The sequence below is a fragment of the Afipia sp. OHSU_II-C1 genome, from assembly GCF_000497575.1.
Classification (GTDB): Bacteria; Pseudomonadota; Alphaproteobacteria; order Rhizobiales; family Xanthobacteraceae; genus Afipia.
Genome location: NZ_APJI01000004.1, coordinates 283,947 through 341,617, shown reverse-complemented (window position 1 = coordinate 341,617; position 57,671 = coordinate 283,947). Strand labels below are relative to the sequence as shown.

40 protein-coding genes, 2 tRNA genes and 1 pseudogene (2 of these 43 cut by a window edge) are annotated in these 57,671 nt (G+C 62.7%); 28 read left to right on the top strand and 15 right to left on the bottom strand.

The features are described 5' to 3' along the window. From I554_RS0103645 to I554_RS0103620, 6 genes are all read left to right on the top strand, one after another. A protein-coding gene (locus I554_RS0103645) for an alpha-2-macroglobulin (protein ID WP_024577891.1) crosses the window boundary here: on the top strand, window positions 1-5,142 show its 3' portion. 84 nt of this gene lie to the left of the window's left edge; the window shows 5,142 of its 5,226 coding nt (coding positions 85-5,226); its start codon lies beyond the left edge, outside the window; the stop codon is at window positions 5,140-5,142. A 260-nt stretch (window positions 5,143-5,402) separates the two neighbouring features. After that, the gene (gene pbpC / locus I554_RS0103640; RefSeq protein WP_024577892.1) at window positions 5,403-7,445 is read left to right on the top strand and encodes a penicillin-binding protein 1C; all 2,043 of its coding nucleotides are present in this window, start codon (window positions 5,403-5,405) and stop codon (window positions 7,443-7,445) included. 50 nt (window positions 7,446-7,495) lie between these two features. Next, entirely contained in the window at window positions 7,496-9,244 is a 1,749-nt protein-coding gene (locus I554_RS0103635; protein WP_024577893.1) for a glycosyltransferase family 39 protein, read from the top strand. Continuing rightward, window positions 9,245-10,078 carry a phosphatase PAP2 family protein gene (locus tag I554_RS0103630; RefSeq protein ID WP_029659575.1) on the top strand — a complete coding sequence of 278 codons (834 nt, stop codon included), beginning with the start codon at window positions 9,245-9,247 and terminating at the stop codon, window positions 10,076-10,078. Between the two features lie 71 nt (window positions 10,079-10,149). Then, window positions 10,150-10,905 (top strand): glycosyltransferase family 2 protein, encoded by a 756-nt coding sequence (locus I554_RS0103625; RefSeq protein WP_024577894.1) that lies wholly within the window; start codon window positions 10,150-10,152, stop codon window positions 10,903-10,905. Then, complete coding sequence (locus tag I554_RS0103620) at window positions 10,905-11,243, top strand: lipid-A-disaccharide synthase N-terminal domain-containing protein (protein ID WP_024577895.1); 339 nt, start codon at window positions 10,905-10,907, stop codon at window positions 11,241-11,243. The genes I554_RS0103625 and I554_RS0103620 overlap by 1 nt, the downstream gene beginning before the upstream one ends. 180 nt (window positions 11,244-11,423) lie before the next feature. Here the strand turns inward: I554_RS0103620 and metC are convergent, their stop codons facing one another. Beyond that, window positions 11,424-12,620 carry a cystathionine beta-lyase gene (gene metC / locus I554_RS0103615; protein WP_024577896.1) on the bottom strand — a complete coding sequence of 399 codons (1,197 nt, stop codon included), beginning with the start codon at window positions 12,618-12,620 and terminating at the stop codon, window positions 11,424-11,426. Between the two features lie 248 nt (window positions 12,621-12,868). On the opposite strand from metC, the gene I554_RS0103605 reads away from it, so the two are divergent. The 4 genes from I554_RS0103605 to I554_RS0103590 are packed head-to-tail and all read left to right on the top strand — an operon-like array spanning window position 12,869 to window position 17,390. Next, window positions 12,869-13,903, top strand: coding sequence for an amino acid ABC transporter substrate-binding protein (locus I554_RS0103605; RefSeq protein WP_024577897.1), 1,035 nt, complete (start codon window positions 12,869-12,871; stop codon window positions 13,901-13,903). A gap of 20 nt (window positions 13,904-13,923) precedes the next feature. Continuing rightward, the gene (locus tag I554_RS0103600; protein WP_024577898.1) at window positions 13,924-15,129 is read left to right on the top strand and encodes an ABC transporter permease subunit; all 1,206 of its coding nucleotides are present in this window, start codon (window positions 13,924-13,926) and stop codon (window positions 15,127-15,129) included. Beyond that, window positions 15,126-16,640 carry an amino acid ABC transporter permease gene (locus tag I554_RS0103595; protein ID WP_024577899.1) on the top strand — a complete coding sequence of 505 codons (1,515 nt, stop codon included), beginning with the start codon at window positions 15,126-15,128 and terminating at the stop codon, window positions 16,638-16,640. The genes I554_RS0103600 and I554_RS0103595 overlap by 4 nt, the downstream gene beginning before the upstream one ends. A 9-nt stretch (window positions 16,641-16,649) precedes the next feature. Continuing rightward, window positions 16,650-17,390: an amino acid ABC transporter ATP-binding protein gene (locus tag I554_RS0103590; RefSeq protein WP_024577900.1), complete on the top strand. Its 741-nt coding sequence runs from the start codon at window positions 16,650-16,652 to the stop codon at window positions 17,388-17,390. 148 nt (window positions 17,391-17,538) lie between these two features. Here I554_RS0103590 and I554_RS0103585 read toward each other — a convergent pair whose 3' ends face one another. From I554_RS0103585 to I554_RS0103570, 4 genes are all read right to left on the bottom strand, one after another. Then, the gene (locus I554_RS0103585) at window positions 17,539-18,579 is read right to left on the bottom strand and encodes a cysteine synthase A (RefSeq protein WP_024577901.1); all 1,041 of its coding nucleotides are present in this window, start codon (window positions 18,577-18,579) and stop codon (window positions 17,539-17,541) included. 149 nt (window positions 18,580-18,728) lie between these two features. Further along, window positions 18,729-19,958, bottom strand: coding sequence for a cyclopropane-fatty-acyl-phospholipid synthase family protein (locus I554_RS0103580; RefSeq protein WP_024577902.1), 1,230 nt, complete (start codon window positions 19,956-19,958; stop codon window positions 18,729-18,731). Between the two features lie 12 nt (window positions 19,959-19,970). Then, window positions 19,971-20,822 carry a DUF1365 domain-containing protein gene (locus tag I554_RS0103575; RefSeq protein WP_029659574.1) on the bottom strand — a complete coding sequence of 284 codons (852 nt, stop codon included), beginning with the start codon at window positions 20,820-20,822 and terminating at the stop codon, window positions 19,971-19,973. 2 nt (window positions 20,823-20,824) lie between these two features. Continuing rightward, window positions 20,825-22,138 carry an FAD-dependent oxidoreductase gene (locus I554_RS0103570; protein ID WP_024577904.1) on the bottom strand — a complete coding sequence of 438 codons (1,314 nt, stop codon included), beginning with the start codon at window positions 22,136-22,138 and terminating at the stop codon, window positions 20,825-20,827. Between the two features lie 286 nt (window positions 22,139-22,424). On the opposite strand from I554_RS0103570, the gene I554_RS0103560 reads away from it, so the two are divergent. From I554_RS0103560 to I554_RS0103535, 6 genes are all read left to right on the top strand, one after another. Continuing rightward, a complete protein-coding gene (locus I554_RS0103560; RefSeq protein WP_051358573.1) occupies window positions 22,425-23,894 on the top strand; it encodes an efflux transporter outer membrane subunit in 1,470 nt (489 codons plus the stop codon). Continuing rightward, window positions 23,884-25,236 (top strand): efflux RND transporter periplasmic adaptor subunit, encoded by a 1,353-nt coding sequence (locus tag I554_RS0103555; RefSeq protein ID WP_024577906.1) that lies wholly within the window; start codon window positions 23,884-23,886, stop codon window positions 25,234-25,236. The genes I554_RS0103560 and I554_RS0103555 overlap by 11 nt, the downstream gene beginning before the upstream one ends. Window positions 25,237-25,401: 165 nt before the next feature. Next, window positions 25,402-28,554 (top strand): efflux RND transporter permease subunit, encoded by a 3,153-nt coding sequence (locus I554_RS0103550; RefSeq protein ID WP_024577907.1) that lies wholly within the window; start codon window positions 25,402-25,404, stop codon window positions 28,552-28,554. Continuing rightward, complete coding sequence (locus tag I554_RS0103545) at window positions 28,554-31,661, top strand: efflux RND transporter permease subunit (RefSeq protein WP_024577908.1); 3,108 nt, start codon at window positions 28,554-28,556, stop codon at window positions 31,659-31,661. The genes I554_RS0103550 and I554_RS0103545 overlap by 1 nt, the downstream gene beginning before the upstream one ends. A 59-nt stretch (window positions 31,662-31,720) precedes the next feature. Beyond that, window positions 31,721-33,652, top strand: coding sequence for an ABC transporter ATP-binding protein/permease (locus I554_RS0103540; RefSeq protein ID WP_024577909.1), 1,932 nt, complete (start codon window positions 31,721-31,723; stop codon window positions 33,650-33,652). 68 nt (window positions 33,653-33,720) lie between these two features. After that, the gene (locus I554_RS0103535; protein ID WP_024577910.1) at window positions 33,721-34,476 is read left to right on the top strand and encodes a tRNA-uridine aminocarboxypropyltransferase; all 756 of its coding nucleotides are present in this window, start codon (window positions 33,721-33,723) and stop codon (window positions 34,474-34,476) included. A 45-nt stretch (window positions 34,477-34,521) separates the two neighbouring features. On the opposite strand, the gene I554_RS0103530 is transcribed toward I554_RS0103535, so the two are convergent. From I554_RS0103530 to I554_RS0103500, 7 genes are all read right to left on the bottom strand, one after another. Beyond that, a complete protein-coding gene (locus I554_RS0103530) occupies window positions 34,522-36,057 on the bottom strand; it encodes a porin (protein ID WP_024577911.1) in 1,536 nt (511 codons plus the stop codon). 129 nt (window positions 36,058-36,186) lie between these two features. Beyond that, a complete protein-coding gene (locus I554_RS27170) occupies window positions 36,187-36,348 on the bottom strand; it encodes a hypothetical protein (RefSeq protein WP_162832190.1) in 162 nt (53 codons plus the stop codon). 25 nt (window positions 36,349-36,373) lie between these two features. Continuing rightward, window positions 36,374-36,670: a hypothetical protein gene (locus tag I554_RS0103520; RefSeq protein ID WP_024577912.1), complete on the bottom strand. Its 297-nt coding sequence runs from the start codon at window positions 36,668-36,670 to the stop codon at window positions 36,374-36,376. Window positions 36,671-36,791: 121 nt separating this feature from the next. Next, window positions 36,792-36,866, bottom strand: a tRNA-Asn gene (locus I554_RS0103515). A 106-nt stretch (window positions 36,867-36,972) separates the two neighbouring features. Continuing rightward, window positions 36,973-37,046: transfer RNA gene (locus I554_RS0103510), tRNA-Cys, on the bottom strand. Between the two features lie 125 nt (window positions 37,047-37,171). Further along, on the bottom strand, window positions 37,172-37,435 hold the full coding sequence (locus tag I554_RS0103505) for a hypothetical protein (RefSeq protein ID WP_024577913.1): 264 nt from the start codon (window positions 37,433-37,435) through the stop codon (window positions 37,172-37,174). Beyond that, the gene (locus I554_RS0103500; RefSeq protein ID WP_244432706.1) at window positions 37,432-38,079 is read right to left on the bottom strand and encodes a hypothetical protein; all 648 of its coding nucleotides are present in this window, start codon (window positions 38,077-38,079) and stop codon (window positions 37,432-37,434) included. The genes I554_RS0103505 and I554_RS0103500 overlap by 4 nt, the downstream gene beginning before the upstream one ends. 199 nt (window positions 38,080-38,278) lie before the next feature. On the opposite strand from I554_RS0103500, the gene I554_RS0103495 reads away from it, so the two are divergent. The 5 genes from I554_RS0103495 (at window position 38,279) to I554_RS0103470 (ending at window position 45,849) form a co-directional block, all read left to right on the top strand. Further along, window positions 38,279-38,944 (top strand): protein-L-isoaspartate O-methyltransferase, encoded by a 666-nt coding sequence (locus tag I554_RS0103495; protein ID WP_024577915.1) that lies wholly within the window; start codon window positions 38,279-38,281, stop codon window positions 38,942-38,944. A 193-nt stretch (window positions 38,945-39,137) separates the two neighbouring features. Beyond that, window positions 39,138-40,550, top strand: coding sequence for a TolC family outer membrane protein (locus I554_RS0103490; protein ID WP_024577916.1), 1,413 nt, complete (start codon window positions 39,138-39,140; stop codon window positions 40,548-40,550). A gap of 250 nt (window positions 40,551-40,800) precedes the next feature. After that, the gene (locus I554_RS0103485) at window positions 40,801-41,589 is read left to right on the top strand and encodes a DUF2497 domain-containing protein (protein WP_024577917.1); all 789 of its coding nucleotides are present in this window, start codon (window positions 40,801-40,803) and stop codon (window positions 41,587-41,589) included. Window positions 41,590-41,824: 235 nt separating this feature from the next. After that, window positions 41,825-44,683: a valine--tRNA ligase gene (locus I554_RS0103475; RefSeq protein ID WP_024577919.1), complete on the top strand. Its 2,859-nt coding sequence runs from the start codon at window positions 41,825-41,827 to the stop codon at window positions 44,681-44,683. Continuing rightward, window positions 44,680-45,849: an MFS transporter gene (locus I554_RS0103470; RefSeq protein ID WP_024577920.1), complete on the top strand. Its 1,170-nt coding sequence runs from the start codon at window positions 44,680-44,682 to the stop codon at window positions 45,847-45,849. The genes I554_RS0103475 and I554_RS0103470 overlap by 4 nt, the downstream gene beginning before the upstream one ends. A 230-nt stretch (window positions 45,850-46,079) precedes the next feature. Here the strand turns inward: I554_RS0103470 and I554_RS0103465 are convergent, their stop codons facing one another. After that, complete coding sequence (locus I554_RS0103465) at window positions 46,080-46,676, bottom strand: DNA-3-methyladenine glycosylase (protein ID WP_024577921.1); 597 nt, start codon at window positions 46,674-46,676, stop codon at window positions 46,080-46,082. A gap of 139 nt (window positions 46,677-46,815) precedes the next feature. Between I554_RS0103465 and lipA the strand changes: the two genes are divergently transcribed. Together lipA and I554_RS0103455 are read left to right on the top strand one after the other, a co-directional pair. Next, window positions 46,816-47,775, top strand: coding sequence for a lipoyl synthase (gene lipA / locus I554_RS0103460; RefSeq protein WP_024577922.1), 960 nt, complete (start codon window positions 46,816-46,818; stop codon window positions 47,773-47,775). A gap of 6 nt (window positions 47,776-47,781) precedes the next feature. Next, window positions 47,782-48,144: pseudogene (locus I554_RS0103455) on the top strand (type II toxin-antitoxin system RatA family toxin); the annotation flags it as partial. On the opposite strand, the gene I554_RS26205 reads toward I554_RS0103455, so the two are convergent. Next, entirely contained in the window at window positions 48,128-48,757 is a 630-nt protein-coding gene (locus tag I554_RS26205; RefSeq protein WP_024577924.1) for a CinA family protein, read from the bottom strand. The pseudogene I554_RS0103455 and the gene I554_RS26205 overlap by 17 nt on opposite strands. Next, the gene (locus tag I554_RS0103445; RefSeq protein WP_024577925.1) at window positions 48,754-49,959 is read right to left on the bottom strand and encodes a bifunctional 2-C-methyl-D-erythritol 4-phosphate cytidylyltransferase/2-C-methyl-D-erythritol 2,4-cyclodiphosphate synthase; all 1,206 of its coding nucleotides are present in this window, start codon (window positions 49,957-49,959) and stop codon (window positions 48,754-48,756) included. The genes I554_RS26205 and I554_RS0103445 overlap by 4 nt, the downstream gene beginning before the upstream one ends. Before the next feature lie 257 nt (window positions 49,960-50,216). Here I554_RS0103445 and dusB point away from each other — a divergent pair, with 257 nt between their 5' ends. The 5 genes from dusB to I554_RS0103420 form a co-directional block, all read left to right on the top strand. Then, the gene (gene dusB / locus I554_RS0103440) at window positions 50,217-51,242 is read left to right on the top strand and encodes a tRNA dihydrouridine synthase DusB (RefSeq protein WP_051358567.1); all 1,026 of its coding nucleotides are present in this window, start codon (window positions 50,217-50,219) and stop codon (window positions 51,240-51,242) included. After that, complete coding sequence (locus I554_RS0103435; protein WP_024577927.1) at window positions 51,239-52,426, top strand: nitrogen regulation protein NR(II); 1,188 nt, start codon at window positions 51,239-51,241, stop codon at window positions 52,424-52,426. The genes dusB and I554_RS0103435 overlap by 4 nt, the downstream gene beginning before the upstream one ends. 6 nt (window positions 52,427-52,432) lie before the next feature. Next, the gene (gene ntrC, locus I554_RS0103430; RefSeq protein WP_024577928.1) at window positions 52,433-53,875 is read left to right on the top strand and encodes a nitrogen regulation protein NR(I); all 1,443 of its coding nucleotides are present in this window, start codon (window positions 52,433-52,435) and stop codon (window positions 53,873-53,875) included. Between the two features lie 261 nt (window positions 53,876-54,136). Then, the gene (locus I554_RS0103425; protein ID WP_024577929.1) at window positions 54,137-56,407 is read left to right on the top strand and encodes a PAS domain-containing sensor histidine kinase; all 2,271 of its coding nucleotides are present in this window, start codon (window positions 54,137-54,139) and stop codon (window positions 56,405-56,407) included. A 17-nt stretch (window positions 56,408-56,424) separates the two neighbouring features. Next, window positions 56,425-57,671: the 5' portion of a sigma-54 dependent transcriptional regulator gene (locus I554_RS0103420; protein ID WP_024577930.1), read on the top strand. The gene runs 124 nt beyond the window's last position; only the first 1,247 of its 1,371 coding nucleotides appear in the window; its start codon is at window positions 56,425-56,427; its stop codon lies off the right edge, out of view.

The following is a 57,671-nucleotide window of genomic DNA, read 5'->3' as shown; positions in this document are numbered from 1 at the left end:
AGGCGGGACGATCTGGCGGACTCGGCGATCCGGCTCGAGGCCCAGATCAAGACCGAGGCCGGGATCATCAACAAGACCGCGGCGACGCTGAAGTCGGATACCGATGCCGCCTTCAAGCGCAGCGACCTGCGCGGTGCGCTGGTCCTGCTGGGGCAGACGGCAGCCGTCGCCCCCGAGGACAGCGGCAACTGGCTGCGGCTGGCCAAAACGGTTTTCCAGATACGTCCGGCGGATAACCGTGAGCGGACCTTCTTCCAAGAGCGCGCGTCCACCGCCGCTTATATCGCCTATCAGCGCGCGGCGAATGCGGGCGAGGAAGCCGACGCATTGGCGGTACTGGGCAGTGCCTTGGCTGAGCGGAAGCTCTGGCGTCCGGCGCTCGACGCGCTGCGCCTGTCGCTCGATCAGAAAGAGGTCGCGGACGTGCGCGGCCAGTACGAAAAGCTGCGCGACGAGAAGGGCTTCCGGCTGCTGGATTACAGCGTGGACTCGGATTCCGCTTCCCCACGCGCCTGTTTCCAGTTCTCCGAAGACCTCGCCAAGCGGGCCGACTTCAACCCCTTCGTGGCGCTCGGCGGCGCGGATAGCCCGGCGCTGACATCTGAAGAAAAGCAGCTTTGCGTCGAGGGACTCAAGCACGGCGAGCGCTACACCATCAACCTGCGCGCCGGCCTGCCGTCGACCGTGAAGGAGACCCTGCCGAAGTCCGCCGAGTTCAACATCTATGTCCGCGACCGCAAGCCGTTCGTGCGCTTCACCGGCCGCGCCTATGTGCTTCCGCGCACCGGCCAGAAGGGCATCCCCCTGGTCAGCGTCAACACGCCGGCCGTCTCGGTAAACATCTTCCGGATCGGCGACCGCAACCTGATCAACTCGGTGCTGGGCAGCGACTTCCAGCGCAGTCTGTCGAGCTATGAACTGTCCGACCTCGGCAACGAGAAGGGCGTCAAGGTCTGGACCGGTGAGGTCGCAACCGCTGCCACGCTCAACGCCGATGTCGTCACTGCATTCCCGATCGATCAGGCCGTCGGCGACATGCAGCCCGGCGTCTATGTGATGACCGCGGCCGCCAAGGGGCCGGGATCGTCTTCGAGTGACGATGATTCAAGTTCGCTGGCGACCCAGTGGTTCATCGTCTCGGACCTGGGTCTGACGGCCTATTCGGGCAACGACGGCGTCCATGTTTTCGTCAACTCGCTCGCCTCGACCGAGCCGACGGCGAATGCCGAGGTTCGTCTGGTGTCGCGCAGCAACGAGGTGCTGGCTACCCGCAAGACAGACAGCGTGGGTCACGTGTTGTTTGAAGCCGGGCTGGCGCGCGGTGAGGGCGGCCTGTCGCCCGCGCTGCTGTCCGTCTCCGGTGACAAGGGCGACTACGCCTTCCTCAGTCTGAAATCGAATGCGTTCGATCTGACCGATCGCGGTGTCTCGGGCCGCACAGTGCCGGCGGGGCCGGACGCGTTCGTCTACACCGAACGCGGTGTCTACCGCTCCGGCGAGACCGTTTACGTCACCGCGCTGCTGCGCGACGGCAAGGGCAACGGCGTCACCGGCACGCCGATGACGCTGGTGGTCGAGCGGCCCGACGGCGTGGAATTCCGCCGCTCCGTGGTGCCCGATCAGGGAGCTGGCGGCCGCAGCCTGACGCTGCCGCTGAATTCGGCGGTGCCGACCGGCACCTGGCGGGTCCGCGCCTTCACCGATCCGAAGGCGCCGTCGGTGGGCGAAACCACCTTCATGGTCGAGGATTATGTCGCGGACCGGATCGAATTCACCTTAACTTCCAAGGCGAAACAGATCACGGCTGAACTTCCTGCAGAACTTGAAGTGGATGGCCGATTCCTCTACGGCGCACCGGCGTCCGGCCTCGCTCTCGAAGGCGACATGCTGGTGACGACCGCGACGGAGCGTCCGGGCTATGCCGGCTACAAGTTCGGCGTCGCCGACGAGGAAACGGCGAGCAACGAGCGCACGCCGCTGGAAAACCTGCCGGAAGCCGATGCCAACGGCAAGGCGAAGTTCAGTGTCAGCCTTCCCAAGCCGCCGTCGTCGACGCGTCCGCAGGAAGCGCAGATTTTCGTCCGCATGGTGGAGACCGGCGGCCGCGCCGTCGAGCGCAAGCTGACGATTCCGGTCGCGCCCAATGAGGCCATGATCGGCGTCAAGCCGCTGTTCGCCGACAAGAACGTGGCCGAGGGCGACCCAGCCAGCTTCGACGTTGTGTTCGCAGCGCCTGACGGCAAGTCACTCGCGCGCAGCGACCTGCGCTACGAACTGCTCAAGCTTGAGTCCCGTTATCAATGGTATCGGCAGGGTTCGTCGTGGGATTACGAGCCGGTAAAATCCACCAAGCGCGTGGCCGATGGCGCCGTCGCGCTGACGGCCGACAAGCCCGCGCGCATCACGGTCTCGCCGCAGCCGGGCCGTTATCGCCTCGACGTGAAGACCGGCGACAACGATGGCCCGATCACCTCGGTGCAGTTCGATGTCGGCTGGTATTCCGACGGCAGCGCCGACACGCCGGACCTCTTGGAAACCTCCATCGACAAGCCGGAATACAAGTCCGGCGACACCATGGTCGTGTCCGTGAATGCGCGCACCGCAGGCAAACTCACCATAAACGTGCTGGGCGATCGTCTGCTCACCACGCAGTCCACCGACATCAAGGAAGGCCAGAACAAGGTCAACATTACCGTCGGCAAGGACTGGGGCACGGGCGCCTATGTTCTCGCCACGTTGCGCCGTCCGCTCGATGCCGCCGCGCAGCGGATGCCGGGCCGCGCCATCGGTCTCAAGTGGTTCGGGATCGACAAGGCAGAGCGCACGCTCAAGGTCTCGCTGACGCCGCCCGCGCTGGTGCGTCCGGGTACAGCACTCAAGCTGCCGGTGAAGATAGAAGGTCTGAGCCGCGGCGAAGACGCCAAGATCGTTGTGGCGGCCGTCGATGTCGGCATTCTCAATCTGACCAACTACAAGCCGCCCGCGCCGGACGATTACTATCTCGGCCAGCGCCGCATGACGTCCGAAATCCGTGACCTCTACGGGCAACTGATCGACGGCATGCAGGGCACGCGCGGCCAGATCCGCACCGGCGGTGACGGCGCTGCCGCCGAGTTGCAGGGCAGCCCTCCGACCCAGAAGCCGCTCGCGCTCTATTCCGGCATCGTCACAGTCGGCGCCGACGGCACGGCGAACATCTCCTTTGACATTCCGGAGTTTGCCGGCACCGCGCGCGTCATGGCCGTGGCCTGGACGGCCACCAAGGTCGGACGCGCCAATACCGATGTGACGGTGCGCGATCCTGTGGTGCTGACGGCGACGTTGCCGCGCTTCCTGCTCAGCGGCGATCGCGGCACCATGAACCTCGATCTCGACAACGTGGAAGGCGCTGCGGGCGATTACATCATCTCCGTTAAGCCCTCGGGTCCGGTGAAACTCACCGGCAACCCGGCGACCACGATGCGGCTGGCTGCCAAGCAGCGCAGCACCGTTGCGCTCGCCATCGATGCGACAGGCGGAGCAGGGGCCGCATCGCTCGATGTCGACATCAAGGGGCCGAACGGGCTGACGCTCGCGCGGCACTATGACCTCAACGTCAAACCGGCGACGCAGATCCTCGCGCGCCGCTCGGTTCGCACGCTGGCGAAGGGCGAGAGCCTGACACTGACGTCGGACATGTTCTCCGATCTCGTGCAGGGCACCGGCGGGGTGCAGCTGTCGGTCGGCCTGTCTACCGCGCTCGATGCCGCCACGATCCTGAAAGCGCTGGACCGTTATCCGTTCGGATGCTCCGAGCAGATCACCAGCCGCGCCATGCCGCTGCTGTACGTCAATGATCTGGCGGCGGAGAACCATCTTGCGCTGGATACCGGCGTCGATCAGCGCATCAAGGATGCGATCGATCGATTGCTCGCGCGGCAAGGCTCCAACGGTTCGTTCGGCCTCTGGTCGGCGGGCGGCGACGATGCCTGGCTCGATGCCTATGTCACCGACTTCCTGACGCGGGCACGCGAGAAGGGCTTTGCCGTACCGGACGTGCTGTTCAAGACGGCGCTGGACCGCATCCGCAATTCGGTCGTCAATGCCGAGGAGCCGGAGAAGGACGGCGGCCGCGATCTCGCCTATGGCCTCTATGTGCTGGCGAAGAACGGCACCGCGCCGATCGGCGACCTGCGTTATCTCGCCGACACCAAGCTGAACAACATCGCCACTCCCATCGCCAAGGCACAGCTCGCCGCGGCGCTGGCGCTGGTCGGTGATCGTGGCCGCGCTGAGCGCGTCTATGCGGCGGCGGTGAACAGCCTCGCGCCGAAGCCTGCGCTTGAATTCGGCCGCATGGACTACGGCTCGTCGCTGCGCGATGCGGCGGCGCTGGTCTCGCTGTCCAGCGAAGGCAATGCGCCGAAGGCGACGATCAGCCTCGCGGTCGAACGCGTCGAGGCCGCACGCGGTCTGACGCCCTACACCTCGACGCAGGAAAACGCGTGGCTGGTTCTGGCCTCGCGGGCGCTGGCGAAGGAGGCGAATGGTCTCGCGATCACCGTCAATGGAGAAGCGGCGAAGAACGCGATCTACCGCAACTACCGCAGCACGGACATCGCGGCAAAGCCGATCACCATCACCAATAGCGGCGAGACGCCGGTGCAGGCGGTGGTCTCGGTCACCGGCGCACCGATTACGCCGGAACCTGCGGCCTCGAACGGCTTCAAGATCGAGCGCAATTTCTTCACGCTCGACGGCAAGCCCGCCGATGTCAGCAAGGCGAAGCAGAACGACCGCTTCGCCGTCGTCCTCAAGGTCACTGAAGCCAAGCCGGAGTTCGGCCGCATCATGGTGGTCGATTATCTCCCGGCAGGCCTCGAGATCGACAATCCGAAGCTGGTGTCGTCCGGCGACTCGGGAACGCTCGACTGGATCGAGGACGGCGAGGAGCCGGAGCACACCGAGTTCCGCGATGACCGTTTCAGCGCGGCGATTGAACGCGAAGCCAAGGACGAAGCGGTGTTCACGGTCGCCTACATCGTGCGCGCGGTCTCGCCCGGCAAGTACGTGCTGCCGCAGGCCTATGTCGAGGACATGTACAATCCTTCGCGTTACGGGCGAACGGGCACCGGAACCGTCGAGGTGACGAAGGCGAAATGAGCGAGAAGGCTGACGATAATTCGCATGTTACCGGCGAAACTTTTCCGGTCGTCCCGGCGCAGCGGATGCATGCTCTTGCTTCACCTCTCCCGTGGGGAGATGTCGGATCGCGAAGCGATCCGGGTGAGGGCGTAGAATCTATCGAGGGATCGAGAGCTCCTCACCCCAACCCTCTCCCCACCGGGGAGAGGGGGCCGATTTCGCTCGCTGCAAGGTCGGCACCGCGGAGAGACATACTTCGCAGCTTCGCACTATCGACCATGGCTGTGTTTGCTTTCTTGGTCACCGCCGCCTCCCTCTGGATCGCCTCACTCCCACCGCTGCCTTTCGCGGAGGCGCGGAAAATCTCGACAACGATTGTCGACCGCAACGGCAAGCTGCTGCGCGCCTTCGCGATGGCGGATGGCCGCTGGCGCTTGCCCGCTCACGCAAAGGATGTCGATCCGGGTTATCTCAATCTGCTGCTGAGCTACGAGGACAAGCGCTTCCGCTCGCACATCGGCGTCGATCCACTGGCGATCGGACGCGCCGCGTTTCAACTCGTGACGCGCGGGCATATCGTTTCCGGCGGTTCGACCATCACCATGCAGGTGGCGCGGCTGATGGAGCCACGGCAGGAGCGCTCGGTCTCGGCCAAGCTGCGTCAGATGGTGCGCGCGGTTCAGCTTGAGCGCAAACTCGGCAAGGACGAGATCCTCGATCTCTATCTGACGCTGGCGCCGTTCGGTGGCAATCTCGAGGGTGTTCGCGCCGCGTCGTTCGCTTACTTCGGCAAGGAGCCGAAGCGGTTGTCGCTGGCGGAGTCCGCGCTGCTGGTGGCGCTGCCGCAGTCGCCGGAAACGCGGCGGCTCGACCGTCATCCGGAAGCCGCGCGCGCCGCGCGCGATCATGTCTTGTCGCTCATGGTTGCGGATGGACGTGTGTCTGCCGACGATGCGGCGCAGGCGAAGCGCGAAGCCGTGCCACGCCTGCGCAAGCCGATGCCGCTGCTGGCGCCGCATTCGACCGACCAGTCGCTGGCGATCATGAAGGACACGCCGCTGATCCAGCTCACGCTGGATTCAACGATCCAGAAAGCGCTGGAGTCGTTGGCGCGGGATCGCGCGATTGCACTCGGACCTGACGTCTCGGTCGGCCTTCTCGCGGTCGACAACGAGAGCGGCGATGTGCTGGCGCATGTCGGATCGTCCGATTATTTCGACACAAGGCGCGCGGGGCAGGTGGACATGACCCGCGCGGTGCGCTCGCCCGGCTCGACGCTCAAGCCGTTCATCTACGGTCTCGCGTTCGAGGATGGTTTTGTGCATCCCGAAAGCCTGATCGAGGACCGTCCGATCCGCTACGGCTCTTACGCGCCGGAAAACTTCGACATGACGTTTCAGGGCACCGTCGCTGTACGCAAGGCCTTGCAGATGTCGCTCAACGTCCCCGCCATCGCGCTGCTCGACCGGATCGGCTCCAACCGGCTGACGGCGCGGATCAAGCAGGCGGGCGCGAACCTGATCCTGCCGAAGGACGAAACGCCCGGTCTTGCCATGGGCCTCGGCGGCGTCGGCGTCACACTGAATGATCTCGTCCGGCTCTATTCGGGATTTCCACGGCTCGGCGAGACGACAGCGCTGCGGGAAATCGTGCGGCCGGACGACGCAGCCGAGCCCGAGACGCGGCGTCTGCTCGATCCATCGGCCGCATGGCTGGTCAGCAATGTGCTGATGGGCACGCCGCCGCCGGACAACGCGCCGCATAACCGGCTCGCGTTCAAAACGGGCACCAGCTACGGCTACCGCGATGCCTGGTCGGTCGGTTTCGACGGTCGGATGACCATCGGGGTCTGGGTTGGGCGGCCTGACGGCGCGCCGGTTCCGGGCCTGACCGGCCGGACGGCGGCGGCTCCGATCCTGTTCGATGCCTTTGCGCGTACCGGCAAGCTGCCGATGGCGCTCCCGAAGGCCCCAAAGGGGACCCTGATAGCGAGCAACGCCAGGTTGCCGCTGCCGTTGCGGCGTTTTCGTCCGTCAGGCGACTTCGTTCGGACCGGCAGCGAACAGGCTCTGCGTATCCAGTTCCCGCTGAACGGCTCGCGGATCGACGCCTTTGGAGGCGGAGAAGCCGGTCAGTCGGCCATGCCGGTGAAGGTCGCGGGCGGGGTGCTACCCATGACCATGATGGTTAACGGCGTGGCGGTCGGAAACATCGACAGCCGGCGCCAGAAACTGGTCGATCCGCCGGGGCCGGGCTTCGTCCGGCTGACCGTGATGGATGCGACTGGCGCGGCGGACACAGTCGTCGTGAGAATTCAGTAGAGCGGGCTCGACCTGTTGTCCGGCTATCGGTTTCAGCGTATGCGGAACCGATGGCTGAGACCTACCCAAGACCCAGATTTGGCGCGCCGCGCGAACCGGTTGAGCAGAAGAATCCCGGCAGCGGACTCGTGCGCGTGGTCGATTTTACGGTCGGAAGCCATGCCCGCGCCGTCGCGTTGCTTGTCCTGGCCGGCCTGCTGTTTTTCCTGCCCGGTTTCTTCAACATTCCACCGGTCGACCGCGACGAAGCCCGCTTCGCGCAGGCGACCAAACAAATGGTCGAGAGCGGCGATTTCGTCGACATCCGTTTCCAGGACGAGGTGCGCTACAAGAAGCCCGTCGGCATCTACTGGGCGCAGGCCGCAGTCGTCGAGACTGCATCCAAGCTCGGCCTGCCGCGCGCGCAGGTCCGCATCTGGCTGTATCGCATTCCCTCATTGATCGGCGCCATCGGCGCGGTGCTGCTGACCTACTGGACAGCGCTGGCATTCGTCACGCGCCGCGGCGCGCTGCTCGCCGGCCTGATCATGTGCAGTTCGATCCTGCTGGGTGTCGAAGCGCGTCTGGCGAAGACCGACGCGATGCTGCTGCTGACCACCACGGCGGTCATGGGCGCGATGGCGCGCGCCTATCTGTCGTGGCAGCGCGGCGACGACAATCCACATCCGTCGTGGACACTTGCGTTTGTGTTCTGGACCGCCATTGCGGGCGGCATTCTGCTGAAAGGCCCGCTGATCCTGATGTTCGTCGCGACGACCGTCGTGACCCTCGCGGTTCTCGATCGTTCGTCAGCGTGGCTGTGGCGTCTGCGTCCAGTCTGGGGATTGATGTGGACGCTGGTGCTGGTGCTGCCGTGGTTCATCGCGATCTTCCTCAAGGCCGGCGATACTTTCTTCGCAAATTCGCTTGGCGCTGACATGCTGAGCAAGGTCGCCAGTCCGCAGGAGTCGCATGGCGCGCCGCCGGGACTCTATTTTGTTCTGTTCTGGGTGACGTTCTGGCCCGGCGCTGCGATGGCCGGCATGGCGACGCCGGCGATCTGGCGCGCGCGCCGTGAGCCCGGTGCACAGTTCCTGCTGGCATGGCTGTTGCCGGCCTGGATCGTCTTTGAACTCGTCATCACCAAGCTGCCGCACTATGTGCTGCCGCTTTATCCGGCCATCGCCATCCTGATCGTCGGCGCGCTGGAGCGCAAAGTGCTGTCGCGTTCCGCATGGATCGTGCGCGGGGCGGCATGGTGGTTCGTGTTGCCGCTGATCATCACCGTCGCATCCATCATCGGCGCGATCGCGCTGCTGCGGCAGCCGGAGTTTCTGGCCTGGCCGTTCGCGGCCGGTGCGCTGATCTTCGGGCTCTTCGCCTGGTGGATGTATGACGACACTCACGCCGAGCGTTCTCTGCTGAATGCGATCGGCGCGTCGTGGTTCATGGCGGCGTGTATTTACGGCGTCGTGGTGCCGTCGCTTGCGCCGTTGTTCCCGAGCGTCCAGATCGCGCGTGCGCTGCGCAGCGTCGAATGCGTCGGACCGGCGGCCGCGGCCGCCGGTTTCCAGGAGCCGAGCCTCGTCTTCATGGTGGGCACGTCGACCGTCCTGACCAACGGCTCGGGCGCGGCGGACTTCCTGTTGCAGGGAAGCTGCCGGTTTGCGCTCGTGGAATGGCGCGAGGAGCGCGCGTTCGCGCAGCGTGCCGAAGCAATCGGGCTGCGTTACAACGCCGGCACGCGCATCGATGGTTATAATTTCTCGCAAGGCCGTGCGATTTCGGTCGCCATCTTCCGCTCCGAAGGTACGGAGTAAATGGCGACTGGACCCGGCGCGCGACCGGCAAATTATGTGACGCGGGTCGGGCAGGTTGCGTGGCAGTCGGTGGCGCGGCTGGTGCGTGCGCCGTCGCACTCGCGGCGTGCCGAGGCGCGCCGCGCCCTCGCACGGCGATGGATTGGCGTTGCCGCACTGACGGCGATCGCCATCGGCATTCTGATGTTCGCAGTCGATGTCGCGGCCATCAAGCAGATGCCCGCGCGCGGCACTGCCAGCCTGTGGTGGCTGCGGATCTTCACCGATTTCGGCAAGTCGACTTATGTGCTGTGGACGCTGGCGGGACTGCTCTTCGTCATTCTGCTGATCCAGCCGTTGCTCAGCGACGTCTTGCGATCAATGCTGATCGCGTTCGGCGTGCGCATTCAGTATCTGTTTTTCGCGGTGCTGTTCGCGGTTCTGTGCGGCGAGCTTCTGAAATACATCATCGGCCGGAGCCGGCCCTTTGTCGGCGGCGATGCCAACGCGTTTTTCTACCAGCATTTTGCCGGCAATCCGGCGTTCGAGAGTCTGCCGTCCGGTCACGCGACCACGGCGTTCGCGCTGGCCTTCGCGGTCTCCGCCGTGTGGCGGCGGATGACTCTTTTCATGTTCGTTTATGCGGTGCTGATCTGCGTCAGCAGGGTGGTGCTGCTGGCCCATCACCCGAGCGACGTGGTCGCGGGGGCGCTGACCGGGATCATCGGCGCGATGATCGTCCAGTACTGGTTCGCGGCCCGCCGCCTTGGGTTCAAGATCGTGAGCGGCGGGGCCATTGAAACCCTCGCAGGACCGTCATGGCCTGCCCTGAAAAAGGTTGCTCGCGGCGCTTAGGCACCATAATAAGCGGTCGCCCGCCGCGGTTTTGACTGCTTTTGCGGGCGTTTGGACCCCAATCGGCATATATGAGCGATCAATCACCAAAATCCGGCCTGCCGGCCCCCGACGTATCGATTGTGGTTCCGGTCCGCAATGAACAGGACAACGTCGCGCCGCTGATCGCCGAGATCGCGGCGGCGCTCGATGGCCGCTGGGCCTACGAGATCATCTACGTCAACGACGGATCGACGGATGCAACCGGCGAGCGGCTCGCCGCGGAGATGAAGGCGCGAAGCAACGTGCGCCAGATCCGGCACGAGACCTCCAGCGGCCAGTCGGCCGCGGTGCGGACCGGCGTTCGCGCGGCACGGGGAAAGATCGTCGCGACGCTTGATGGCGACGGGCAGAACAATCCGGCGTTTCTTCCGGCCTTGATCGAGGCGATCGAGAAGGGCGGCGACAAGGTCGGCCTCGCGGCGGGACAGCGCGTCGGCCGCAAGGACACCGGCTTCAAGCGGTTTCAGTCGCGCGCGGCCAACGGCGTGCGCAACGCGATCCTTCATGACGGCACCCGCGACACTGGCTGCGGATTGAAGGCGCTGCGCCGTGATGTGTTCCTTGCTTTGCCATATTTCGATGGTCTGCATCGCTTTCTTCCGGCGCTGGTGCGGCGGGAGGGATACGACATCGTCTATGTCGATGTGATCGATCGGCCGCGCCATTCCGGTGTATCGAACTACGGATTCTTCGACCGGCTCTGGATCGGCATCATGGATCTTGCAGGCGTGTGGTGGCTGATCCGCCGCAAGAAATCCACGCCGGTTGCGACGGAGGTGACGTGATGCTGATTCAGTTCGGTCAGCAACTCGGCGACTATCTTTACGACGTCTTCGTCGCGAAGTTCGATTTCTGGCTGGCGTTCGGCCTGATCGCGCAGTTGCTGTTCACGGCACGCTTCCTCGTGCAATGGATATCGAGTGAGCGTGCGGGCCAGAGCGTTGTGCCGATGGCGTTCTGGTTCTTTTCGATGGGCGGTGGACTGATGACGCTGGTCTACGGCATCGCCAAGCGCGAGCCGGTGATCATCCTGGGGCAGGGACTGGCGACCCTTATCTACATCCGCAACATCATGCTGATCGTGAAGAACCGCGGTTCAGGCTCCAAGGTCGAGAAGAGCTGAAAAGTCAGCAACTCGTCATTGCGAGGAGCGCCGTCACCCGAAGATTTCTCTGGTGTCATGGCCGGGCTTCGTCCCGGCCAGCCACGTCTTGCTTGACCCTTGCTTTTCAGAAGACGTGGATGCCCGGCACCAGGCCGGCCATGACGAACTTGGGCTAAGTGATCGATTTCTTGTCGGTTACTACGCCGCCGCCTTCAGCGCCGCGAAACCTCGCTCAAGATCGGCCTTCAGGTCATCGAGATTTTCCAGCCCGATGTGAAAACGCAGCGTCGGCCCGCCCGGATTCCATGTCGTCGCCGTGCGGTAGGACGAACAGTCGAACGGAATCACGAGGCTCTCGAAGCCGCCCCACGAATAACCCATGCCGAACAGTGTGAGGGTGTCGAGGAAGGCGTCGACCGCCTGCTTCGGCGCCGGCTTCAGCACGATGCTGAACAGACCGGTTGCGCCGGTGAAGTCGCGTTTCCAGATCGCATGACCCGGATCGGTCTCCAGCGCCGGGTGAATGACCCGCTGCACTTCCGGGCGCGAGGCAAACCAGCGCGCCATCTCGAGACCCGCTTGTTGGTGATGCGCGAGTCGTACAGCCAGCGTTCGGAGTCCGCGGAGAGCCAGAAAGACATCGTCCGGCCCGGCGCAGACGCCAAGCAGCCGAATCGCCTCCGTGATGAGCGGCCAGGTTTTCGCGTTGGCGGAAATGGTGCCGAACATGATGTCGGAGTGACCGCCGATGTATTTCGTGCCGGCCTGAATGCTGATGTCGACGCCCTGATCGAGCGAGCGGTGAAACAGCGGCGTCGCCCAGGTGTTGTCATCGACGACAAGCGCGCCCTTGGCGTGGGCGATGGCCGCGATGGCCGGAATGTCCGGCATCTCGAATGACTGCGATCCAGGCGCCTCCACGAGGACGGCCTTGGTGTTCGGCCTGAACAGCTTCTCGATGCCCGCGCCAATCAGCGGATCGAAATAGGTGGTCTCGATTCCGTAACGCTTGAGCAGGCTGTCGCAGAAATTCCGGGTGGGGCGATAGACGCTGTCGATGACGAGTAAGTGATCGCCTGCCTTGAGAATCGCCAGAAGAGCTGTGGAAATCGCGGCCACGCCGGACGGTGCCAGTCCCACGCCGGCGCAGTTCGGTCCCTCGAGCGCCATCAGGGCCTGCTGGAGCGCCTTGGTGGTCGGCGTGCCGTGCCGCCCGTACTGAAACTCGCCGCGGTGGGCATGGAGGTCTTCGGCGGTCGGATAAAGCACTGTCGAACCGCGCACGATCGGCGGGTTGATGAAGCCCTTTTGCGCAACGGTGTCGCGTCCGGACGTGACCAGTTCGGTCTGCGGATCAAGCGGTTTCGAGGGATGGCTGTCTTTTGGGGAAGTCATGTGACGATCACTTGTGCAAGACATCTTGCCACAGCCGCGGAGGGGGCTGCTCGACAAAAGGCAATGTGCTGCCTTATGGGTCAGTAAGCTGACCGCAATGGCGGACGTCAACCCCTTGACCCGTCGCGTTCGGCGTTCTGTTATGCAGACCAGATATTTAGCTGGGATTTGTGTTGCTTCAGCAGGATCGTTTCGCTCCGTGCGACGTTGTTCGTCGCCAGCGCGGAATTGCCGGGAAAGGTCATTCTATGAAACGGGTATCGCTCGCTCTTATTCTCGCGGCATTCGCCATTCAGGCAGCCCAGGCACAATCGCAGGACAAACCGAAGGATCGGGGCACGCTTCAGAGCATCAAGGATCGCGGAAGCCTGTCCTGTGGCGTCAGCCAGGGTCTGCCCGGATTCTCGGCCCCCGACGACAAGGGCAACTGGGCGGGTCTCGACGTCGACGTCTGCCGCGCCCTTGCAGCAGCGATCTTCAACGATCCGACCAAGGTGAAGTTCGTACCGCTGTCCGCGAAGGACCGGTTCACAGCCTTGCAGTCCGGCGAAATCGACGTGCTGTCGCGCAACTCGACCTGGACGCTGTCGCGCGATACCTCGCTCGGCCTGAACTACACCGGTATTTCCTACTACGACGGCCAGGGCTTCATGATCCGCAAGTCGCTCAAGGTCAATTCGGCGCTGGAGCTGAACAGCGCGTCGATCTGCGTGCAGACCGGCACCACGAACGAGCAGAACGTCTCGGACTACTTCAAGGGTAACAACATGAAGTACGAGCTGATCGCGTTCGGCACCGCGGACGAGACGGTGAAGGCCTACGAATCGGGACGCTGCGATGTGTTTACCTCCGACGTCTCGCAGCTTTATGCCGAACGCCTCAAGCTCGCAGCGCCGGGCGACCACGCCGTCCTGCCGGAAGTGATTTCCAAGGAGCCGCTCGGACCGGTCGTTCGTCACGGCGACGACCAGTGGTTCGACATCGTGAAGTGGACGCTGTTCGCGATGATCAACGCCGAGGAATACGCGGTGACGCAAAAGAACGTCGATGAGATGGCGAAGTCCAGCAAGCCCGAACTGAAGCGGATTTTCGGGACCGACGGCAATCTCGGCGAACAGCTTGGCCTGACCAAGGACTGGGTCACGCGCATCATCAAGGCGACCGGCAACTACGGTGAGTCGTTCGATCGCAATGTCGGCGCCGGATCGAAACTCGGTATCGCCCGTGGACTGAACAAGCTCTGGAATCAGGGCGGTCTTCAATACGCGCCGCCGATCCGTTGACGGCATTGCCGGAACCGGCAATGGCAGCTGAACCCCGCAAGCCTCCGCTTCAACTGGTTGCACGGCTCCGCCGCGCACTCGGCGGGCAGGCGGGGTGGGGCGGTGTGATCGTCCAGATCCTGTTCGTCGCTGCCGTTATCTGGATCGGGTATGAGATCGTCGAGAACGCGCGGGCCAACCTTCAAGCGCAGCGGATCGCGTCCGGCTTCGGCTTCCTGTCGAACACTGCGGGCTTCGCCGTCAGCCAGGCGCTGATCCCATATTCCGAGACCGACACCTATGCGCGGGTGTTTGTTGTCGGGCTGCTCAACACCCTGCTGGTCTCCATCGTCGGCATCATCATCGCGACCATCATCGGCGTGCTGGTGGCGCTTGGGCGGCTGTCGCCGAACTGGCTGTTGGCGCGGATTTCCGGCGGCTATGTCGAGGTGATCCGCAATCTCCCGCTGCTGTTCCAGATTCTGTTCTGGTATCTCGCCGTGCTGGCGACGCTGCCAAGCCCGCGTCAGAGCATATCGCTGTTCGGAACGATCTTCCTGAGCAATCGTGGACTGATCGTGCCTGACCCGGTCCCGCAGCAGGGGTTTGGCGTATTCATTGTCGCCATTGTGCTCGGTATCCTGGCGTCGCTGGCGATGCACGTCTATGCCCGCAGGCAACTGTTTGCCGCCGGCGAGAAGCTGACGATCTGGCCGTTCGTGCTGGCGATGCTGATTGGTTTACCGGCGCTGGCTGTTCTGGTCTTCGGCGCGCCGTTCGCATTCGACATGCCGCAGTTGAAGGGCTTCAACTTTGCAGGTGGCGCAAAGGTTCTGCCGGAATTTGCCGCGCTCACCATCGCGCTCTCGACGTATACGGCAGCCTTCATCGCGGAGATCGTGCGCGCGGGCATCCAGTCCGTGCCCAAGGGGCAAATGGAAGCGGGAGCGTCGCTCGGGTTGTCGCGCGGCGCGACATTGCGGCTGGTCGTGATCCCGCAAGCGATGCGCGTGATCCTGCCGCCGCTGACCAACCAGTATCTCAACCTCACCAAGAACTCATCGCTGGCGGTTGCGATCGGCTACCCCGATCTGTTTTCCGTGTTCGCAGGCACCACGCTGAGCCAGACCGGGCAGGCAGTGGAAATCATCGCGCTCACCATGGGCGTCTATCTTTTGATCTCGTTGGTGACGAGCGCGATCATGAGCTTCTACGGCTGGCGTCTGAACCGGAGCCTTGCCGCATGACGGAACAGGCCGCATTCGTCCGGCAGACCATTGTTGAGGCGCGCCGCGCTCCGGTCAGGACCACGGGCGTGATCGGCTTTGCGCGCGAGCGGCTGTTCAATTCGCCACTGAACATCATGATCACGCTGATTGGTGCGGCGCTGCTGTGGCTCATTCTGGTGCCGGTCATCAGGTTCCTGTTCGTCGATGCGGTGTGGACGGGCAGTGATCGCAATGCCTGTCTTGAGGCCAATGTCGGGCGGGTGGTCGGTGCGTGCTGGCCGTTCGTACACGCGAAGTTCGACCAGTTCATCTATGGCTTCTATCCGGAGGACCAGCGCTGGCGGGTCAATCTGACCTTTGCGCTTGGCGCGCTTCTGCTGCTGCCGTTACTGATCCCGCGCGCGCCCGCGAAGGCGCTGAACTCCGGACTGTTCTTCGCGGCCTATCCTGTGATCGGCTTCTTCCTGCTGCGGGGCGGCGGGCTGAAAGGCTTTGCCATTCACTGGCTGGCGGATCTCGGATCGGGACTGGCTTCCAGCTTCCAGGACGCAGGCGCGCGGCTGGCGGCCACGGCCATTGCGGGGGTCTTGGGACAGGGCCTTTCATTCATCGGCAGGGCCGTCGGATGGATCGGCGATGGCCTCGCGATCCTGATGTGGCCGGTTCAATGGCTGCATGATTATACCGAACGATTCCATTCGCCGCTGTGGGCCGATCTCGCCGCGACCGCGATCATCGTCTCGTTGCTGATGTTCTTCCTGACCGGGGGATTTCGCAACGGCTGGCGCGCGCTGTTCAAGAGCATCGCGACCTTTGCCGGGATTGCCATCGTCATTGTCGTGATGGGCCTCGATAAGGGCGGCCTGCCGATCGTCGATACCCGCTCATGGGGCGGTCTGCTGGTGACACTCGTCGTCTCGGTCACCGGGATTGTCGCGTCGATGCCGGTCGGCATGATCCTGGCGCTTGGACGCCGCTCCACCATTCCGCTGATCCGTGTGTTTTCGATTGCCTTCATCGAATTCTGGCGCGGTGTGCCGCTGATTACGGTTCTGTTCTTCGCGACCTACATGCTGCCGCTGTTCCTGCCCGGAAACTTCACCGTCGATGGACTGGTGCGCGTGCTGATCGGCATCGCGTTGTTCGCGGGCGCCTATAACGCGGAAGTCATTCGCGGCGGCCTGCAGGCGGTTCCGCGCGGGCAGGCGGAAGCGGCCAGCGCGCTCGGCCTGTCGTACTGGAAGACCACGGGCCTGATCGTGATGCCGCAGGCGCTGCGCAACGTCATTCCGGCGCTGGTCAACAGCTTCATCGCGCTGTTCAAGGACACCACACTGGTGCTGATCGTCGCGATCTTCGATCTGCTCGGGCAGTTGCGTGCGTCCTTCGCCGATCCGAACTGGGCGTCACCGACGACGCTGTTCACCGGCTTCGCCTTCACCGGAATGATCTACTTCGTGTTCTGCTTTGGAATGTCGCGCTATTCGCTGTTCGTGGAACGGCGGCTGAATGCTCACAAGAATGTCTGAGATGAAACCATGACCGCAGATCCCATTGTCAGCATCTCGGGCCTCAACAAGTGGTTCGGCGACTTCCATGTGCTGCGCGACATCGACATGGCGGTCGGCCGCGGCGAGCGCATCGTGATCTGCGGGCCGTCCGGCTCCGGCAAATCGACGCTGATCCGCTGCATCAATGCGCTGGAGGAGTTTCAGGAAGGCCGCATCGTTGTCGACAATATCGAGCTCGGGCCGAACCTGCGCCACATCGACGCGGTGCGCCGCGAGGTTGGCATGGTGTTCCAGAGCTTCAATCTGTTTCCGCATCTGACCGTGCTGGAGAACTGTACGCTGGCGCCGATCTGGGTGCGCAACATCCCGAAGAAAGACGCCGAAGCCGCGGCGATGAAATATCTCGAGCGTGTGCGGATTCCCGACAAGGCGAACAAGTATCCCGGCCAGATTTCAGGCGGCCAGCAGCAGCGCGTGGCGATTGCGCGCGCGCTCACCATGAACCCGAAGGTCATGCTGTTCGATGAGCCGACCTCGGCGCTCGATCCCGAGATGGTCAAGGAAGTGCTCGACACCATGGTGGACCTCGCGAGGGAGGGGATGACCATGCTGGTGGTGACCCACGAGATGGGATTCGCCCGCGAGGTCGCCGACCGTGTTGTGTTCATGGACGCCGGTCAGATCGTCGAGGCGAATACGCCGGACAAGTTCTTCTCGAATCCGCAGCACGCGCGGACCAAGCTGTTTCTCAGTCAGATTTTGAGGTGAGGGATGTGGTCGTCCCGGCGCAGGCCGGGACCCATCACCCCTGTCGTCCGTGTTGTGAAGAGCGCTTCAATGATCTCGATGAGCTGAAAGGCAAGGGGTTGTGGATCCCGGCTTTCGCCGGGATGACCTCCGTTGAGATCACGCAATCTCACACCTTCTCGAATGGGGGCTTGATCGTGCTTTTGCGCTCAAGCCATGCCGGCACCGGCAGGTTCTTCGAGCGCAGGAACTCCGGATTGAACAGCTTCGACTGATAGCGCGTGCCGTAGTCGCACAGGATGGTCACGATGGTGTGGCCGGGCCCGAGATCCTTCGCCAGACGGATGGCGCCTGCGATATTCACGCCCGACGACCCGCCGACGCAGATGCCTTCATGTTCGAGAAGGTCGAACACGATCGGCACCGCCTCGCTATCTTCGATGAGATAGGCCTTGTCGACCTTGACGTCCTCGATGATCGGGGTGATGCGGCCGAGGCCGATGCCTTCGGTGATCGATCCGCCTTCGGTCGATTTGACCTCGCCGTGATCGAAGTAATTGTACATCGCAGCGCCGCGCGGATCGGCGACGCCGATCTTGATGTCCTTCTTCTTCTCGCGCAGGAACGTCGCCGTGCCCGCGAGCGTGCCGCCGCTGCCGATCGAGCAGATGAAGCCGTCGACCTTGCCCTCGGTCTGGTCCCAGATTTCGGGACCGGTCGAGACGTAATGCGCCTTGCGGTTGTCGAGGTTGTTCCACTGGTCGGCAAAGATGACGCCGTTCTTTTCGGTCTTGCGCAACTCATCTGCAAGACGCCGGCCGACATGCTGGTAATTGTTCGGGTTGCTGAAGGGCAGGGCCGGCACTTCGACCAGTTCCGCACCGAGCAGACGCAGCACGTCCTTCTTTTCCTGGCTCTGCGTTTCCGGAATCACGATGATAGTGCGATAGCCGCGCGCGGCGGCGACGAGCGCGAGACCAATTCCGGTGTTGCCTGCGGTGCTCTCGACGACAAGACCGCCAGGCCGCAGGTCACCACGCTTCTCCGCCGCCAGAATCATCTGCTTGCCGGCGCGGTCCTTCACCGACTGGCCGGGATTCATGAACTCGGCCTTGCCGAGAATGGTGCAGTCGGTCTCTTCGGACGCGCGTTTCAGCTTGATGAGCGGAGTGTTGCCGATGGCATCGATGACGTCTTTGCGAATGTGCATGATATTGAAGGACCCGGGACCGAATGTGTCAGAAGGCAAGGGGAAAAGCGGCAGGTTCATCGTTCAACCTAGAGGCCGCCCGCCGTTCCGACAAGGGCAGCGCTTGCAGGCGTGATCTGCTCGCTTTTTGAGGAGGTTGGGGCAGCCGTCTAACCTGATTTGGCGAATACGACCTGACGCACATCGATGTTGCCGGAGAGGAATCCGGCCTCGCAGTAGGCGAGGTAGTATTCCCAGAGGCGCCGAAAGCGCTCGTCGAAACCGAGAGGCATCAGGTTCGGCCATGCCGCGCGGAAATTGTCTCTCCATGTGGCAAGCGTCTTGGCATAATCTTCTCCAAAAATACGCTCGCGGATAACAGGTACACCGAACTTCTCGCCGAGCGACTTCAGGACCTGAGGCGATGGCAGCATGCCGCCGGGGAAAACGTAGCGCTGGATGAAATCAACCTCGCGCCGGTACGCGTTGAAAAATCTGTCCTGGATGGTAATCGCCTGAATGCCCGCGAAACCGCCGGGGGCAAGGCGGTCACGCAGCTGGCTGAAATACTGCGGCCAGAACTGTTCGCCGACGGCCTCGATCATTTCGATAGAGGCAATCCGGTCATATTGTCCGCGCTCATCGCGGTAATCCTGAAACCTGATCTCGACCTTGTCGCTGAGCCCGGCGGCCTGCATCCGCTTCTGCGCGAAATCGCGCTGCTCGGTGCTGATGGTTAATCCGACGACCTTCGCATCGTAGTTCTTGGCGACGTATTCGGCGAAGCCGCCCCAGCCACAGCCAATCTCCAGCACGCGCTGACCGGGTTGAAGATTGATCGCCTCGGCAAGCCGCCGGTACTTGTTGTGCTGCGCAGCAGTGAGGTCGTTGGTGCCGTCCTCGAACAGCGCCGACGAATAGGTCATGCTCGGATCGAGCCACGCCGAATAAAACGAATTTCCGATGTCGTAGTGCGCGTAGATGTTGCGGCGGGCCTGCCGTTTGGTGTTGCGGTTGAACCAGTGGCGGAGCGACTGCACGAACCGTGCGACCGGTTTGCCGCCAAGCATCGTCTGGATCAGATCGTGATTGACGCAGAAGATGTAGAGGAACTGCGTCAGGTTGGGCGTATCCCACTCACGGCGCAGATAGGCTTCGGCAATGCCGATGTCGCCGCCCCGCGCAAGCCGCCACGCGAATCCGTAGTTGTAAATCGTCATTTGCGCGGCAGGGCCGGGCTCCAGCCCGCCGCAGCGCACTGTCCGACCGTCAGGCAGGGTGACGTCAAGCGTGCCGCGCCGCAGGTTGGATGCGAACTTGATGGCGAGTCGGACCAGCTTGGGTACATCCGGCAGCGACGCCTCGACAGTGTCGGGGGTCAGAATGATCAGGTCAGACATCGCGCAATTCCGTCAGTGTGATGTGGCTCTGCGTCCAAATCTTCTGCTCGCGTGTGCCGGCCGTTTATTCGCCGAACTGTCCTTCGCTGTTGGTCTTGCCACAATTCTTGCGCCCTTTAGCCAAAGACGCAAGGCCTCCCAATGAATCGCCGCCATGATTTTAAAGGTCACCAACGGCAGCGCAAAGAAGGTCCGGATCAGCGCTGCCGAGGTCAGTCGCCGCCGTTTGCCATTGAAGGCCGCCGCCAGAAGCGGGCCGTCCGGACCGGATTCCAGAATGCGCAGCTTGACGCTGTCGCCCGGCGGCACAATCCGGAAATGATACCGCATGGCCATGTCGATGAACGGGGAGACATAGAACTGCTTGTCCTGCTCCTGCCGGATGCCGGCGTTGCTGATCTGGTCCGGCGTCACAGGCAGCGCATATGAATGGATTTCGCCGAATGTGTTGCGGACCTCGTAGACGAGCATCGCCAGCGTGCCATCGGCGCGATGACAAAAGTACACCGACAGCGGATTGAAGGTGTAGCCGAGCAACCTCGGATAACACAGCAGCAACACCTTGCCGCCGGTCAGGTCGATGCGGTGCCCGGCGGCGCGGCGCTGAATGTAATCGCGCAATGAACAACCGTTCCGTTCGCCGTGATCGGATTCATGGAAGCTGTAGAGCGCCGCGCGGTTGACGCCGAACAGATGCGACTGCCGGTCGGCGTCGTCCAGCCGGTCGAGGTCGATCAGCAGGCTCATGACCTTGTAGCTGAAACGGTGTCCCATCGGTCGGAGCCGCGCATGCATGACCTCGCCGAGATACAGCGATGCTGCCTCTTCGGACGTCACCTGCAAGCTGGCAATCTTGTCCGGCATGGTCACTCCGCTGCTTGCGCGAGTTCATCCGGCGGCACACGCCACGGCACGGATGCGCCCAGCGCTTCCGCGATCGCGAGCCCTGACTGCAATCCGTCTTCGTGGAATCCGTATCCGGTCCATGCGCCGCAAAACCAGGTGTGACGCTTGCCCTGAATGTCCGGCAGACGCTTTTGCGCAGCGAAGGCCGCTGTATCGTACTGCGGATGGTCGCACAGGTAGCGGCCGAATGTCAGGTCCGGATCGGGTGCGAACGGCGGATTGAGGCTGACGAACAGCGGATGAGCATGGTCGAGCCCCTGAAGCGGGTTCATCCAGTAGGTCACCGCGACATCGTTGACCGGTGCTCCGTCTCGCTTCCAGCGCAGGAAATTCCACGACGCCCACGCATTCCTGCGTTTTGGCATCAGCCGCGGATCGCGGTGCAGATAGACGGTGTTGGGAGCGTAACGGATATCGCCGAGCACGCTGTGTTCGTTCCCGTCGGCGTCGGCGAGCATCTTCAATGCCTGATCGCTGTGCGCCGCGATCACCACGTGATCGTAGATGTCGGTGTGGCCGAGACTGTCTTTAACGACAACGCCATGGCCGGTACGTTCAATGGATGTGACGGCACAGCCGAGGCGCAGTCGGTCGCGGAATGCCGCCGTCAGCTTGTCGACATAGACCTGGCTTCCGCCCTGGATCGAGCGCCACTTGGGGCGGTCGTATTGCAGAAGCCGGTGATTGCTGAAGAACGCGACGAAGTTCTCTGCCGGAAATTCGAGAATGCGATCGGTCGGCGCGGACCAGATCGCCGCCGCCATCGGCGCGAGATAGTCCGACAGCAGGCGAGGCGCAAATCCGCGCATCTTGAAATAGGAACCGAGCGACAAACCGGTCAGCGTACCGTCCGCATGATCCTTCACGCTTGTCTCGTTAAAGACGAGGATATCGCGCAGCATCCAGAGGTACGACGGGGAGAGCAAATTGCGTGGCTGTGCAAACAGGCCTCTGGCGGTTTCCGGCCAGGTATCGCCGCCGCCCTTCCATTCGAAGCGTCCGGCGTCGGCGGTCACCGCGAAGCTCATGCAACTCTCGACTGTTGCGATGCCGAGATGCGCCAGCAATGCCGTGAAGCCGGGATAGTTCACTTCATTGTAGACGATGAACCCGGTATCCACCGCGACCGGCGTTCCGTCATAATCGATATTGACCGTGTGACTGTGACCGCCGGGGCGAAGCTCGCGTTCATACACGGTGACCGGGTATCGCTGCGACAAGGCCCACGCGGCGGCATTGCCGGCGATTCCCGTTCCAATAATCGCGACTCGCATTCCAGGTCCCCGTGATCAACCGCTGTCCGAGATACGGGGGAGTCCTGTTAAGGTTTCATATTGCTCTAGCTCCACATGAAATCTTGGTAAGGCTTTTCGCCGTTTAGGCCGATGAATGCAGGAAACCCTTTGTTTATGGGGATAACTCGGATTCGGGACCTGATACCCGGGAGGCACAGGTCGCCCTTGTCTTGGGGAGCGCAATGGAACATCCCTGTCCGCCGCCAGAACTGCCCTGTAGAATGGGATTCTGGCCCGTTGGAGAGTGCTTACGCCGGTGTTTGAGCTGCCTTTCAAGTTGCGACGTGGAGCGTTTCCGCGGCCTTCGCTCGCGCTGGGCGCGGCGCTGGCTTTGGCGGCCATGTCTGGCGGCTGCATCCTCACGGCCGACCTGCCGGACCCGGCGCTGGACGTGCCAGCGGCCTACAAGGCAGCGTCGGGTGACACCGAGAGCAAGCCGCCCACGCTGGACTGGTGGCGCGGTTTCCGTTCGCGTGAACTGACCGTCCTCATGGAGGAGGCCCAGACCGTCAACCTCGACATTGCCGCCGCGGTTGCCCGGATCCGGCAGGCGGACGCGCTGGCCCAGACCGCGGGCGCTGCATTGCTGCCGAGTCTGACCGGCACTTTCTCCGGTTCGCGGTCGCGCTCGTCGAGAACGACAGGCACGGTCACAAGCGCAACCCCGCTCACGGGACGGGGCGAAGTCACGAACCACACCGCATCGCTCAGCGCCAGCTACGAGATCGATTTCTGGGGCAAGAACCGCGACGCCCTGCTGGCCGCCGAAGAGACTGCCAACGCCAACCGCTTCGATCGCGACGTTGTTGCGCTCACGGCGCTGGTGAGCGTCGCCAATGCCTATTTCAACGTGGTGGCCGCGCAGGAGCGCATCAACATCGCGACGCGCAATATCGCCAGCGCGCAGCGCATCTACGACGCGATCAAGGCGCGGGTCGATGCAGGCACGGGCTCCGATCTCGATCTCGCGCAGCAGGAGAGCCTGCTGGCCAACCAGAAGGCGTCGGTGCCGCCGCTGCGGCAGGCGCTGGATCAGAATTCCAACATTCTCGCGACGCTGGTCGCGCGCCCGCCGGAGCGGGTGCGGCTGACCGGCGGGTCGCTGGGAAGCCTTGCGATTCCTCGCGTCACGCCGGGGATTCCATCCGATCTGTTGACTCAGCGGCCCGACATCCGGCGTCAGGAAAACCAGTTGGCGTCAGCGACCGCCAATGTCGGCAGCGCGCGCGCGCAGTTCTTCCCCAGCATTCAGTTGACGGGACAGGGCGGCTACCAGAGCGCGCAACTGGCGATGCTGTTCACCCCGCAGTCGGCGTTCTTCAATGTGGCCGCCGGACTGACGCAGCCGATCTTCGACGCGGGGCGAATTCAGGCCAATTTCGACCTGCAGCAGGCACGTCAGGACGAGTTGTTGCAAACCTATCGCAAGACTGTGGTCTCGGCCTTTGCCGACGTGGACACGGCACTCTCGACCCTCAAGCAGGCCAACGAGCGGCTGCGGCTTCAGCGCATCGTCGTGGCATCCTCCCGAAGGGCGTTCGAGCTGTCCGAGCGGCAGCTTCGCGCCGGCACGGCCGACATCGTGACTGTGCTAAACACGCAATTGACGCTATTTCAGGCTGAAGATTCGCTGGCGCAGTTCCAACTCGCCCGGCTGCTGGCGGTCGTAACTCTCTATCAGGCATTGGGCGGTGGTTGGTCGCCAAGGACGGAAGGGCCGGCGAATGCTCTTTAAGCCCGATCTGAATGACAAGGCCAAAGCGGCTGGCGAGGGAGTCGCGCGCGTGGCCTCGGGTGCACGGAGGCGAACCGTCTCGATTGCCGTGTGGCTGCTCATCATCGGCGGCCTTGGCTATCTCGGCTGGACCTATTTCAAGAAGACCGAGACCGCGACCCGCACAAGACCCGATTTCGCGATCCCCGTGCTGGCCACGATGCCCCGCGTCGAAGACGTTCCGGTCTATCTCGACGGTGTCGGCACCGTCCGCGCGCTGAACAACGTGACCGTGCGCGCGCAGGTGAACGGCAAACTGCTGTCGGTGAATTTCAAGGAAGGCCAGGACGTCAAGAAAGGTGACGTCCTGGCAGAGATCGATCCGGTGATTTACCAGGCGCAGTACGATCAGGCCGTCGCCAAGAAGGCGCAGGACGAAGCCACCCTCGCCAACGCGCGCATGGATCTGGTCCGCTATCAGCAGTTGGCAGCATCCAAGGCAGGCTCCGCGCAGCAGGCGGACACCCAGAAGGCGCTGGTTGCGCAACTCGAAGCACTGGTGAAATCCGATCAGGCTGCGATCGACAACGCGCAGGCCACGCTCGGCTACACAAAGATCATCGCGCCGTTGTCCGGACGCGCCGGACTTCGTCAGGTCGATCAGGGCAACATCGTCCAGACCTCGGACGCGACGGGCGTTGTGGTGATCACGCAGCTTCAGCCGATCGCCATTCAGTTCAGCCTGCCGCAACAGCAAATCGTCCGCGTCAACGCCGCTTCAGCGAAGGGGCCGTTGTCGGTGGATGTGTTCGGCAATGACGGCAAGACCGTTGTCGACACCGGCAAGGTGGCAGGCATCGACAATCAGGTCGATCAGACCACCGGCACCGTGAAGATCAAGGCGGAATTTCCCAACGAGAATTTCCAGCTCTGGCCCGGACAGTTCGTCAACGTCCGCCTCAAGGTGAACACCCTCGACAAGGCCATCGTGATTCCGACGGCTGCGGTGCAGCGCGGACCGGCGGGCACGTTCGTCTACGTCATCGGTCAGGACAATACCGTCGCCGCGCGCCCCGTCAGTGTGACATTGCAGAACGAAACCATCGCCGTCATCGCGACCGGTGTCACGGTCGAGGATCAGGTTGTGACGACCGGCTTTGCCAATCTGTCCGAAGGCGCGAAGGTCAGCATCAGCAAGGACTATCAGGCTCCGACGCCGGACCTTGCGCCGCGCAGGCAAAAGGGATCGGGCGGGCCGGGCGGCGGCCAGCGCGGCGAGAAAGGCGAACGGCGCGGCGCGAGGGAGCAGGGAGCTGCACCGCAAGGCGGGCAACAGGGCGGCGGCACGAAAGCGCCGCAGTGAGCCTGCGATCGAAACAGGATTTCTCACCGTCATTGCGAGGAGCAAAGCGACGAAGCAATCCAGCTTCCCATATCCAAAAGATGGATTGCTTCGCTTCGCTCGCAATGACGATGGAAAATCCGCGACTTGATGATGTTCTAGAGTCCAACCCGTGAGCGCGCATCGATGAGCGTCTCTGAGCCATTCATCCATCGGCCGATTGCGACCTCGCTGCTCGGCGTGGCGCTGCTGATCGGCGGCGCGCTCGGCTACTGGGCGCTGCCGGTGTCGGCGCTGCCGCAGGTCGATTTCCCGACCGTGCAGGTCACGACCCAGTTGCCCGGCGCCAGTCCCGATGTCGCCGCATCGCTGATCACCGCGCCGCTGGAGCGTCAGCTCGGGCAGATCCCGTCGCTGGTCTCGATGACTTCGACCAGTTCATTCGGCGTCAGCCAGATATCGCTTCAGTTCGATCTCAACCGCGACATCGACGGCGCGACGCAGGACGTGCAGGCCGCAATCAATGCCGCGGCGGGCGTGCTGCCGAAGAACCTGCCGTATCCGCCGACCTATGCGAAGGTCAATCCGGCCGATGCGCCGGTGCTGACGCTGGCGATGACGTCGGAGACATCGCCGCTGCGCGCGATGAGCGATCTCGCCGACACCATGATGGCGCAGCGCCTCGCACAGATTTCCGGCGTCGGCCGCGTCTCCATTCTCGGCGGACTGAAGCCTGCGGTTCGCGTGCAGGCCGATCTTGCCCGGCTCGCCGCTTACGGCATCTCGATGGAGGACCTGCGGACCGCGATTGCCGGCGCCAACGTATCGGGCCCGAAGGGATCGCTCGACGGCGCGCAGCAGGCCTACACCATCGCGGCCAACGACCAGATCGCCACCGCCGACGCCTACCGGCCGATCATCATTGCCTACCGCAACGGATCACCCGTCACCATCGGCGACGTCGCCCATATTGTCGATGGACTCGAGAACGAGAAGACCGGCGCTTGGTATCAGGGCAAGCCCGCGGTCGTCATCGAGATCCAGCGCCAACCCGGCGCCAACGTGATCGAGGTGGTGCGGCAGATCCGCGAAGAGATTCCCAAACTTCAGAAGGCTGTTCCAGCAGGCGTGGACCTCACCGTGGTCAGCGACCGCACCGTCACCATCAAGGCGTCCGTCCGCGACGTCCAGTTCACGCTGGTGCTCAGCGTTGTGCTGGTGACACTCGTCGTTCTGATTTTTTTGCGCTCGCTGCGCGCCACACTGATCGCGGGCGTCGCGCTGCCGCTGTCGCTCATTACCAGTTTCGGGGTGATGTACTTCGCCGGCTTCAGCCTCGACAACCTGTCGCTGATGGCGCTGACCATCGGCACCGGCTTTGTGGTCGACGACGCCATCGTGATGATCGAGAACATCGTCCGGCACATGGAGGACGGCGAGGGTGTGATGGACGCCGCGCTGCGCGGCGCCAGCGAAATCGGTTTCACGGTGATCTCGCTGACGGTCTCGCTGATCGCCGTGTTCATCCCGCTGCTGTTCATGTCCGGCCTCGTCGGACGGATGTTCCGGGAGTTCGCGCTGACGCTGACGATTGCGGTTGTGACATCCGCCGTGGTGTCGCTGACCCTGACGCCCATGATGTGCTCGCGGCTGCTGAAGCGGCATGACCAGGAGTTCCAGGTTCCGGGCCTGAAGACGATCAGCGGCTGGATCGACCGGATGGTCGCCTTTTACGAGCGTACGCTGCTCTGGGTGCTGCAGCATCAGCGCGCGACACTGGTCGTCACCCTTCTGACGATCATTGCGACACTGGCGCTCTATGTGGTCGCGCCGAAGGGATTCCTGCCGTTGCAGGATACGGCATCGATCACCGCGGTCACCGAGGCCGGCACCGAGGTGTCCTTCACCGACATGAAGTTGCGGCAGACCCAGGTCGCCGATGCCATCAAGGCCGATCCCGATATCGTCGGTGTCGTCTCGGTGATCGGCGCGGGATCGGTGAACCCGACTACGAATGTCGGACGCCTCGTGATGACGCTGAAGCCGCGCGGCGAGCGCAAGACGGACATCGCCGTGGTGGTCGACCGCCTGAAGCAGCGCGTCGCCGCCGTTCCCGGCATGACGGTCTACTTCCAGGCGGTGCAGGATGTTCAGATCAGCACACGATCAAGCCGGTCGCAGTATCAGTACACGCTGACCGCCACCGACGCGCCTTCCGTGGTCGAATGGTCGAACAAGCTTGTCCAGGAAATGCGGCGCGATCCGCTGTTCCGCGACGTCTCGTCGGACGGGCAGGAGGGCGGTCTTCGGGCGCTGGTCAATGTCGATCGCCAGCGCGCCGGCCAGCTTGGCGTCTCGGTGCAGGCGGTCAACGACACGCTGAACGACGCTTTTGCGCAGCGCCAGATTTCAACGATCTTCGGTCAGGCCAATCAGTACCGTGTCGTTCTCGAAGCGCTGCCGGAATATCAACGCGATCCGTCGGTGCTGTCGAAGCTGTATGTTCCGGGCGCTGCCGGTGCGTCAGGCGCGCCGACTGCGCAAGTGCCGATCGATGCTGTGGCCACCGTGATCCGGACCACGGCGCCATTGTCGATCGCCCATCAGTCGCAATTCCCTGCGGTCTCGCTGTCGTTCAATCTTGCGCCGGGCGAAGCGCTCGGCAACGCGGTGGAGCGGGTGGCCGAGATCGAAAAACGCATCGGTATGCCCGGCAACATCGTCGGCGTGTATTCGGGTGACGCCGCAGAGTTTTCCAAATCGTTGTCCGGCCAGCCGTGGCTGATCCTCGCGGCACTGGTGACGATCTACATCGTGCTGGGCGTGCTGTACGAGAGCTACATCCACCCGATCACCATTCTCTCGACGCTGCCATCCGCCGGTGTCGGCGCGATCCTGGCCCTGATCATCTGCGGGCAGGATCTGTCGGTGATCGGCCTGATCGGTATCATCCTTCTGATGGGCATCGTGAAGAAGAACGCGATCATGATGATCGACTTCGCGCTGGAAGCGGAGCGGCATCAGGGCCTATCGGCCTACGACGCCATCGTGAAGGCGTGTCTGTTGCGTTTTCGACCGATCATGATGACGACGCTCGCGGCGCTGTTCGGCGCGTTGCCGCTGGCGCTCGAAAGCGGAACCGGATCGGAACTGCGTTTCCCGCTCGGCGTGTCGATCATCGGCGGATTGATCGTCTCGCAAATCCTGACGCTTTATACGACGCCGGTCATCTACCTCGCACTCGACCGGATCAACCGCCGGATCGAAGCCGCGGTGCCGCCGGATGATTCCGGCAAGCCGTCGCCGCCGATCGCGGGAGCCACGGAGGGTGTCCAATAATGGCGTCACTCTCCGAACCATTCATCCGCAGACCTGTCGGCACCACGCTGATGGCGATCGGTCTGTTTCTGGTCGGAGCGGTCGCCTACCACTTCTTGCCGGTCGCGAGCATTCCGTCGGTCGATTTTCCCTCGATCCGGGTCTCGGCATCGCGTCCCGGCGCCGATCCGACGATCATGTCGTCGACCGTCGCCGCGCCGCTGGAGCGGCGGCTCGGTGAAATCGCCGGCATCGACCAGATCACATCGACCAGTTCGCTCGGCACCACCAGCATCTCGCTTCAGTTCGCTATCGGCCGCAACATCGACCGCGCCGCGCGCGACGTGCAGGCGGCGATCAATGCGTCGCTCGCCGATCTGCCGACCGACCTGCCGACACTGCCGAATTTCCGCAAGGCCAATCCCGCCGCGGCGCCGGTGCTGATCATCGCGCTGACGTCGAAGACGATGCTGCCGAGCGCGATCTATGACGTCGCGGACACGGTGATCGCCCAGCGCATCTCGCAGGTGCCGGGCGTGGGAGAGGCGACGGTGAGCGGCGCGGACCAGCCGGCTATCCGCGTTCAGCTCAATCCCGGTGCGCTGGCGACGGCGGGAATCGCCAGTGACGACGTCCGCAATGCCATCATCAACGCCAACGCGATTGGCCCGGTAGGCGCCTTCAACGGCCCGGTTCTCGGCGAGACGCTTGCGGCGAACCCGCAGATGCGCACGGCGGCCCAGTTCCGCGATATCGTGATCAAGTCTTCCAGCGGAAATTTTGTGAAGCTTGCCGATGTCGCCACCGTGCTCGATGCGACACGCAACAGCCGCTCCATCGCATGGTTCAACAAGCAGCCCGCCGTTCTGATCCTGATCACCAAGCAGCAGGACGCCAACGTCATCGAGACCGTGGACCGGGTCAAGGCGCTCCTGCCGGAACTGAAACAATGGATTCCGGGCGGCGTGGATATTTCGATTCTTTCGGATCGGACCGGAACCATCCGCGCCAATGTCGACGACATGGAATGGACGCTGGGAGCGACCGCCGTTCTGGTCATGCTCGTGGTGTTCGTGTTCGTGCGGCGGATGACGCCGACCATTGCGGCGGGCATTTCCGTGCCGCTGGCGCTGGCGGGGACCTGCGCCCTGATGTGGGTCGCGGGCTTTTCGATCAACAACCTGTCGCTGATGGCGCTGGCGGTCTCGGTCGGCTTCGTGGTCGACGATGCCATCGTCATGATCGAGAACATGTACCGCAATCTCGAGGAGGGCATGAAGCCCTATCAGGCGGCGCTGTTGGGAGCGAAGCAGATCGGCTTCACGGTGCTGTCGATCAGCATTTCGCTGGTGGCGGCGTTCACGCCGCTGATCTTCATGGAAGGCATCATCGGGCGGCTGTTCCGCGAATTTTCGCTGACGCTGACCTTCGCCATTCTGGTGTCGATGGTGGTGTCGCTGACCGTGACGCCGATGATCTGCGCGCACTACATCAAGACGCCGGTTTCGCCGGACGCGACCTGGTTCGACCGGCTGGTCGAAGGCAGCCTGTCGCGCATTATAAGATTTTACGAGCGGACGCTGCACGTCGTATTGCGCTTTCCAATCCTCACCCTGCTGGTGTTCGTCGCGACCATCGCAGTGACGGTGACGCTCTACATCAAGACGCCGAAGGGCTATTTCCCGACCGACGACAGCGGCCTCGTGATCGGGGCGACGCGTGCATCGCCCGATGTCTCGTTCCAGGCCATGCTCGGTCTCCAGCAGCGGATTGCGGACATTGTGATGGCCGATCCCGCCGTCGCGGGTGTCGGTTCGAGCCTCGGCGGCAGTGGCGGGCCGGGCGGAGGCTCCAACACGGGCCGCATGTTCATCAGCCTGAAGGATCTCGACCAGCGTGGCGGTCTGACGACCACGCAGGTGATCGACCGTCTCCGGCGGAATCTCAGTGCCGTGCCGGGCATCCGCCTGTTCATGTTCGCGGCGCAGGACCTGCGCGCGGGCGGACGCCAGAGCGACTCCAACTACCAGTACACGCTGATCAGTTCGGATCTCGATCTGCTGTCGAAATGGGCTCCGATCGTGGCCAAGAGATTGGAGACCGTCGAAGGGATCACCGATATTTCCAGCGACCGCGACGCCGCCGGTCTGGCGCTGAACCTGTCGATCGACCGCAAGACGGCCGCCAGCCTCGGCGTGCAGGTTCAGGACATCGACAACGCCCTGAACAACGCATTCTCGCAGCGGCAGATATCGACCATCTATACCCAGCGTAACCAGTACAAGATCATTCTGGAGGTCGATCCGCGATTGCAGGGCGATCCGACCGCGCTCGAGAAAATCTATGTCGCAGGGGCGGGCGACGCGCAGGTGCCGCTCTCGGCGGTCGTCAAGATGGAGCGCGGCCTCTCACCGCTGTCCGTCTATCATCAGGCGTCGTTCCCATCGAACACGATCTCGTTCAACGTCCCCGATGGCGTCCCGCTGCAAACCGCGACCGACAACATCCTGCGCGCGGTCGAGGAACTGCATATGCCGGAGGGCATTCGCGGCGAGTTTGCCGGCAACGCCGCCGACAGCCAGAAGACCGCGAACCGCCAGCCGCTGCTCATCCTCGGTGCGCTGATCGCCGTCTACATCGTTCTGGGCGTGCTGTACGAGAGCCTTGCCCATCCGCTGACAATCATCTCGACACTGCCGCCGGCGGGACTTGGCGCGCTGCTCGCGTTGCAGATCACCAACACGCCGCTCACGGTGATCGCCTTTATCGGAATCATTTTGCTGATCGGCATCGTGAAGAAGAACGGCATCATGATTGTCGACTTCGCTCTTGAAGGCGAACGGCAGCGCGGTCTGTCGTCGGAGGAGGCGATCTTCGAGGCGAGCATCGCGCGGTTCAGGCCGATCATCATGACCACGATGGCGGCGCTGCTCGCCGCGGTCCCGCTGGTGATCGCGACCGGGCCGGGGACGGAGCTGCGCAGGCCGCTCGGTATCACCATCATCGGCGGCCTGATCGTGTCCCAGATCCTGACGCTCTACACCACACCGGTGATCTATCTGCTGATCGACAGGCTGCGCGGACGGGAAACGCCGCGGCCCCAACCGCAAGCCTCGCCTGCCGAATAGCACCTTGCGGCGCTGTACTTTGCGGTGGAACTTCCCGGTTCCGCTTGCGTTGTGCCGGTATGAATAGACCGCCGATTCAAGAAGTTGTCGCAGAGACCGGTGAACCGGTGGAAGCGCCCCCGCCCGAAATGGTTGAGCCCGAACCCGGGCTCTCTCCTGAGGAACTCGAACAGCTCAAACGCGATTACCTGCTGACCCGTTTCTGGATCAGCGCCCGGGGCTTCTGGGGCCGCGGCGGCGGCCGCTTGGCATGGGTTTTGAGCATCGGGCTACTCGCTTTGATCGTCCTGCAAATCACGTTTCAGTACGGCATCAACGTCTGGAACAGGTCGATCTTCGACGCCATCGAGAAGAAGGATGCCGCCAAGGTTTTCTATCTGACCGGAATATTCTTTCCGCTCGCGATCGGCAGCGTTGGTCTTGGGGTCGTACAGGTCTTCGCCCGCATGAACATCCAGCGGCGCTGGCGCGCGTGGCTGACAAATGCCGTGGTGTCGCGATGGCTGACCAACGGCCGCTACTATCAGCTCAATCTGGTCGACGGAGATCACCAGAATCCCGAATACCGGATCGCCGAGGATCTGCGGGTCGCGACCGATGCGCCCGTCGATTTTGCGGCCGGTGTCACGCAGGCGTTTCTCTCGGCGACAACGTTCATTGTCGTGCTGTGGACCATCGGCGGCGCGCTGACACTGTCGATCGGCGGCAGCACCGTCACCATTCCGGGTTTCCTTGTCATTGCGGCCGTTGTGTATGCGGCCATTGCCAGCGGCTCGATGGTCATCATCGGCCGGAACTTCGTGTCGGTGTCCGAGGGCAAGAACCAGGCGGAGGCGGAATACCGTTATGCCCTGACCCGCGTGCGCGAGAATGGCGAAAGCATCGCGCTGCTCGGCGGCGAGGAGGAAGAACGCTCAGGAATAGACAAGTCGTTCGGAAATGTTTTGCGGCAATGGGCGAAGCTGTGCGGTCAGCACATGCGTACGACCGTTGTGTCGCAGGGATCGAGCCTGATCGCACCGGTTATACCGATCCTGCTCTGCGCCCCGAAATTTCTCGAAGGGAGCATGTCGCTGGGACAGGTGATGCAGGCGGCTTCGGCTTTCACCATCGTGCAGGCGGCTTTCGGCTGGCTGGTGGACAATTATCCGCGCCTTGCCGAATGGAATGCCGGTGCGCGGCGCATTGCATCGCTGATGATGTCGCTCGACGGCCTTGAGCGTGCCGAGACCGGCGAGGGGGTCAACCGCATCGAGCGCGGAGAGACAAAGGACGACGCCATGGTGCGCCTGAACGAACTGTCGGTGACGCTGAATGACGGGACTGCCGTTGTCGGAGAGTCCGAGGTGGTGATTGAGCCCGGCGAACGTGTCCTTGTTGCCGGTGAATCCGGCTCCGGCAAGAGCACGCTGGTGCGCGCCATCGCCGGGCTGTGGCCGTGGGGCGGCGGCAGCGTCGACTTCCATCCGGATCGGCGAATTTTCATGCTGCCGCAGAAACCGTATGTCCCGACGGGGACGCTGCGGCGCGCGATTGCCTATCCCGGAGCTGCCGAGGACTGGACGGTCGAGCAGATGGCCGAGACGCTGGAGAAGGTCGGACTCGCGCATCTGAAGGAGAAGATCGAAGAGGATGCTCCGTGGGATCAGACATTGTCGGGCGGCGAAAAGCAGCGGCTGGCGTTCGCGCGGCTCCTTCTGCACCGGCCGGACATCATCGTTCTCGATGAGGCGACATCCGCGCTGGATGACACCGGACAGGACAACCTCATGAAGCTGCTTCACGACGAACTGAAGGATGCCACGATCATCAGCGTCGCCCATCGCACCGAACTGGAAGAGTTTCACAGCCGGAAAATCACGCTCGAACGCCGCAAGGGCGGTGCGAAGCTCGTCAGCGACATCGACCTGATCCCGCGCGACGGCAAGCGGCGTTTGCTGGGCGGATGGCTGCGCCGCCGCGGATCGCCACAGCCTCGCAAGGCGGCCTGACGGAATTGTCCCTTCGGTTCGGGTTTGACAGGTTGCCGTGATAGGGTGCGCAGCGTATAGCCGGACCCATGTCAAAAGCTCCCAAAGCCGGTCCGGCCGCCGATGCGCCCGAAGAGATCGAAGAGTGCACCCGCTGCGGCAAGCCGTTGCCGCTGTGCATCTGCGACAGCGTCAAGCCGATCCGCAACCGGATCGAACTGCTGATCTTGCAGCATCCGCAGGAGCAGGACAGGGCGCTCGGCACCGCGCGGCTGACCGCGCAACATTTCGAGAAGGTCACCCACAAGATCGGATTGTCCTGGCCTAGCCTGTCGAAGGCTTTGGGCCGCTCCGTCGATCCGCAGGACTGGGCCATCCTCTATCTCGGGTCGGCGAAGGTCGCAGACCTTGCAACCGATCGGGATGTCGTTGCGATCGACCGCAAGGGCGAGATCGAGGACCATCAGCGCCAGATTCTGAAAGACATCGAGGGCGTCGTGCTGCTCGACGGCACATGGAGTCAGGCCAAGGCGCTGTGGTGGCGCAATGCGTGGATGCTGAAATGCCGGCGCATCATTCTCGGGCCGGCGCAGCCGTCGCTCTACGGCAAGCTGCGCAAGGAGCCGCGGCGCGACGGCCTCTCGACCATCGAGGCCGCGGGAATGGTTCTCAGCAGGCTGGAAGGACGCGCCGAGATCGAAACCGAACTCAATGCGACGTTCCAGCGGATGCTGACACAGTATCGTGCCGTGCAGTCATCGATGCCCGAACTGGCGCCGAAGCCGAAGAAACGCGATTACCGGCGCCCGGAAAATCGTCGCGGCAAGAAATCGTTGCAGTCATAAAAAACGCCGCCGTAAGCGACGGCGTTTTCTGAATGCGGCCACCGGTCAGAACGTGCGGCGGACGCCGAGCAGACCGGACCAGACACCCTGATCCTTGAAGTCATAGACACCGGTCGGCTTGAAGGTGCCAGTCAACTGGCCAGGATTGGTCAAGGCCTGTGAGCCGGTATGCGACTGATCGAGATAGGAGTAGAGTACTTCGGCCGAGAAGGTCAGGTTTTTGACCGGAGTCCATGCCGTGCGCTGGCCGACCTGCCAGATGCTGAAGTTCGGATTACAGGAATAACCGTTCAGTTTGGGCGACAGAGCCGTGAACGCGGCACAGAATGCCGCCGCGCCGTTCGTATTGTATTCGATGCGGGAATAGGTGCCGACGATTCCGGTCTCCCATGTTGGCGACCAGTTGTGCACGAAAGCGGCCCGGACACCCCATCCCGAAGTCTTCTCGATCTTGCTGCCCGTGGTGTAGACGCCGTCCGTCAACGACAGCACCGCCATGGTCTGATAGCTGCCCGCGAAGGTGGGCGTGCCGCCGCCAAACGCATCGAAAGCGGTTCCTGTCACGCCGCCGATCAGATACTTGGAGGCTCCATTCACATAGGATGCATCGAGCGAAAACTTGTCGCCGGGGCCAGTCGGCAGGTTCTTCAGTTGCAGGCCGCCGAGCACGGCAAAGCCCCATGCATCGCTTGGATGTCCGTTCGGTTCGACCGGGGTGATCCCTCCTGGGCCGGCATAGTAGTTGGCGCGGATGTTATGCACGCCGCCCGAGAGCTGCGCGGTGAAAGCGGTCTGCTCGACCCGGATGTTGCCGACGAAATCAGGCGTGACATTCCCGCCGTAGGAATTGGTGAAGGCGCCGTTGAATGCGCTGGTCGCCGGCTGCGTCAGGCTGGCATTGAGCAGTTGCGCGCGATTGATGACGCGGTTGTCTTCGACCGCGACCGAGGCCGACACGCCGTTACCGAACTGCCAGGTGTAGGCCACCTGCGTGATGCCATTAACGTTGTCGTAGCCGCCCAGCATGAACGACGTCAGCGTGTTGCCGCCGGTGGCGCCCCACGGTGTCTGGAAAATCGACACGGCCTTGCCGAAGGTGAAGCCGGCGAACTGAATGAAGCCGTAGTCCAGCGTCAGCACGCCGGTTTCCGGCAGAGCGCCTGAATCGAACTGGAAGCGCGGATTCATGTAGGTGCGCACCACGCCGTATTCGGTCTGGGTGCGGGTATCGATCTGAAATTCGGTGCGCACGCGGGTCACGAAGTAGTCGCGGTCGCGTGACTTGGTGCCTTCGGCGCTCGTCTGATCCCAGCCGGGCTTGTTGTAGTTGCCGCCGTTGATGCTCCAGTCGGCCCGCATGTAGCCGCTGAGCTTGATGCAGGTATCGGTGCCGGGGATGTAGTAATAGCCGACCCCATACAATGAACAGATCTTGACGTACTGAACGGCCTTGGCCTTGACCGGAAGGTCCGCTGCCGATGCGCTCGCCACCGTTGCGAGGCTGGCCGCAGCGCCGAGGAAAAACGTTCCGATGACGGATGCAGTTTTTCCGGATTGTCCGGCCTTACCAGAGATTTCCATCGACTCGGCCCCCAGCGGTAACATTTGAGGATTGTTACCAACGAAGGTTTCGGGGGCAAGACTGGAAACCCTTACGGATTACAAGGCCGGGCAGTTGCGACATTTTTGTCATAATCGGGCGGGGGCGGCTCAGCGCCATCCCGCGTTCTGGATCAGCAGCACGCCCACGATCACTGCCAAGGTCACTGCGGTCGCGATCAGCATCGACCGTCCGCCCATGCCGCGGCCGATCCACCACAGCAGCGCAGCGCCCATCAGAACCGGAACAATGATGTCGAGGGGTGTGCTCATTCGCGGCTTTCCACGACGCGCGCTGTCACGCCTTCCGGCCCATCCACTTCCGCTCGATCCAGCCGAGCGCGTTGGCGAGCGGCAACTGAAGGAACGGCACATCCTGAGCGATCAGCAACAGGCCAAGCGGCAGCATCCAGAGGCCCAGAATAGGGAGGAAGCCGAAAATGCCGCCAAGGACCAGCAGCAGGGCGAGCGGGATGCGCACCCACCGCGACGACGGCTCGCGCACCCAGCGCACAAAGCGGGCGCCTTTTTCGGGGAGCCGTGATGCGATCCAGTCGAAATGACGGTCGAGTTCGGCCCTTGCTTCTGCGCTCACCTTCAACCTGCCTGTTCCATTCCGGGAGCGCCCCGCGGCCCGTCACAGGGCTGAGCTATATACGCGGGTCATCCCGCGCAAGCTGCGCGAGGCGGGTAGGCTGGTAAGTGATTGATTTGATTGGCTCCCCGGGCTGGATTCGAACCAGCGACCATTCGATTAACAGTCGAATGCTCTACCGCTGAGCTACCGAGGAATACTGCTGAAGCAGCAATGGGGCCGCATATAACAAAGGCCCCGAGTCTTGCAAAGCCCAATCGCTGAAAAATGACAGCGGTCAGACGGGTCGATTAAGAGAGTATTGGAGGCCACGACCAGAATTGAACTGGTGTACACGGTTTTGCAGACCGTTGCGTAACCACTCCGCCACGTGGCCTCACAGGCCGGACTAGTTACAAGGGCACAGGCGCTTATGCAATCCGTCCCGTGCGGGAACAGGTCCATTGCGGCCATTTGGCCACCGAATCCGCGTCCGATGGTGAATTCGGTGCTGCGGAAGCTTCAGCCGCCGCTTTTGGCGTTGCTGGCCGCGATCACCTTCATCATATCGGCGACGGGAAATCCGCCCCGGTTCATGGCGCAGAGCACATCGATCATCTGGTCGCTCGGCTCGTTCGCGGACATCAGGGCCGCGCGCACTTCGGCCGGCAGATCGTCGAACTCGTCCATCTGCCGCCGCATGGTCGACAGCCTGCTCGCAGACAGCTCTCCCTGCTCGGAACCGGGTGCGGATTTGCCCGCTGGCGTTGTTCGATCCTGCTTCATTTGAATGTGTTGGCTGCCACGTCGTAGGTCCAGGTCAGGCGTCCGTTGGTGAAGATCACCGAGCGAAATCCGAGATCGCGCGCCTTGTTGAAGATATTCCCTGATCTTGCAAGGTTAAGGACCGTCGGCCGGTCCATCTTGAAATACTTGTAGTTCAGCACCGTCTCGTGATCGCCGGATGTGCTGATGTCCATCGCAAGTCCCCGGCGCAACATCTGCTTGCCGGTCGTGACTGCGAACTGCTTGCGGCCATCGACATTCCCCAACAACGAATCGAGCCGGTCGCTGACGTTGGTTGCGCCGTGCTTGCGGACATAATCGCGCTCGTTCTTCTGCATCGCCGCCAGCAGCTTCTTCGCGCGCGGGGCTTCCGGAGCTGTGGAGTCGATCGACGCGAGATCAGCCTTGGCGGCGTAGTAATCCGCCAGCGCCGGGAGCTTCTGGCCGGGCTTTGCGGACGCATTGCCGAGCGCCTTGAGGACGGCGGCTGCGCGCTCGAGCATCTTCTTGCGCTTGGGCGCCTGCTGATCCGCGGTTATCGGCGTCGTGGCAGCGGTCTGCGCATGTGCCGGGACCATGCTCGCAAAAATCAGCAGAGCGGCCAGCGGCAGGTACAGCCCGGAGCGGAGAGGGTGTCTTGTCACTCTGTTTGTCATGGGCCCCGCATAAATCGCATCAAGTATCGTTACAATTGACGGTCTCATACCATAGACAGGATTGGCCTTAGCAGACTTGCACCGGGCAGGCTTGCATCGTATGCGGCCTTGCAGCAAATATGTGCCATGCTGGCGCGGGATCGATGGACCTGCGATCCATTCGGTGTCCCTGTCTTGAGGTTATCCCATGACTGATTTCACGGCCTCTCGGCAGAACATGGTCGACTGTCAGGTGCGGCCAAGCGATGTGACCGATCTTAGGATCATCGATGCGATGCTGGCCGTGCCGCGCGAGAATTTCGTGCCGGAGAGCAAGCGCCTCATCGCCTATCTGGATCTCGACATCGATGTCGCGGCGGACGGTCAGCCGAAGCGCTGCCTGATCAAGCCGGCGGTGCTCGCGAAAATGCTTCAGGCCGCAGCGATCACCGAAACCGACCGTGTCCTCGTGGTCGGCTGCGCCACCGGCTATTCGGCGGCTGTCGTGGCTCATCTTGCGGGGCAGGTGTTTGCCACTGAGCCTGATTCGGCACTGGCGGCCGGAGCGGCGAGAAAGCTGGCGGATATCGGCCTCTCCAATGTGACAGTCAGCACGGGCGAACCGGCCGACGGCGACAAGGCTCATGCGCCGTACGATGTCATCGTCATGGACGGGGCGACGGAACTCGAGCCGCACGGGCTGTATGAGCAGTTGAAGATGGGCGGGCGGCTCGTCGGGGTGTTCGCTACCAGCCAGCCGCCGCGTGCCACATTGGTTGCCCGGTCACCGGCCGATTTCGGCAGCCGCGTGCTTTTTGATGCCTCAGCACCGGTTTTGCCGGGCCTGGAGCGCCGCCCGGCGTTCGTTTTCTAGGACTACGTTCCTTCAAAATCCGCAAGTGTGGCTACAATGTCCCAGCCGAACTGTTTCGGCGGCGGCCGGGCCGAAAGGGTTTCACCCCGGCTTGGCGATGCATAGACTTACGCGGAACGGGCACAGGCGACTCAGAGACCCGGTTTTCGCGCGCCCTGATGGCGAGTGTAGAGCCGGTTTGGGGATAGACGTAATGCAAGCTAGATATCGGAAGAAACTCAGTGCGGGTGTCGCTCTGGCGACCCTCCTGTTGTGCCCGGTCATGACTGTCCCGGTTATGGCTGACACAATCGAGGCCGCACTGGTTCGTGCCTACCAGAACAACCCGCAATTGAATGCGCAGCGCGCCTCGGTGCGCGCCACCGACGAAAGCGTCCCACAGGCGCTTTCCGGATATCGTCCGCGCGTTGCCGTAACCGCCAGCGCCGGTACCCAGTACACCGAAACGCAGACCAACACCCAGGTCAGCGGCCGGCTCAGCGAAATCGGACTTCGCGGCGTCAATGCGCCGCGCTCGGTCGGCGCGACCATCAGCCAGACGCTGTACAACGGCGGCCAGACCGGCAATCGCACCCGTGCGGCCGAAAGTCAGGTGTCGGCGGCGCGTGAAGGCCTGCGCGTGCTCGAACAGACCGTGCTGTTCTCGGCTGCGACGGTCTACATGGACTACCTGCGCGACTCGGCCATCGTCGAAGTGCAGAAGAGCAACGTCCGCGTGCTCGAGCAGACTCTCAAACAGACTCGCGACCGTTTCAATGTCGGCGAAGTGACGCGCACCGACGTCGCTCAGTCCGAAGCGCAGCTCGCTGCGGGCCGCACCCAGTTGCTGACCGCAGAATCCAACCTGACGACGACGCGCGCGAACTTCCGCCGCATCATCGGCAACGAGCCTTCAAACCTTGCAGCCGGATCGCCTGTCGATCGTTTTCTGCCGCCTACGCTGGCGGGTGCGGTCGATCTCAGCCTTCTCGAGAATCCGAACGTCACCGCCGCGATGTACGGCATCGACGTCAGCTTCCTTCAGGTGAAGGTCAGCGAAGGCGCGCTGTTCCCGACCGTGACCCTTCAGGGCAGCGTGCAGCAGTCCTATGAAAGCACGATGGCGACCTACAAGGCGTTCGGCGCATCCGCCGTCGCGCAGTTGACCGTGCCCGTCTATCAGGGTGGCGCGGAATACTCGCTGATCCGCCAGTCGAAGGAAACGCTCGCCCAGCAGCGTCTGAACCTCGAACAGGTTCGCGACCAGACCCGCGCCACCGTCGCGCAGGCATGGGGCCAGCTCGTCGCCGGCAAGGCGCAGGTGCAGTCGGCTCAGTCGCAGGTCACGGCGTCTGAAATCGCGCTGAACGGCGTCCGCGAAGAGGCGAGGGTCGGGCAGCGCACCACGCTCGACGTCCTCAACGCACAGCAGGCGCTGGTCAACGCGCGCGTCGCGCTCGTGACGGCGCAGCATGACCGCGTCGTTGCGTCTTACAGTGTGCTGAACTCGATCGGACGTCTGTCGCCGAGCGTCTTGAAGCTCGCCACCAACGTCTACGATCCGAGCGTCCACTATCACCAGGTTCGCGACAGCTGGTTCGGCGTACGCACGCCCGACGGCCGCTAACTTGAATTGGTATTCGCGCCGTGCCCCACATCCGGGCCCGGCGCGAATGTCGAAATCAGTTCGCCGGATCGCCGGTTAACCTTCTCTCATTAGCGCTGTGATCAACCGGCCGAGTTTTTCGCCCGTTGCTTGCAATCAATTGTTGCCATGACATACCGTTCTGAAGGATCGCGAAACGATTCGTGACGGTGGTGTGCGGCTATGGCAGGTCCCTCGATTTGACCTTGCAGCCGATGGGGTGGAGTCCAAGATGACGCAACCGGCAAAGGCGCAGGAGCCCTCGATGGAGGAGATTCTCGCGTCGATCAGGCGCATCATCTCCGATGACGAGGCCAAGCCTGCGGCGGGAGCTGCTGCGGCAGCGCCAGCCGCGTCTGCTCCTGCCCCGGCAGCGCCGCCGAAAACCGAAGTTCCCAAAGCGGAGATGTCGCGGCCTGCGCCTGCGCGGCCCGTGATGACCGGCATTCCGCCGTCCAAGCTCGCTCCCGCCAGACCGGTGCCTGCTCCTGCGCCCGCACCGGCACCCGCGGCAAAGAACAGCCAGGCCGAAATCGACGCGATGATGGCGAGCTTCGATGCGCCTGCGTCCCCGGCGAAAGCTGCGGAGCCGGAGGAAGACGCCGACGTATTCGAATTGACCGAGCAGATGGCGGTGCCCGAGCCGCCGCCGACATTCAACAAGATCGAACCCGAGGACGATCTGGAGTTCACCGAGTCGCCAATGGTTCAAGCTTCACCTCAACGCGCTCCGGCGATGGAAGCGCCCACGTTCACCGAACGGGCGCCGCCACAGCGCGAGATGCCGAAGCAGCGTGAGATGCCGACGCAGCAGATCCTGTCGGGTTCGACGGTCTCGGCGGTGGAATCCGCGTTCAACACGCTGGCGAATACGGTGCTCAGCAACAACGCCCGGACCCTTGAGGATCTCGTCAAGGAGATGCTCCGTCCGATGCTGAAATCCTGGCTCGACGACAACCTGCCGAACCTGGTGGAGCGGATCGTCAAGGCCGAGATCGAACGGGTCTCCCGCGGCCGGTGATTTCGGCGATTTAGGCCTAAATCCTCCATATTCCGAGTGGTTGACTTGAGCCGCGCCGGGGGCTTTCTAGGGCGCGATGAAGTCGGATTGGACCGCGATTTCGTCATTGCGAGGAGCGCCAGCGACGAAGCAATCCAGCTTCCTTTGCCCAGCGCAATCCTGTCTGGATTGCTTCGCTTCGCTCGCAATGACGGCAATGTTCCAGCCCTGATCCACTCCTTTTGATTGCAGTGTGATGATCGAGAAAAACTACCAGCCCGCCGAGATTGAAGACCGTATCGCCCGTGCGTGGGAAGACGCTGGCGCGTTCAAGGCCGGACGGCCGGAGCGCAAGGACGCCGAGCCGTTCACGATCGTCATTCCGCCGCCGAACGTCACCGGCTCGCTGCATATGGGTCACGCGCTCAACAACACGCTGCAGGACATCCTGTGCCGGTTCGAGCGCATGCGCGGCCGCGACGTGTTGTGGCAGCCGGGAACGGACCACGCGGGTATCGCCACGCAGATGGTTGTCGAGCGGCAGTTGATGGAGCGGCAGGAGCCGGGCCGCCGCGACATGGGGCGCGCGAAGTTTCTTGAGCGCGTCTGGCAGTGGAAGGCCGAGTCCGGCGGCACCATCGTCAATCAGCTCAAGCGCCTCGGCGCGTCGTGCGACTGGTCGCGCGAACGCTTCACGATGGACGAAGGACTGTCCCGCGCGGTCGCGAAGGTGTTCGTCGAACTCTACGCGCAGGGCCTGATCTACAAGGACAAGCGGCTGGTCAACTGGGACCCGAAGCTGCTGACCGCGATTTCCGATCTCGAAGTGCAGCAGATCGAGGTCAAGGGCAGCCTCTGGCATCTGCGCTATCCGCTCGAAGGCAAGGAGTTCAATCCCGAGGACCCGTCCACCTTCATCGTGGTCGCGACCACGCGGCCCGAAACCATGCTGGGCGACACGGCTGTCGCCGTGAATCCCGAGGACGACCGCTATAGGAGCGTTGTCGGCAAGAAGGTCGTGCTGCCGCTGGTGGGACGGCTGATTCCGATCGTCGCCGACGATTACTCCGACCCGGAGAAGGGTTCGGGCGCGGTGAAGATCACCCCGGCCCACGACTTCAACGACTTCGAGGTCGGCCGCCGTCACAATCTTCCGTCGATCAGCGTGCTCGATCAGGAAGCGCGTATGTCGCTGTCCGCCAACGAGGACTATCTGCGCGGCTTGCCTGAAGCCGCATTGATCTTCGCCGAAGAGCTGCACGGCAAGGATCGCTTCGCCGCGCGCAAGCTGATCGTCGCGAAGCTGGAAGAGGCGGGCTTCCTTGAGAAGATCGAACCCAACACCCACATGGTGCCGCACGGCGACCGCTCCGGCGTGGTCATCGAGCCGTATCTGACCGACCAGTGGTATGTCGACGCCAAGACGCTGGCCGCGCCTGCGATTGCAGCGGTGCGCAGCGGCGAGACCGCGTTCGTGCCGAAGAACTGGGAGAAGACTTACTTCGAGTGGATGGAGAACATCCAGCCGTGGTGCATCTCGCGCCAGCTCTGGTGGGGTCATCAGATTCCCGCGTGGTACGGACCGGACGGCAAGGTGTTCGTCGCCGAGACCGAGGATGAAGCGGTCGGCAAGGCGCTCGGCTATTACGTGGAGCAGGAAGTCATCACGGCGGAGCAGGGCCATGACATGGCGCTCGATCCGGCGAAGCGCGAAGGCTTCATCACCCGCGACGAAGACGTGCTCGACACCTGGTTCTCGTCGGCGCTGTGGCCGTTCTCGACGCTCGGCTGGCCCGACACCGATGTCGACGTGAAGCGTTACTATCCGACGAATGTTCTCGTGACGGGCTTCGACATCATCTTCTTCTGGGTCGCCCGGATGATGATGATGGGCCTGCACTTCATGAAGGACGTGCCGTTCCCGACCGTCTACATCCACGCGCTCGTCCGCGACGAGAAGGGCGCCAAGATGTCGAAGTCGAAGGGCAACGTCATTGATCCGCTGCATCTGATCGACGATTACGGCGCCGACGCGCTGCGCTTCACACTGGCGGCGATGGCGGCGCAGGGCCGCGACATCAAGCTCTCGACCCAGCGTGTCGAAGGTTACCGCAACTTCGCGACCAAGCTGTGGAACGCCTCGCGCTTCGCCGAAATGAACGGCTGCGCGCTGGCCGACGGTTTCGATCCGGCGAAGGCGAAGGAGACGCTCAACCGCTGGATCGCGCACGAGACCGCGCGCGCCACGCACGACGTCACCGAAGCCATTCAGGCCTATCGCTTCAACGACGCGGCGGGCATCATGTACCGCTTCGTCTGGAACATCTATTGCGACTGGTACCTGGAACTCGCCAAGCCTGTGCTGATGGGTCCGGACTCACCGGCCAAGGTGGAGACGCAGGCCAGCATCGCCTGGGCGCGCGACGAGATCCTCAAGCTGCTGCATCCGTTCATGCCGTTCCTCACCGAGGAGCTTTGGGGCGTCACAGCCAAGCGTGACGGACTCCTTGCCCTCGCCGAGTGGCCGCTGAGAGCCCCGGCCGCGCCGATCATTGAACCGGCAATCTCCGCCGATCCGCTGGCGATGCCCATCGTCGTCCTGCCAGCGCCGGAGCTTGAGCCGTTCAGCGATCCTGCGGCTGAATCCGAAATCGGCTGGCTGATCGAGCTCATCTCGGCAATCCGCTCGATGCGCGCGGAAATGAACATTCCGCCCGCGACGCTGTTTCCGCTGGTGCTGGTCGGTTCGTCCGCCGACATCAAGTCACGTGCGGAGCGCTGGAGCGATGTGATGAAGCGCCTTGCGCGTCTCGGCGAGATTTCGTTTGCCGATCGCGTGCCGGACGGTTCCGTGCAGTTGCTGGTGCGCGGCGAGGTGGCTGCGATTCCGCTCAAGGGCGTGATCGATCTTGCGGCCGAGAAGGTGCGCCTCGACAAGGAACTGGCCAAGGCCGATGCCGACATCAAGCGTGTCGACGCCAAGCTCGGCAACGAGAAGTTCGTCGCCAACGCACCGGAAGAAGTCATCGAAGAACAGCGCGAAAAGCGCGAGGAAGCCGAAAGCCGCAAGGCGAAAATCCTCGAAGCTTTGGAGCGTCTCAAGGGCGCGGAATGACCCTGCAGCGGTCATCCTCGTTCAACGCGCTCCTGCTTCTCTGGCTCGCGGGAAACGGCCTGCGGCTGACGCTGCTTGCCGTACCGCCGGTGCTGGCGCTCATCATTCTGGATCTGAAGCTGTCCGGCACCGAGGTCGGAATCCTGAATGCGATTCCGGTTTTCCTGTTCGCGCTGGTCGCCGTACCCGGCTCGCTGCTGATCGCGCGCGTGGGTGCCGTGCCCGCGCTCATCATCGGGCTTCTGGTTGCGGCTGCGGGTTCGGCGCTGCGCGGCTTCGCGGCCGACTCCTGGCTGCTCTACATCACCACCGTGATCATGGCGGCGGGGATCGCGGTGATGCAGCCCTCGCTGCCGCCCACGGTGCGCCAGTGGGTGCCGGACCGCATCGGCTTTGCCACGGCGGTCTACACCAACGGCCTTCTGTGCGGAGAAATCTTCCCGGTGATGCTCGCGGCTTTTATCGTGCCGCTGCTGGCAGGAAGCTGGCGCGCGAGCCTGGTGCTCTGGTCGATCCCGCTTGTGGCGATTGCGCTCATCATCTTTCTGTTTCAGCCCGGCGGCAAGGATGCCCCGGTCGCTCGTCATCGTCTGTGGATGCCTGACTGGCGCGATCCGTTGCTCTGGAAGCTGGGCCTCATCATGAGCGGGCCGAACCAGCTTTACTTCTGCACCAACGCCTTCCTTCCCGGATACCTTCTGCACACGGACCGCACCGAACTGATCGGCCCGGCGCTTACCGCGCTTAACGTCGGCCAGTTGCCCGCATCATTCATTCTGCTGGTGATGGCAAGCCGCTGGGAACGGAAAAAGTGGCCGTTGCTCTCTGCCGCTGCAATCGGGATTGCCGGCATCTTCGGCATTCTGGTGTCCGGTCAAGCGTGGAGCGTAATCGGATCGGCGGCGATGGTCGGCTTTGCCTGCGCCATCACACTGACTCTCGTGCTCGCATTGCCCGCACTGCTGGTTGCGCCGGACGATGTGCCGCGAATGTCGGCGGGGATCTTCACGATGGGCTATGGCCTTGCGATGACGATCTCGGTTCTCGGCGGCGTCGTGTGGGATATCACCGGGAATGCTGCGTTTGCGTTTGTCCCGATCGCGGTGTGGATGTTGCCGCTCATTTTCTTCACGCTGAGAACCGACTTCTCGACACGCCGGGCCTGAACGGCTGCTGGTGAATTTGAGTCCAGCCAGGAGCGCATGGCTCGGCTGCCTGCGTTTTGATGGATGCTCTTTGGTGAAGCTGTCACGCTTTTCTGGTTATGCAGGCGACGCATGACACGTGCACGAGCTGTCGATCGCCATGTTGCCGCGAGGCAAACAGCCAAAATCTCGAAGCGCCGCCGCTACGTCACTATTCCTCCTTTTGCAGCGAAGTTCGTCACTGTTTCGCCTTATGCCGGAAACGGCTTGCTCATGAATTTCGAGCCCTTCAGTCCGTAGCGCCACGGCAGCTCCACCGCCTTGGTGATGCCGATGCGAAGGCCGCTGACGATCTGCGGTTTGCGCGTGCGTGCGTAAATCGCAATCGGCGGCGTATCGAGGGCGAGGCCGTTGTGCTTGCCGGTCACAGCCATCGCCTCGCAAAGCTTGCCCGGCCCCGAACACAGTGTTCGTTCGTCGTGCAATCCGCGGCGGCGTCGCATCGCCGGGATGCCGTGGGTCGGCTCGATCGCACGGATCAGCACAGCACTGGCGGAGCCTTCCTTCTCGCAAACGAAGTTCATGCACCAGTGAATGCCGTAGGAGCGATAGACGTAGAGAAATCCCGGAGGGCCGAACATCACCATGTTGCGCGGGGTTGGTCCGTTGAACGAATGCGCTGCCGGCTCGGTGTGATGATAGGCCTCGACCTCGACGATGATGCCACCGACGCCATCCACCAGCAGCGTCGCGCCGATCAGGTCAGGCGCCACATCATGGACGCTGCGCGCAAAGAACTTGCGCGTCAGCAGCCGTCCGGCAGGGGCTTGGGACTGGAGTTCAGCCATTTATGGGCAGGGGATAGGCGTGCAGGGCCATGCAGGACCGGTTGGAAACGTGATAGTCATTCCAAGGTAGCACGATGCGGACGGCTTGCGCCAAGACATTGGCGGGCTTAGGTAAGTCTAGGGAAATCGCGGACTTTTCATGGTCACTTTGATCGATACGGTGTCGCCAAATCAGGTGCGCCCACGTCATCCGGAGAAGGTCAACCGGCCCGACGCCAAGTCGCCGGCGAAGCCCGACTGGATTCGCGTGCGTGCGCCGAACTCGCGCGGCTATGCCAATACCCGCAACATCGTCAAGGAAAACGGTCTCGTCACGGTTTGCGAGGAAGCGGGCTGCCCGAACATCGGTGAGTGCTGGGACAAGAAGCACGCCACCTTCATGATCATGGGTGACACCTGCACCCGCGCCTGCGCCTTCTGCAACGTCAAGACTGGCCTACCCAACGCGCTCGACGCGTCCGAGCCGGAGCATGTCGCGCTCGCCGTGCAGAAGCTCGGCCTGCATCATGTGGTCATCACCTCAGTAGACCGCGACGATCTCGCCGACGGCGGTGCGGATCATTTTGCGAAAACCATCCGCGCCATTCGCGCCAGTTGCCCGACGACGACTATTGAAATCCTCACCCCGGATTTTCTGCGTAAAGAGGGGGCGCTGGAGCAGGTGGTCGCAGCCAAGCCCGACGTGTTCAACCACAACCTGGAAACCGTGCCGTCGCGGTATCTGACGGTGCGGCCCGGCGCGCGTTATTTCCATTCCATCCGGCTGCTGCAACGGGTCAAGGAAATGGACCCGACCATCTTCACCAAATCCGGCATCATGGTTGGTCTTGGTGAGGAACGTCATGAAGTACTGCAGGTGATGGACGACTTGCGCTCGGCGGATGTCGATTTCCTCACCATCGGGCAGTACCTGCAGCCGAGCCTCAAGCATCATGCGGTGATGCGCTATGTGACGCCAGACGAATTCGGCGGCTACGAGAAGGTCGCCTATACCAAGGGCTTCCTGATGGTGTCGGCGAGCCCGCTGACGCGCTCGTCGCATCACGCCGGTGAGGATTTCGCCAAGCTGCAGGCGGCGCGCGACGCGGCCAACCGCTAACTCCCTATGCCGCAGTTTTCCAACAAGCGCCGCGTGCGTCACAGCGCAGAGAAGATGTTCGACCTCGTCGCCGATGTCGAACGCTATCCCGAGTTCGTGCCGATGTGCCAGGCGCTGAAGGTGCGCCAGCGCACGCAAAAGCCGGACGGAACTGAAGTCGTCGTTGCCGACATGACCGTGTCGTTTCAGGTCGTGCGCGAGACCTTCACCAGTCGCGTCACGCTGGACAGGCCTAACCTGAAAATCCTTGTCGAATACTTGCAGGGTCCGTTCAGCAAGCTTGAGAACCGCTGGACCTTCGAGGCGAAGTCGGAAAACGCCTGCGATGTCGGCTTCTTCATCGCCTATGAGTTCAAGAGTCGGATGCTCGCGGTGCTGATGGGCGCGATGTTCGACGCCGCTTTCCAGCGCTTCGCCGCGGCGTTCGAGAAACGCGCGGATGCGGTCTATGGGCCGCCGCGCGTGGCCGCTTCTTGAGCGGCGGCTGCGGCCCGCGCGCCATCTCCGTCAGCATCTTCAGCGCTTCCACCACCGACTGTTCACGAACGTTGCTGCGGCCGACCGCGCCGAAGCGGCATTCCTTGTGAGCGATGCGGCCGTCGCGCGCGGCGACTGCCAGATGCACGAGCCCAACAGGCTTGCCCGGCGTCGCGCCGCCCGGTCCGGCGATGCCGGTGATCGAAACCGCCAGATCGACTTCGGCGTGTTCCAGCGCGCCGAACGCCATTGCGGTTGCGGTTTCCTTGCTGACTGCGCCGAATGTTTCCAGCGTCGAGGTCTCGACGCCGAGCATCGCGTGCTTGGCTTCGTTGGAATAGGTGATGAAACCGCGATCGACCACATCGGAAGAGCCGGGAATTTCGGTGAGTGCCGCAGCGACGAGACCACCCGTGCAGGACTCGGCGGTCGCAATGGTCAGCTTGCGCATCCGGCACAGATCCAGCAGCGAGCGGGAAAGGGCGCGGATGACACTGGCGCTCATGCGGATGGCCCGGCGCTCAGGGATTCGTCCCAGGGCAGGCGGATAGTTGCGGCTGCCGTCGCCGCGATACCCTCCTGACGTCCGGTGAAGCCGAGACGTTCGCTGGTTGTCGCCTTTACAGCCACGCGTGACTGCGGCAGTCCGGTAATCTCGGCAATCTTCGCGCGCATCGCTTCGCGCAGCGGGCCGATCTTCGGCGCTTCGCAGATCATGGTCACTTCGAGGTTTGCGATACGGCCGCCGCGCTGATGCACCAGACCGACCGCGTGTTTCAGGAATTGATCGGACGCTGCGCCCTTCCACTTCGGATCGCTCGGCGGGAAGTGTGAGCCGATGTCGCCATCGGCCAATGCGCCGAGGATGGCATCGACAATCGCATGCAATCCGACATCGCCATCGGAATGAGCAAGGAAACCGCGATTGAACGGCACGCGCACGCCGCACAGCATCAGGTGATCGCCGTCGGTCAGCGCATGCACGTCGTAGCCGGTGCCGGTGCGGATGTCGCCCAGCATGGCGCCGAGGCGCGCCTCCTCGCGTGCAAAGTCTTCCGGTGTGGTCAGTTTCATGTTGGCAGCATCGCCTTCAAAGGTTGCGACGGTCAATCCCGCCCATTCCGCGATCGCCGCGTCGTCTGTGAAATCGTCGCGGCCCTCGCGCGCCGCGCGGCGATGGGCTTCGAGAATGGTGTCGAAGCGAAACGCCTGCGGCGTTTGCGCGATTCGAAGATTTGCACGATCCGGTGTCGCCTGGATGGCGCCGGTTGCATCGACGACCTTGATGGTGTCGGTCACCGGCACGACGGGAATTGCTGCGCCGGTGATCAGCGCCGCATCGATGGCGCGCGAGATCACCTTGTCGGTGACGAACGCGCGCGCAGCGTCGTGAATGAGCACGATGTCTGGTGCTTCGCTGGCCAGCGCTTCGAGCCCCGCGCGCACGGACGCCTGCCTTGTGGCGCCGCCATTCACGGGCGTCTGATATTTGAGGTGGCTAACCGCCTGGTCGAAAATATCGGCATCGTCCGGGTTGCGGACCGGCTGGACGGCAAACACGCCCGGATGGGTACAAAACGGCTCCATCGCCCTCGAAAGGACGGTTTTGCCGCCGATGGATCGGTATTGCTTAGGGCCTCCGGTCCCGGCGCGAAGTCCGCGACCGGCAGCAACGATAATGGCGGCAGTCCGTTTTTGGGTTGGCATGATTATTTGACGACCGTCCGAGCAGGGTGGCTGAGCCGATGGTTGGCAGGTTTGGGTGCTGCACTTACCATATTCGGGCAGGGAACAGCACGATTCCGCAACCCTGTGAGGAATTTGGAAGAATTGTTGCGCCGCACTTGCAAGCCGCCCGGAATTGGCTAAAGTGTAGGCATGGCTTCGATATGCTTAGAAATTAAGCTATGCATTCTCCGCAATGAGGCGGGGTTTGGCGAAAAACGAGAATTACAGTGATCGGTATGGCTCCGGAACGTCAGGCAGCGCTGACCATTGGCGATGTTGAAGTCGCAAATCGCGTCCTTCTGGCACCGATGTCCGGCGTGACCGATGCGCCGTTCCGCCGTATCGCCGCTGAGCTGGGAGCCGGGCTTGTCGTCTCGGAAATGACCGCCAGCGATGACCTTGCCCGAGGCCGCCCGATGTCGGTCCTGCGCTGTGAGGCCGCCGGTATCGGCCCGCACGTCGTTCAGCTCGCCGGCTGCGAAACGCGCTGGATGACCGAAGGCGCGAGGATCGCAGAAGCTGCCGGCGCCGATATTATCGATATCAACATGGGCTGCCCCGCGCGTCATGTCACCGGCGGTCAGTCTGGCTCTGCACTGATGCGCGACCTCGATCATGCGCTCCGCCTCATCGACGCCACCGTGTCTGCCGTCTCCGTGCCGGTGACGTTGAAGATGCGGCTGGGCTGGGATGACAAGTCGCTCAATGCTCCGGAGCTGGCGCGCCGCGCCGAAGCGGCGGGCGTCAAGATGATCACCGTTCATGGCCGGACCCGCTGCCAGTTCTACAAGGGAAGCGCCGACTGGGCCGCCGTGCGGCCGGTCAAGGACGCAGTGACCGTACCGGTTGTCGTGAACGGCGACATTACGTCGTTCGAGCAGGCCGCGCTTGCGCTTGAGGCATCGGGGGCAGATGCCGTGATGATCGGGCGGGGTGCGCAAGGACAGCCTTGGCTGCCGGGACAGATTGCACGCCGTCTCGATGGCGGATCACCGGAGTCCGAGCCACATCTCAGCGAGCAACTCGAGCATGTTTGCAAGCTCTACAATCAGGTCGTCGAGCACTACGGCGCCCGTGTCGGCTCACGTCATGCGCGCAAGCATCTGGGCTGGGCTCTTGATGTCGCGGCAAAAGGCAGTGCCGCATCTGCGGATGCTCTCAAGCGCTGGCGCCAGACGATCCTGACGGCGACAGATCCGGCGCATGTTCGCCGCTCGCTTCACGATGCCTTTGGCGAATTCTCCTGGAGCGCCGCCGCATGAGCAATGCCGCTGAAAAACGCGTTCCACAGCTCGCCAATAGCGATGCAATTCTGAACGCGCTGCCCAATCCGGTGATGCTTGTGGCTCCGGACGGCAAGATCCTCGACGCGAACATTGCAGCGGAATCGTTTTTTGAGACCTCGATTCCACACTTGCAGCGGCAGATGCTGCGCGAATTGGTGCCGTTCGGCAGCCCGCTGCTTGCGCTTATCGATCAGGTACGCCGTACCGGATCGGCTGTGAACGAATACAAGGTCGATCTCGGCACGCCGCGTATCGGAGGCGACCGCCAGGTCGATCTTCATGTCGCTCCGCTCAGCGAGCATCCCGGTCATATCGTGGTGATGCTTCAGGAACGCACCATCGCCGACAAGATGGATCGTCAACTAACTCATCGCAGTGCCGCCCGCTCGGTGATCGCGCTGGCTGCAATGCTGGCGCATGAAATCAAAAATCCGCTGTCGGGCATTCGCGGCGCCGCACAGTTACTGGAGCAGGCCGCATCGCCGGAAGACCGCACGCTGACACGTCTGATCTGCGACGAGGCGGATCGCATCGTGACGCTTGTCGATCGTATGGAAGTGTTTGGCGACGAACGCCCTGTGGCGCGCGGACCGGTGAATATCCATTCGGTATTCGACCATGTGAAGCGGCTGGCCCAGTCCGGCTTCGCCCGTAACATCAAGTTCATCGAAGAGTACGACCCTTCGTTGCCGCCTGTGCTGGCCAACCAGGATCAGCTTATTCAGGTGTTCCTGAATCTCGTGAAGAACGCGGCCGAGGCCGTCGCGGATCTCGGGACAGACGGCGAAATTCAGTTGACCACGGCATTCCGGCCGGGTGTGCGCCTCTCGGTGCCCGGCAAAAAATCACGCGTTTCGCTGCCGCTGGAATTCTGTGTGAAAGACAACGGGCCAGGGGTCCCGGACGATTTACTGCCGAATCTGTTCGATCCGTTCGTGACCACCAAGCCGACCGGCAGCGGTCTTGGTCTCGCGCTTGTCGCCAAGATCGTGAACGATCATGGCGGCATTATCGAATGTGAATCCCAGCCGCGGAAAACGGTTTTCCGCGTGCTGCTGCCGATGTTCAACGCAACCAAAAACAACAATCACATCCACAGCAATAGCGATGGGCGCCCGGGAACGCTCTCGCATGCCTCACAGACCGCAGATGAGGAATAAGTAACAATGCCCGCAGGTAGCATACTAGTCGCTGACGACGACACCGCCATCCGTACCGTGCTTAATCAGGCACTGTCCCGCGCCGGATATGAGGTGCGGCTGACGGGCAATGCCGCCACGCTCTGGCGTTGGGTGAGCCAGGGCGAGGGCGATCTCGTCATCACCGACGTTGTGATGCCGGATGAGAATGCGTTCGACCTGTTGCCGCGGATCAAGAAGATGCGTCCGAATCTGCCTGTCATCGTCATGAGTGCGCAGAACACTTTCATGACCGCGATCAGGGCATCGGAGCGCGGCGCTTACGAATATCTGCCGAAGCCGTTCGATCTCAAGGAATTGATTGCGATCGTCGGCCGCGCCCTGTCCGAGCCGAAGGAGCGTCCGGCGACAGTCAAGGACGAGGGCGAGTTCGACTCCATTCCGCTGGTCGGCCGCTCGCCTGCGATGCAGGAAATCTACCGCGTGCTCGCGCGCCTGATGCAGACCGATCTGACCGTCATGATCTCCGGCGAATCCGGCACCGGCAAGGAACTGGTCGCGCGAGCGCTGCATGACTACGGCAAGCGCCGCAACGGCCCGTTCGTTGCGGTGAACATGGCGGCTATTCCGCGCGATTTGATCGAGTCCGAACTGTTCGGGCACGAGCGTGGCGCGTTCACCGGCGCGAATGCCCGCGCGACCGGCCGGTTCGAGCAGGCCGAAGGTGGCACGCTGTTCCTCGACGAAATCGGCGATATGCCGATGGAGGCGCAGACCCGCTTGCTGCGTGTCTTGCAGCAGGGCGAATACACAACGGTCGGCGGGCGCACACCGATCAAGACCGACGTGCGGATCGTGGCGGCCAGCAACAAGGACCTCCGCATTCTCATTCAGCAGGGTCTGTTCCGTGAAGACCTGTTCTTCCGCCTTAACGTGGTCCCGCTGCGCCTGCCGCCGCTGCGCGAGCGGATTGAGGATTTGCCTGACCTGATCAGGCACTTCTTTGCGCTGGCGGAAAAGGACGGCTTGCCACCGAAGAAGCTCGATGCACAGGCGCTTGAACGGCTCAAGCAGCATCGCTGGCCGGGCAACGTACGCGAGCTTGAGAACCTCGCGCGCCGCCTTGCGGCGCTTTACCCGCAGGACGTCATCACCGGTTCAGTGATCGAAGGCGAACTGGCGCCGCCTGCCGTGGTGTCTGGCGGCAGCATGCCGCAAAGCGTGGACAACCTCGGAGGGGCGGTGGAGATGTATCTCGCATCACATTTCGCCGGGTTCCCGAACGGTCTGCCGCCACCAGGGCTTTATCACCGCATCCTGAAGGAGATCGAAGTTCCGCTGCTGACGGCGGCGCTGGCGGCCAATCGCGGCAACCAGATCAGGGCAGCCGATCTCCTCGGGCTGAACCGGAATACCCTGCGCAAGAAGATTCGGGATCTCGACATTCAGGTCTACCGGAGCGGCGGCTAGGCTTGTTTTCGGCTGCAGCGGAAGCGGATTAGGGCAGACCGGCGAAGGGGCTAGTCCCCTGTTTCAGGCTCTGCGCAGTGGCATTCCGGTGACGGGGCCGGATTTTCGGGTGTCCCGGCTCGCTTAGAAGCCGTTGAAGGCGCAATTCGTCACGGACATGCGCCTAGGAAATGTCGCAATTCAGCAACATTGTGATATGAATGCATCACTGGTCGGGGCATCCGCCTCGCACCTGGCAAAATTGGCCTGACACGATCCCGCATGAGCGCAGCAGAGGCGTCGGCCCAAACCCTCGACCCGTCGGTTGCCGAGCCTTCCGGCCGGCCATGGCATCGGCTATTGGCGCCGTTCGCCGTTGGCATTTCGCTGCTGTCTGCGTTCCTGACGTTCGTGGTGCTGACCGGATTAACGCCGATCGCACCCGTCCATAGCGTCGTTATTACTTTCCTCCTGATCAACGGCGCGACCATCCTGCTGCTGCTGGCGATTATCGCCCGCGAGGTCTGGCAGGTGGTTCAGGCCCGCCGCCGTGGCCGCGCTGCTGCGCGCCTGCACGTCCAGATTGTCAGCCTGTTTTCAGTGATCGCGGTTTTGCCGGCGGTGCTGGTGTCGATCGTGGCGAATGTCACCATCGATCGCGGACTGGATCGGCTGTTTTCCGTCCGCACCCGCGCGGTGATCGAAAATTCGCTGATCGTTGCCAACGCCTATGTCTATGAACACGCGCAGCTCATTCGCGGGGACATCATCGGGATGTCGAACGACATCGCGCGTGCACGGCCATTGTTCGATCAGGACCGGCAGACCTTCCGCAACGTGCTGACGTCGAGTGCGACCTCGCGCAATCTGCCTGGCGCCATGATCATCGACAAGGATCGGAACATCCTTGAGACGGCTGCCACCGGAATCCGGCAGGATTTTCAGACTCCCGCAGGGGATTTTCTGAAGAACGTCACCGAGGATGAACCCCAGATCGGTGTCTTTATCGAACAGAACTACGTCGCCGCGGTGATTCGTTTGCGCGCGTTTCAGGATACGTTCCTTTACGTGGCCCGCATTCTCGATCCGCGCGTCGTCGCGCAGTTGCAGCAGACCCAGGCGAGCGTGAAGGAATACGCCGAACTCGAGTCGCGGCGACTGGGAATTCAGGTCGCCTTCGCGCTGATGTTCACGGTGATCGCGCTCACCGTGCTCATGTCATCGGTGCTGATCGGGCTTAATTTCGCCAACTGGCTTGTCGCGCCGATCCGCCGTTTGATGAGCGCGGCCAATCTCGTGTCCACAGGCGATCTGCATGTTCAGGTCCCCGTGATCAAGTCCGAGGGCGATCTCGCCAATCTCGGCGAGACATTCAACAAGATGACGCAGGAATTGCGCACGCAGCGCGACGATCTTGTGAATGCGAGCGGTCTTATCGACAGCCGCCGCCGGTTTATCGAGGCGGTTCTTTCATCAGCGAGCGCCGGCATTATCGGTGTCGATGGCGCCGGCAAGATCGCCGTTCTGAATCGCTCGGCGGAAAAGCTGATCGGTCATTCGGAATCGGAGGTTTTGAGCAAGCCACTATCCGAGATTGTTCCGGAACTTAATGAGTTGATGACGACGGCCCGCAGCAGCGCGCAAAGGTTGCTGCAGGGGCAGATCGAGATCAGCCGCGACAACGTCGAACGCAACCTGTCGGTGCGGGTCAGTTCAGAACAGACTGGACAATCGAACGAGAGCTACATCATCACCCTCGACGATATTACTGAACTGGTGACCGCGCAGCGGACATCCGCGTGGGCCGACGTCGCCCGACGCATCGCACATGAGATCAAGAACCCGCTGACCCCGATCCAGCTATCGGCGGAGCGCATTCGCCGCAAGTTCGGCAAGGTTATAACCGAGGATCGGCCGATCTTCGACCAGTGCACGGACACGATTATCCGCCAGGTCGATGATATCCGCAGGATGGTGGATGAGTTCTCGAAGTTCGCGCGCATGCCGAAGCCCGTGATAGAGGGCGAGGATGTCGCAGATACGGTTCGTCAGACGGTGTTCCTGATGCGCGTCGGCTATCCCGATATCGATATCGATGTCGACATCAAGCAGGAGCCGATGCAGGCGAAATTCGACCGGCGCCTGATCTCGCAGGGACTGACTAACATCATCAAGAACGCCACGGAAGCCATCAGCGCGGTTCCTCCGGCAGAGATCGAGCGCGGACACATCGATGTCATCGCCGCGCGTGAAAACGACGATATCGTGATCGATATTGTGGACAACGGAATCGGGCTGCCCAAAGAAAGCCGCGCGCGGCTGCTTGAGCCGTATGTGACCACCCGCGAAAAGGGTACCGGCCTTGGTCTCGCGATCGTTGGCCGCGTCCTCGAAGATCACGGCGGACGCATCGAACTGAATGACGCATCCATCCTTCGCCACGGAGCACGGGGCGCGTGGGTGCGGATGAGATTTTCTGTCTTCGGCCAGGCGAAGGACGCCGCGGCCGAGGAAAAACACGAAGCAAAAACCGAAGCCGTAACCGGCGATTGATAGAGCGGGCGTGATTCATGGCGAATGATATTTTGATCGTCGATGACGAAGCTGATATTCGGGATCTTGTCGCGGGCATTCTCGACGACGAGGGTTTCAAGACGCGGACCGCGCGTGACAGCGACTCCGCACTGGCGGAAATTTCGAGCCGCCGGCCAAACCTCATCTTCCTCGACATCTGGCTTCAGGGCAGCAAGCTGGATGGCCTGCAGTTGCTCGAACAGATCAAGCTGAACCATCCCGAAGTGCCGGTCGTAATGATCTCCGGCCACGGCAACATCGAAACGGCGGTCGCGGCGATCAAGCGTGGCGCTTACGATTTCATTGAGAAACCCTTTAAGGCGGACCGGCTGATTCTGGTCGCAAACCGTGCACTGGAAACGTCGCGCCTCAAGCGCGAGGTGCGCGAACTCAAGCAGCATGCGCCGTCGTCCGGTACGCTGATCGGCCGTTCACCCTGCATGAACCAGTTGCGGCAGACCATCGACCGTGCGGCCAAGGCCAACAGCCGTATCATGATCGTTGGACCATCCGGCGGCGGCAAGGAGCTTGCCGCCCGCACGCTCCATGCGATGTCCAGCCGTGCCGACGGGCCATTCGTTGTCATCAATGCGGCGGCGATTACGCCGGAACGGATGGAAGTCGAATTGTTCGGGATTGAACTGTCCGACGGCGAGACCGGCCGCAAGCCCGGTGCACTCGAAGAGGCTCACGGCGGCACGTTGTTCATCGACGAGATCGCCGACATGCCGCGCGAAACACAGAACAGGATCTTGCGGGTGCTGGTCGATCAGACGTTCCAGCGGGCAGGCGGTACCACGAAGGTGAGCGTGGACGTTCGCATCGTGTCCTCGACCGCGCGCAATCTTGAGGCCGAGATCGCAGAGGGGAAATTCCGGGAAGATCTCTACCATCGCTTGTCGGTTGTTCCGATCCGTATCCCGCCATTGTCAGAGCGCCGGGAGGATATTCCCGACCTCGTTGAATACTTCATGGACCAGATTTCATCCGCGACCGGACTGCCGAAACGGCGGATCGGGGAGGATGCCATGGCGGTGCTGCAATCGCACGTCTGGCCGGGCAATGTCCGGCAATTGCGTAACAACGTCGAGCGCGTGATGATCTTGGCGGGTGGTGACCCTGATGCTGCGATTACCGCCGACATGCTGCCTCAGGACGTCGGCTCGATGATCCCGGCCATGCCCACAGGCAACAACGGCGAGCACATCATGGGCCTGCCGCTGCGGGAGGCCCGCGAAGTATT

Excerpts from the sequence above, each read along its gene's own strand:
- I554_RS0103445 (WP_024577925.1), bottom strand. The coding sequence starts at position 49,959 with ATGCCAACCCAAAAACGGACTGCCGCCATTATCGTTGCTGCCGGTCGC.
- dusB (WP_051358567.1), top strand. The coding sequence starts at position 50,217 with ATGGCTCCGGAACGTCAGGCAGCGCTGACCATTGGCGATGTTGAAGTC.
- metC (WP_024577896.1), bottom strand. The coding sequence starts at position 12,620 with ATGACTTCCCCAAAAGACAGCCATCCCTCGAAACCGCTTGATCCGCAG.
- I554_RS0103470 (WP_024577920.1), top strand. The coding sequence starts at position 44,680 with ATGACCCTGCAGCGGTCATCCTCGTTCAACGCGCTCCTGCTTCTCTGG.
- I554_RS0103595 (WP_024577899.1), top strand. The coding sequence starts at position 15,126 with ATGACGGAACAGGCCGCATTCGTCCGGCAGACCATTGTTGAGGCGCGC.
- lipA (WP_024577922.1), top strand. The coding sequence starts at position 46,816 with ATGGTCACTTTGATCGATACGGTGTCGCCAAATCAGGTGCGCCCACGT.
- I554_RS0103585 (WP_024577901.1), bottom strand. The coding sequence starts at position 18,579 with ATGCACATTCGCAAAGACGTCATCGATGCCATCGGCAACACTCCGCTC.
- I554_RS0103435 (WP_024577927.1), top strand. The coding sequence starts at position 51,239 with ATGAGCAATGCCGCTGAAAAACGCGTTCCACAGCTCGCCAATAGCGAT.
- I554_RS0103555 (WP_024577906.1), top strand. The coding sequence starts at position 23,884 with ATGCTCTTTAAGCCCGATCTGAATGACAAGGCCAAAGCGGCTGGCGAG.
- I554_RS0103575 (WP_029659574.1), bottom strand. The coding sequence starts at position 20,822 with ATGCCGGACAAGATTGCCAGCTTGCAGGTGACGTCCGAAGAGGCAGCA.
- I554_RS26205 (WP_024577924.1), bottom strand. The coding sequence starts at position 48,757 with ATGAGCGCCAGTGTCATCCGCGCCCTTTCCCGCTCGCTGCTGGATCTG.
- I554_RS0103465 (WP_024577921.1), bottom strand. The coding sequence starts at position 46,676 with ATGGCTGAACTCCAGTCCCAAGCCCCTGCCGGACGGCTGCTGACGCGC.
- I554_RS27170 (WP_162832190.1), bottom strand. The coding sequence starts at position 36,348 with ATGAGCACACCCCTCGACATCATTGTTCCGGTTCTGATGGGCGCTGCG.
- I554_RS0103570 (WP_024577904.1), bottom strand. The coding sequence starts at position 22,138 with ATGCGAGTCGCGATTATTGGAACGGGAATCGCCGGCAATGCCGCCGCG.
- I554_RS0103630 (WP_029659575.1), top strand. The coding sequence starts at position 9,245 with ATGGCGACTGGACCCGGCGCGCGACCGGCAAATTATGTGACGCGGGTC.
- I554_RS0103580 (WP_024577902.1), bottom strand. The coding sequence starts at position 19,958 with ATGTCTGACCTGATCATTCTGACCCCCGACACTGTCGAGGCGTCGCTG.
- I554_RS0103505 (WP_024577913.1), bottom strand. The coding sequence starts at position 37,435 with ATGAAGCAGGATCGAACAACGCCAGCGGGCAAATCCGCACCCGGTTCC.
- I554_RS0103425 (WP_024577929.1), top strand. The coding sequence starts at position 54,137 with ATGAGCGCAGCAGAGGCGTCGGCCCAAACCCTCGACCCGTCGGTTGCC.
- I554_RS0103590 (WP_024577900.1), top strand. The coding sequence starts at position 16,650 with ATGACCGCAGATCCCATTGTCAGCATCTCGGGCCTCAACAAGTGGTTC.
- I554_RS0103600 (WP_024577898.1), top strand. The coding sequence starts at position 13,924 with ATGGCAGCTGAACCCCGCAAGCCTCCGCTTCAACTGGTTGCACGGCTC.
- I554_RS0103635 (WP_024577893.1), top strand. The coding sequence starts at position 7,496 with ATGGCTGAGACCTACCCAAGACCCAGATTTGGCGCGCCGCGCGAACCG.
- I554_RS0103540 (WP_024577909.1), top strand. The coding sequence starts at position 31,721 with ATGAATAGACCGCCGATTCAAGAAGTTGTCGCAGAGACCGGTGAACCG.
- I554_RS0103490 (WP_024577916.1), top strand. The coding sequence starts at position 39,138 with ATGCAAGCTAGATATCGGAAGAAACTCAGTGCGGGTGTCGCTCTGGCG.
- I554_RS0103535 (WP_024577910.1), top strand. The coding sequence starts at position 33,721 with ATGTCAAAAGCTCCCAAAGCCGGTCCGGCCGCCGATGCGCCCGAAGAG.
- I554_RS0103620 (WP_024577895.1), top strand. The coding sequence starts at position 10,905 with ATGCTGATTCAGTTCGGTCAGCAACTCGGCGACTATCTTTACGACGTC.
- I554_RS0103475 (WP_024577919.1), top strand. The coding sequence starts at position 41,825 with ATGATCGAGAAAAACTACCAGCCCGCCGAGATTGAAGACCGTATCGCC.
- I554_RS0103605 (WP_024577897.1), top strand. The coding sequence starts at position 12,869 with ATGAAACGGGTATCGCTCGCTCTTATTCTCGCGGCATTCGCCATTCAG.
- I554_RS0103495 (WP_024577915.1), top strand. The coding sequence starts at position 38,279 with ATGACTGATTTCACGGCCTCTCGGCAGAACATGGTCGACTGTCAGGTG.
- ntrC (WP_024577928.1), top strand. The coding sequence starts at position 52,433 with ATGCCCGCAGGTAGCATACTAGTCGCTGACGACGACACCGCCATCCGT.
- I554_RS0103485 (WP_024577917.1), top strand. The coding sequence starts at position 40,801 with ATGACGCAACCGGCAAAGGCGCAGGAGCCCTCGATGGAGGAGATTCTC.
- pbpC (WP_024577892.1), top strand. The coding sequence starts at position 5,403 with ATGGCTGTGTTTGCTTTCTTGGTCACCGCCGCCTCCCTCTGGATCGCC.
- I554_RS0103550 (WP_024577907.1), top strand. The coding sequence starts at position 25,402 with ATGAGCGTCTCTGAGCCATTCATCCATCGGCCGATTGCGACCTCGCTG.
- I554_RS0103530 (WP_024577911.1), bottom strand. The coding sequence starts at position 36,057 with ATGGAAATCTCTGGTAAGGCCGGACAATCCGGAAAAACTGCATCCGTC.
- I554_RS0103625 (WP_024577894.1), top strand. The coding sequence starts at position 10,150 with ATGAGCGATCAATCACCAAAATCCGGCCTGCCGGCCCCCGACGTATCG.
- I554_RS0103545 (WP_024577908.1), top strand. The coding sequence starts at position 28,554 with ATGGCGTCACTCTCCGAACCATTCATCCGCAGACCTGTCGGCACCACG.